Source organism: Pseudazoarcus sp. NS34 (genome assembly GCF_059703725.1).
In genome coordinates this window covers 946,283-1,001,418 of sequence record NZ_BAAKIZ010000001.1, presented here as the reverse complement: position 1 = coordinate 1,001,418, position 55,136 = coordinate 946,283, and the positions used below count along the sequence as shown (strand labels likewise).

57 protein-coding genes (2 of these 57 running past the window's edge) are annotated in these 55,136 nt (G+C 66.6%); 40 read left to right on the top strand and 17 right to left on the bottom strand.

Going from position 1 to position 55,136, the window contains the following annotated elements; genetic code table 11:
- The 5 genes from htpX to AC6H0N_RS04830 form a co-directional block, all read left to right on the top strand.
- A protein-coding gene (gene htpX / locus AC6H0N_RS04850) for a zinc metalloprotease HtpX (RefSeq protein WP_497572930.1) crosses the window boundary here: on the top strand, positions 1 to 261 show its final stretch. 576 nt of this gene lie to the left of the window's left edge; 261 of the gene's 837 nt are visible here — the last part of the coding sequence; the start codon falls outside the window, past its left edge; its stop codon occupies positions 259 to 261.
- 40 nt (positions 262 to 301) lie between these two features.
- Complete coding sequence (locus tag AC6H0N_RS04845) at positions 302 to 2,389, top strand: sensor histidine kinase (RefSeq protein ID WP_497572929.1); 2,088 nt, start codon at positions 302 to 304, stop codon at positions 2,387 to 2,389.
- Between the two features lie 178 nt (positions 2,390 to 2,567).
- A complete protein-coding gene (locus AC6H0N_RS04840) occupies positions 2,568 to 3,974 on the top strand; it encodes a sigma-54-dependent transcriptional regulator (protein ID WP_497572928.1) in 1,407 nt (468 codons plus the stop codon).
- Complete coding sequence (mobB, locus tag AC6H0N_RS04835) at positions 3,874 to 4,545, top strand: molybdopterin-guanine dinucleotide biosynthesis protein B (protein ID WP_497572927.1); 672 nt, start codon at positions 3,874 to 3,876, stop codon at positions 4,543 to 4,545. The genes AC6H0N_RS04840 and mobB overlap by 101 nt, the downstream gene beginning before the upstream one ends.
- A gap of 49 nt (positions 4,546 to 4,594) precedes the next feature.
- Entirely contained in the window at positions 4,595 to 5,299 is a 705-nt protein-coding gene (locus AC6H0N_RS04830; protein ID WP_497572926.1) for a Rieske (2Fe-2S) protein, read from the top strand.
- Between the two features lie 11 nt (positions 5,300 to 5,310).
- Here the strand turns inward: AC6H0N_RS04830 and AC6H0N_RS04825 are convergent, their stop codons facing one another.
- The gene (locus AC6H0N_RS04825; RefSeq protein ID WP_497572925.1) at positions 5,311 to 5,982 is read right to left on the bottom strand and encodes an ankyrin repeat domain-containing protein; all 672 of its coding nucleotides are present in this window, start codon (positions 5,980 to 5,982) and stop codon (positions 5,311 to 5,313) included.
- 101 nt (positions 5,983 to 6,083) lie between these two features.
- Between AC6H0N_RS04825 and apbC the strand changes: the two genes are divergently transcribed.
- Entirely contained in the window at positions 6,084 to 7,178 is a 1,095-nt protein-coding gene (apbC, locus tag AC6H0N_RS04820; protein ID WP_497572924.1) for an iron-sulfur cluster carrier protein ApbC, read from the top strand.
- A 33-nt stretch (positions 7,179 to 7,211) separates the two neighbouring features.
- On the opposite strand, the gene AC6H0N_RS04815 is transcribed toward apbC, so the two are convergent.
- The gene (locus AC6H0N_RS04815; RefSeq protein ID WP_497572923.1) at positions 7,212 to 8,183 is read right to left on the bottom strand and encodes a sigma-54 interaction domain-containing protein; all 972 of its coding nucleotides are present in this window, start codon (positions 8,181 to 8,183) and stop codon (positions 7,212 to 7,214) included.
- A gap of 339 nt (positions 8,184 to 8,522) precedes the next feature.
- Here AC6H0N_RS04815 and AC6H0N_RS04810 point away from each other — a divergent pair, with 339 nt between their 5' ends.
- From AC6H0N_RS04810 to AC6H0N_RS04765, 10 genes are all read left to right on the top strand, one after another.
- Entirely contained in the window at positions 8,523 to 9,092 is a 570-nt protein-coding gene (locus AC6H0N_RS04810; protein WP_497572922.1) for a DUF3305 domain-containing protein, read from the top strand.
- On the top strand, positions 9,089 to 9,757 hold the full coding sequence (locus AC6H0N_RS04805; protein ID WP_497572921.1) for a DUF3306 domain-containing protein: 669 nt from the start codon (positions 9,089 to 9,091) through the stop codon (positions 9,755 to 9,757). The genes AC6H0N_RS04810 and AC6H0N_RS04805 overlap by 4 nt, the downstream gene beginning before the upstream one ends.
- Positions 9,754 to 11,481: a 4Fe-4S binding protein gene (locus AC6H0N_RS04800; protein ID WP_497572920.1), complete on the top strand. Its 1,728-nt coding sequence runs from the start codon at positions 9,754 to 9,756 to the stop codon at positions 11,479 to 11,481. The genes AC6H0N_RS04805 and AC6H0N_RS04800 overlap by 4 nt, the downstream gene beginning before the upstream one ends.
- Before the next feature lie 11 nt (positions 11,482 to 11,492).
- Positions 11,493 to 12,101, top strand: coding sequence for a TorD/DmsD family molecular chaperone (locus tag AC6H0N_RS04795; RefSeq protein WP_497572919.1), 609 nt, complete (start codon positions 11,493 to 11,495; stop codon positions 12,099 to 12,101).
- 63 nt (positions 12,102 to 12,164) lie between these two features.
- Entirely contained in the window at positions 12,165 to 12,374 is a 210-nt protein-coding gene (locus tag AC6H0N_RS04790) for a hypothetical protein (protein WP_497572918.1), read from the top strand.
- 47 nt (positions 12,375 to 12,421) lie between these two features.
- On the top strand, positions 12,422 to 15,301 hold the full coding sequence (locus AC6H0N_RS04785; protein WP_497572917.1) for a molybdopterin-dependent oxidoreductase: 2,880 nt from the start codon (positions 12,422 to 12,424) through the stop codon (positions 15,299 to 15,301).
- A gap of 28 nt (positions 15,302 to 15,329) precedes the next feature.
- A complete protein-coding gene (fdh3B, locus tag AC6H0N_RS04780) occupies positions 15,330 to 15,917 on the top strand; it encodes a formate dehydrogenase FDH3 subunit beta (RefSeq protein WP_497572916.1) in 588 nt (195 codons plus the stop codon).
- 74 nt (positions 15,918 to 15,991) lie between these two features.
- Positions 15,992 to 16,183 carry a hypothetical protein gene (locus AC6H0N_RS04775; RefSeq protein ID WP_497572915.1) on the top strand — a complete coding sequence of 64 codons (192 nt, stop codon included), beginning with the start codon at positions 15,992 to 15,994 and terminating at the stop codon, positions 16,181 to 16,183.
- 11 nt (positions 16,184 to 16,194) lie between these two features.
- On the top strand, positions 16,195 to 17,277 hold the full coding sequence (locus AC6H0N_RS04770) for a formate dehydrogenase subunit gamma (protein ID WP_497572914.1): 1,083 nt from the start codon (positions 16,195 to 16,197) through the stop codon (positions 17,275 to 17,277).
- A gap of 111 nt (positions 17,278 to 17,388) precedes the next feature.
- A complete protein-coding gene (locus AC6H0N_RS04765; protein ID WP_497572913.1) occupies positions 17,389 to 17,907 on the top strand; it encodes a DUF6505 family protein in 519 nt (172 codons plus the stop codon).
- A 12-nt stretch (positions 17,908 to 17,919) separates the two neighbouring features.
- Here AC6H0N_RS04765 and mobA read toward each other — a convergent pair whose 3' ends face one another.
- From mobA to AC6H0N_RS04750, 3 genes are read right to left on the bottom strand one after another with little or no spacing between them, the layout of a single operon-like run.
- Positions 17,920 to 18,501: a molybdenum cofactor guanylyltransferase MobA gene (mobA, locus tag AC6H0N_RS04760; protein WP_497572912.1), complete on the bottom strand. Its 582-nt coding sequence runs from the start codon at positions 18,499 to 18,501 to the stop codon at positions 17,920 to 17,922.
- Complete coding sequence (locus AC6H0N_RS04755) at positions 18,498 to 19,325, bottom strand: formate dehydrogenase accessory sulfurtransferase FdhD (RefSeq protein WP_497572911.1); 828 nt, start codon at positions 19,323 to 19,325, stop codon at positions 18,498 to 18,500. Before AC6H0N_RS04755 ends, mobA begins: the two co-directional genes overlap by 4 nt.
- Positions 19,326 to 19,361: 36 nt before the next feature.
- A complete protein-coding gene (locus AC6H0N_RS04750) occupies positions 19,362 to 20,543 on the bottom strand; it encodes an MFS transporter (protein ID WP_497572910.1) in 1,182 nt (393 codons plus the stop codon).
- A gap of 142 nt (positions 20,544 to 20,685) precedes the next feature.
- Here AC6H0N_RS04750 and tpx point away from each other — a divergent pair, with 142 nt between their 5' ends.
- From tpx to AC6H0N_RS04720, 6 genes are all read left to right on the top strand, one after another.
- Positions 20,686 to 21,186 (top strand): thiol peroxidase, encoded by a 501-nt coding sequence (gene tpx / locus AC6H0N_RS04745; protein ID WP_497572909.1) that lies wholly within the window; start codon positions 20,686 to 20,688, stop codon positions 21,184 to 21,186.
- 126 nt (positions 21,187 to 21,312) lie between these two features.
- Positions 21,313 to 22,317 (top strand): adenosine deaminase, encoded by a 1,005-nt coding sequence (locus AC6H0N_RS04740; protein WP_497572908.1) that lies wholly within the window; start codon positions 21,313 to 21,315, stop codon positions 22,315 to 22,317.
- Positions 22,284 to 23,504, top strand: a complete 1,221-nt coding sequence (locus AC6H0N_RS04735) for an efflux RND transporter periplasmic adaptor subunit (RefSeq protein WP_497572907.1) — start codon at positions 22,284 to 22,286, stop codon at positions 23,502 to 23,504. Before AC6H0N_RS04740 ends, AC6H0N_RS04735 begins: the two co-directional genes overlap by 34 nt.
- Entirely contained in the window at positions 23,501 to 26,605 is a 3,105-nt protein-coding gene (locus AC6H0N_RS04730) for an efflux RND transporter permease subunit (RefSeq protein WP_497572906.1), read from the top strand. Before AC6H0N_RS04735 ends, AC6H0N_RS04730 begins: the two co-directional genes overlap by 4 nt.
- 15 nt (positions 26,606 to 26,620) lie before the next feature.
- On the top strand, positions 26,621 to 27,031 hold the full coding sequence (locus tag AC6H0N_RS04725; protein ID WP_497572905.1) for a hypothetical protein: 411 nt from the start codon (positions 26,621 to 26,623) through the stop codon (positions 27,029 to 27,031).
- A 69-nt stretch (positions 27,032 to 27,100) separates the two neighbouring features.
- Entirely contained in the window at positions 27,101 to 27,379 is a 279-nt protein-coding gene (locus AC6H0N_RS04720) for an RnfH family protein (protein WP_497572904.1), read from the top strand.
- Positions 27,380 to 27,389: 10 nt separating this feature from the next.
- Here AC6H0N_RS04720 and AC6H0N_RS04715 read toward each other — a convergent pair whose 3' ends face one another.
- From AC6H0N_RS04715 to AC6H0N_RS04665, 11 genes are all read right to left on the bottom strand, one after another.
- Positions 27,390 to 27,701 carry a gamma-butyrobetaine hydroxylase-like domain-containing protein gene (locus AC6H0N_RS04715; RefSeq protein ID WP_497572903.1) on the bottom strand — a complete coding sequence of 104 codons (312 nt, stop codon included), beginning with the start codon at positions 27,699 to 27,701 and terminating at the stop codon, positions 27,390 to 27,392.
- Positions 27,698 to 28,561 (bottom strand): ABC transporter ATP-binding protein, encoded by an 864-nt coding sequence (locus tag AC6H0N_RS04710; RefSeq protein ID WP_497572902.1) that lies wholly within the window; start codon positions 28,559 to 28,561, stop codon positions 27,698 to 27,700. The genes AC6H0N_RS04715 and AC6H0N_RS04710 overlap by 4 nt, the downstream gene beginning before the upstream one ends.
- Positions 28,558 to 29,523, bottom strand: coding sequence for an ABC transporter permease (locus AC6H0N_RS04705; protein ID WP_497572901.1), 966 nt, complete (start codon positions 29,521 to 29,523; stop codon positions 28,558 to 28,560). Before AC6H0N_RS04705 ends, AC6H0N_RS04710 begins: the two co-directional genes overlap by 4 nt.
- A 3-nt stretch (positions 29,524 to 29,526) precedes the next feature.
- Positions 29,527 to 30,963, bottom strand: coding sequence for an ABC transporter substrate-binding protein (locus AC6H0N_RS04700; RefSeq protein ID WP_497572900.1), 1,437 nt, complete (start codon positions 30,961 to 30,963; stop codon positions 29,527 to 29,529).
- Between the two features lie 97 nt (positions 30,964 to 31,060).
- Positions 31,061 to 31,396 (bottom strand): ferredoxin FdxA, encoded by a 336-nt coding sequence (gene fdxA / locus AC6H0N_RS04695; RefSeq protein ID WP_497572899.1) that lies wholly within the window; start codon positions 31,394 to 31,396, stop codon positions 31,061 to 31,063.
- Between the two features lie 9 nt (positions 31,397 to 31,405).
- Complete coding sequence (locus AC6H0N_RS04690; protein WP_497572898.1) at positions 31,406 to 32,353, bottom strand: HEAT repeat domain-containing protein; 948 nt, start codon at positions 32,351 to 32,353, stop codon at positions 31,406 to 31,408.
- 11 nt (positions 32,354 to 32,364) lie between these two features.
- Positions 32,365 to 32,598 carry a 4Fe-4S dicluster domain-containing protein gene (locus AC6H0N_RS04685; protein WP_497572897.1) on the bottom strand — a complete coding sequence of 78 codons (234 nt, stop codon included), beginning with the start codon at positions 32,596 to 32,598 and terminating at the stop codon, positions 32,365 to 32,367.
- Between the two features lie 29 nt (positions 32,599 to 32,627).
- Complete coding sequence (locus tag AC6H0N_RS04680) at positions 32,628 to 34,358, bottom strand: fumarate reductase/succinate dehydrogenase flavoprotein subunit (protein ID WP_497572896.1); 1,731 nt, start codon at positions 34,356 to 34,358, stop codon at positions 32,628 to 32,630.
- 74 nt (positions 34,359 to 34,432) lie between these two features.
- Positions 34,433 to 35,212: a GntR family transcriptional regulator gene (locus AC6H0N_RS04675; protein ID WP_497572895.1), complete on the bottom strand. Its 780-nt coding sequence runs from the start codon at positions 35,210 to 35,212 to the stop codon at positions 34,433 to 34,435.
- Between the two features lie 210 nt (positions 35,213 to 35,422).
- Entirely contained in the window at positions 35,423 to 36,202 is a 780-nt protein-coding gene (locus AC6H0N_RS04670; RefSeq protein WP_497572894.1) for a sulfite exporter TauE/SafE family protein, read from the bottom strand.
- A gap of 220 nt (positions 36,203 to 36,422) precedes the next feature.
- Entirely contained in the window at positions 36,423 to 37,421 is a 999-nt protein-coding gene (locus tag AC6H0N_RS04665) for a YeiH family protein (protein ID WP_497572893.1), read from the bottom strand.
- Between the two features lie 99 nt (positions 37,422 to 37,520).
- Between AC6H0N_RS04665 and AC6H0N_RS04660 the strand changes: the two genes are divergently transcribed.
- The 18 genes from AC6H0N_RS04660 (at position 37,521) to AC6H0N_RS04575 (ending at position 54,506) form a co-directional block, all read left to right on the top strand.
- Positions 37,521 to 38,411 (top strand): LysR substrate-binding domain-containing protein, encoded by an 891-nt coding sequence (locus AC6H0N_RS04660; RefSeq protein WP_497572892.1) that lies wholly within the window; start codon positions 37,521 to 37,523, stop codon positions 38,409 to 38,411.
- A gap of 2 nt (positions 38,412 to 38,413) precedes the next feature.
- Complete coding sequence (locus AC6H0N_RS04655) at positions 38,414 to 39,037, top strand: pyridoxamine 5'-phosphate oxidase family protein (protein ID WP_497572891.1); 624 nt, start codon at positions 38,414 to 38,416, stop codon at positions 39,035 to 39,037.
- A gap of 102 nt (positions 39,038 to 39,139) precedes the next feature.
- Positions 39,140 to 41,035 (top strand): choice-of-anchor I family protein, encoded by a 1,896-nt coding sequence (locus tag AC6H0N_RS04650; protein WP_497572890.1) that lies wholly within the window; start codon positions 39,140 to 39,142, stop codon positions 41,033 to 41,035.
- Between the two features lie 179 nt (positions 41,036 to 41,214).
- A complete protein-coding gene (locus AC6H0N_RS04645; protein ID WP_497572889.1) occupies positions 41,215 to 43,233 on the top strand; it encodes a PhoX family protein in 2,019 nt (672 codons plus the stop codon).
- Positions 43,234 to 43,386: 153 nt separating this feature from the next.
- Entirely contained in the window at positions 43,387 to 43,836 is a 450-nt protein-coding gene (locus AC6H0N_RS04640; protein WP_497572888.1) for an alpha-1,2-mannosidase, read from the top strand.
- Between the two features lie 23 nt (positions 43,837 to 43,859).
- Positions 43,860 to 45,899 (top strand): type II secretion system secretin GspD, encoded by a 2,040-nt coding sequence (gspD, locus tag AC6H0N_RS04635; RefSeq protein WP_497572887.1) that lies wholly within the window; start codon positions 43,860 to 43,862, stop codon positions 45,897 to 45,899.
- Positions 45,896 to 47,323 carry a type II secretion system ATPase GspE gene (gene gspE, locus AC6H0N_RS04630; protein WP_497572886.1) on the top strand — a complete coding sequence of 476 codons (1,428 nt, stop codon included), beginning with the start codon at positions 45,896 to 45,898 and terminating at the stop codon, positions 47,321 to 47,323. Before gspD ends, gspE begins: the two co-directional genes overlap by 4 nt.
- 12 nt (positions 47,324 to 47,335) lie before the next feature.
- Positions 47,336 to 48,535, top strand: a complete 1,200-nt coding sequence (gspF, locus tag AC6H0N_RS04625; RefSeq protein WP_497572885.1) for a type II secretion system inner membrane protein GspF — start codon at positions 47,336 to 47,338, stop codon at positions 48,533 to 48,535.
- 2 nt (positions 48,536 to 48,537) lie between these two features.
- A complete protein-coding gene (gene gspG, locus AC6H0N_RS04620; RefSeq protein ID WP_497572884.1) occupies positions 48,538 to 48,969 on the top strand; it encodes a type II secretion system major pseudopilin GspG in 432 nt (143 codons plus the stop codon).
- Complete coding sequence (locus tag AC6H0N_RS04615; protein WP_497572883.1) at positions 48,941 to 49,408, top strand: prepilin-type N-terminal cleavage/methylation domain-containing protein; 468 nt, start codon at positions 48,941 to 48,943, stop codon at positions 49,406 to 49,408. Before gspG ends, AC6H0N_RS04615 begins: the two co-directional genes overlap by 29 nt.
- Entirely contained in the window at positions 49,405 to 49,773 is a 369-nt protein-coding gene (gene gspI, locus AC6H0N_RS04610; RefSeq protein ID WP_497572882.1) for a type II secretion system minor pseudopilin GspI, read from the top strand. The genes AC6H0N_RS04615 and gspI overlap by 4 nt, the downstream gene beginning before the upstream one ends.
- On the top strand, positions 49,770 to 50,309 hold the full coding sequence (locus AC6H0N_RS04605) for a type II secretion system protein GspJ (RefSeq protein ID WP_497572881.1): 540 nt from the start codon (positions 49,770 to 49,772) through the stop codon (positions 50,307 to 50,309). The genes gspI and AC6H0N_RS04605 overlap by 4 nt, the downstream gene beginning before the upstream one ends.
- The gene (gspK, locus tag AC6H0N_RS04600) at positions 50,272 to 51,168 is read left to right on the top strand and encodes a type II secretion system minor pseudopilin GspK (RefSeq protein WP_497572880.1); all 897 of its coding nucleotides are present in this window, start codon (positions 50,272 to 50,274) and stop codon (positions 51,166 to 51,168) included. The genes AC6H0N_RS04605 and gspK overlap by 38 nt, the downstream gene beginning before the upstream one ends.
- Positions 51,165 to 52,361: a type II secretion system protein GspL gene (gene gspL / locus AC6H0N_RS04595; RefSeq protein WP_497572879.1), complete on the top strand. Its 1,197-nt coding sequence runs from the start codon at positions 51,165 to 51,167 to the stop codon at positions 52,359 to 52,361. Before gspK ends, gspL begins: the two co-directional genes overlap by 4 nt.
- Positions 52,358 to 52,849 carry a type II secretion system protein M gene (locus AC6H0N_RS04590; RefSeq protein ID WP_497572878.1) on the top strand — a complete coding sequence of 164 codons (492 nt, stop codon included), beginning with the start codon at positions 52,358 to 52,360 and terminating at the stop codon, positions 52,847 to 52,849. The genes gspL and AC6H0N_RS04590 overlap by 4 nt, the downstream gene beginning before the upstream one ends.
- 17 nt (positions 52,850 to 52,866) lie before the next feature.
- A complete protein-coding gene (locus AC6H0N_RS04585) occupies positions 52,867 to 53,586 on the top strand; it encodes a hypothetical protein (protein ID WP_497572877.1) in 720 nt (239 codons plus the stop codon).
- Between the two features lie 65 nt (positions 53,587 to 53,651).
- The gene (locus tag AC6H0N_RS04580) at positions 53,652 to 53,942 is read left to right on the top strand and encodes a hypothetical protein (protein WP_497572876.1); all 291 of its coding nucleotides are present in this window, start codon (positions 53,652 to 53,654) and stop codon (positions 53,940 to 53,942) included.
- Between the two features lie 3 nt (positions 53,943 to 53,945).
- Positions 53,946 to 54,506: a thioredoxin family protein gene (locus tag AC6H0N_RS04575; RefSeq protein WP_497572875.1), complete on the top strand. Its 561-nt coding sequence runs from the start codon at positions 53,946 to 53,948 to the stop codon at positions 54,504 to 54,506.
- A 1-nt stretch (position 54,507) separates the two neighbouring features.
- Here the strand turns inward: AC6H0N_RS04575 and AC6H0N_RS04570 are convergent, their stop codons facing one another.
- Positions 54,508 to 55,136, bottom strand: partial view of a PhnD/SsuA/transferrin family substrate-binding protein gene (locus AC6H0N_RS04570; protein WP_497572874.1) — the 3' end only. Its footprint extends 1,321 nt past the window's final position; the window shows 629 of its 1,950 coding nt (coding positions 1,322–1,950); the start codon falls outside the window, past its right edge — the gene reads right to left on this strand; it ends in the stop codon at positions 54,508 to 54,510.

Below are 55,136 nucleotides of genomic sequence, written 5' to 3'. Positions count from 1 at the left end.
CAGATGGCCATCTCGCGCACCCGTGAATTCGGCGCAGACCGCGGTGGTGCCGAGATCTCGGGCGATCCACTGGCGCTTGCCAGTGCGCTTGCCAAGATCGAGGCCTACGCGCGCGGTACGCCCATGGAAACAGCCGAACGCCATCCTGAAACAGGCCAGATGATGATCATGAATCCGCTCGCCGGCGGCATGCGTGGCCTGTTCTCGACCCACCCCGACACGCGCGAGCGCATTGCGCGTCTGCAGGCGATGGCACATTGAATACGCGCCCGCCCGGACGTGGCTGCTGCAGGGCTGACGCATGAAGCTGCCCTGGGTCGCCGGCTGGATTGCGCGGGCGCGCGCTTCGGTGCGCATCAAGTTGCTGGCGCTGGTACTGGCGCCGCTGGCGATCGGTGTGCCCTTGTTGTTGGGGCTGGTGTGGACCTGGGGGAATGAGGCCTACGAGCGGCTGGTGAACTACAAAGTTAGCTCCGACATGGTCACTGCGCACGAGTACTTCGATCGTGTGCGGGAGGGCGTGGGGGCCGATGTGGTGTCAATCGCGGGCTCGCACCGCCTGGTCGTGAGCATGGCCGAAAGTGACGATCCGGATTTCGTCACTTTGTTGTCGCTGCTCGCGCGCGAACACAGTCTTGATTACCTGATGCTGCTCGATCTGCAGGGGCGTCCGGTGTCGAGCTCACTGTCGGACGAGCCGCCGGCGGCCAGCCGCCTGCGCTGGCCGGTTGTGGCTGCGGCGGCCAGCGGCGCAGCGCACAACACCATCGAAATCTTCTCGCCGGACGATCTGGGGGTGCTGCATCCGGAATTGCGGCTGCGCGCGTGGGTGCCCCTGGTGGCGACCGTCGCCGCCGCGCCCGATCTGCGCATGGCCGAGGACCGGGGCATGGTCATCCACGCCGCGGCGCCGGTCTACGACGCGCTCGGCCGGCTCGCTGGCGTGCTGGAGGGCGGCACGCTGCTCAACGGCAACCTGGGGTTGGTCGACCGCATCAACGAGATCGTCTACCGCGACGGTTCTCTGCCGCTCGACAGCAAGGGCACGGCCACCTTGTTTCTCGGTGACACGCGCATCGCCACCAACGTACGGCTGTTCGAGGGCGAGCGCGCGCTCGGCACACGCGTATCGCAGACGGTGCGCGACTACGTGCTGGGTGATGGTGGCATCTGGCTCGGCACGGCCTTTGTCGTGAACGATCACTACGTGTCCGGTTACGAGCCGGTCGTTAACGGCCACGGTGAGCGGGTCGGCATGCTGTACGTGGGCTTTCTCGAAGCCCCGTTGCGCGCGGCCATGCACGCCGCGATGGCTGCGCTGTTCGTCATCTTTCTGGCGATCAGCGGGATCGGCACGGTACTCAGCCTGCGCTGGGCGCGCAGCGTGTTCGGGCCGATCGAGCGCATGAACCGGGTGATCGGGCGCATTGAAGACGGTGATGCCGCAGCGCGTGTCGGCCCTGTCGCCAGCCGCGACGAGCTGGGCCGCCTGGCGGTCGAGTTCGATCACCTGCTCGATACCCTGCATGCCAAGCGTGAAGAGCTGCAGCGCTGGGCCGATGAGCTCGACCGCAAGGTGGCCGAACGCACGGCCGAGCTCAAGGAAGCCAACGAGACCCTGCGCCGCGCGCAGCAACAGCTGGTGATGAGCGAGAAGCTCGCTGCCATCGGCGAGCTGACGGCCGGTGTGGCGCACGAGGTGAACAACCCGGTGGCGGTGATCCAGGGCAACCTCGATGTGCTGCGCTCGGTGCTCGGGCCGGCGGCCGAGCCGGTGCGCGAGGAAATACGCCTGATTCACGCCCAGGTCGACCGCATCCGCCTGATCGTCACCAAACTGCTTCAGTTCGCCCGGCCGGGCGATTTCGCCGGCTACACCGAAAACGTCGAAGTGGCGGCGGTGGTCGAGGATTGCCTGCTGCTGACGCGCCACAACCTCGACCGCAACGAAATTGAGGTGGTCACCGAGCTGCGCGCCGCCGGCCCGGTCGAGATCAATCGTGGCGAGCTGCAGCAGGTGCTGATCAACCTCTTCGTCAACGCCGCACAGGCCATGCCCGAAGGCGGCACCCTGACCGTCGCGAGCGAAGACTGGCTGGACGAGGCCGGCGAGCCGATTGGCGTGTTGCTGCGGGTTCGCGACACCGGCGTCGGCATTGCGCCCGAACACCTGGCCAACATCTTTGATCCCTTCTTCACCACCAAGAAGGAGAGCGGCACCGGTCTGGGCCTGTCGGTGACCTACACCATTCTCGAACGCTATGGCGGCCGTATCGCGGTCAACAGCACGCCGGGCGCCGGCACCGAATTCGAGTTGCGCCTGTATCGCCAGGCAGTATTTCAGAGCGGCCCCGAGGCGCCGGGTTTCATGCGGCGCTGGAAGGGATAGCGGCAGTCGGCAACGCCGAGGAGTCCGATGGCCGGCGCGGCGCCCGACGACTGACAGGTACGGCGAATCGTTGAGCCCGACCCTCGGTTATCATGAGCCGACGCCGGCAGGGCAACTCAAACAGAAACGGACGGTCACAGGAAGTCCGCACGCCCCCCGGTCCGGAGGAGAAGAATTGATGCTGCACGGGCAAGATCCGGTGCGGAACGGTCCCGTTTCGCACGAAATCGAACACGATGAACTGGCCTGGCCTGAGTTGGCCATTCTGGTCGTGGACGACGAAGAAGGCATGCGCAGCTTCCTGCAGCGTGCGCTGGCCCCGCGTTGCGCGCGGGTTGAGGTCGCTGGCGACGTCGAACAGGCCCGTAGCCTGATGGACCGCGAACACTTCGATCTGCTGATTCTCGACATCGCGCTGCCCGGCAAGTCAGGCATCGAATGGCTGCGCGAATTGCGCGAGGGCGGCGTGGGCGTGGACGTCATCCTGATCACCGCCTTTGCCGACCTCGAGAGCGCCATCGACGCGCTGCGTGGCGGTGCCTCGGACTTCATCCTCAAGCCGTTCCGCACCGATCAGATCTTCAATTCGATCAAGAACTGTTTCCAGCGCGCGCGGTTGGCGCGTGAAAACTACGTGCTGCGCCGCGAGCTGTCGGCGCGCGAGGATCAGGTCGAAGGCCTGGTCGGCAATTCGCCGCCGATGCTGGAGCTGCGCGACGTGCTTCACCGCGTCGCCGCCATGCCCAGCACGGTGTTGCTGCAAGGCGAATCCGGCACCGGCAAGGAAGTTGTCGCGCGCGCGCTGCACCGTTTGAGCGGGCGACGCGAGCGGGCTTTTGTTCCGGTCAACTGCGCGGCGATTCCGTCCGAGCTGATCGAGAGCGAGCTGTTCGGTCACGTCAAAGGCGCGTTTACCGGCGCTGCGGCCAGCCGCAACGGGCTGTTTTACTACGCCAACGGCGGCACGCTGTTCCTCGACGAGATCAGCGAGTTGCCGCTGTCCATGCAGAGCCGATTGCTGCGCGTGCTCGAGGAGCGGCGTTTGCGCCCGGTCGGGTCGGAGCGCGAGCTGCCGGTGGATGTGCGCATCATCGCCGCGTCCAACCGGGACCTGACGCAGGCCGTGCGCGACGGCGTGTTCCGCGAGGATCTGTATTTCCGCCTGGCGGTTGTCGACCTTCAGGTGCCGGCCCTGCGTGACCGGTCCGAAGACGTGCCGGCGCTGGTCGGGCATTTCATGACCATGCTGTCGCAACGCCTGGGCGTACCGCCGCTGCAGCCTGATGCTGCGGTGATGGATGCGCTGAGCCGTTACCATTGGCCGGGCAACGTGCGCGAGTTGCGCAATTTCGTCGAACGCTCCCTGATTCTCGGCGCCTTTGCCACGGACGCCATGGCACCGCCGGTGTCTGCCGCTCGGGCGCAGGCCGACCCCGAATTGTCGCTTGACGAGGTCGAACGTCGTCACATTCTCGGGGCGCTCGATGCCTGTGGCGGCAACAAGGCCGAAGCCGCGCGGCGCCTGGGCGTATCGCGCAAGACACTGGACCGCAAATTCGCAGAATGGAGCGAGAGAACCCCATGACCACCCCAGTACCCTGCCCCGTGCTCCTGATCGGAGAGGCCTCATGCAGGTGATCGGATTCGCCGGCTGGTCGGGCAGCGGCAAGACCACGCTGATCGAACAGGTCATCCGCGTGCTGACGGCCCGTGGCCTGTCGGTGTCGCTGATCAAGCACGCCCATCACAAGTTTGATGTCGACGTGCCGGGCAAGGATTCCTGGCGCCACCGTCAGGCCGGTTGCAAGGAAGTGCTGGTCAGTTCGGACAACCGTTGGGTGTTGATGCACGAGCTGCGCGATGCGGAGCCCGAGATGAACCTCGATGCGCTGCTGGCGAAGCTGTCGGACTGCGACATTGCGGTGATCGAGGGTTTCAAACGCGCGCCGATCGACAAGATCGAGGTCTATCGTGAAGGTGCTTCCGAATCGCTGATGTTTCCGGACGATCGCCACATCGTTGCCGTGGCGACCGATGTGCCGGCGCTGGATACCGGCACGCTGCCGCGCCTTGACCTCAACGATCCGGTGGCGGTCGCCGGCTTCATCGAAGCGCATTGTCTGGGCCGCCGTGCGGCCATCGTCCGCGCGGGGTGAGCACGGCGCGCGATCAGCGCGTCGCCCTGTCGCCTGAGGGAGTGAAGCCATGGATCGTCGTGCCTTCGTCAGGACTTGTTCGATCAGCGCTGGCCTGCTGGCTGGCGGCGCGCTGAGCCTGCCGGCCAGCGCATCGCTGCGCAAATACGGCCGCGTGCGGCTGCTCGACAGCCAGGGGCAGCCGCTGAAAGCCTCCGCCGTGCTGGCCGGTGAGCAATACGTGTTCAATTACCCGTTTCCGGCCACGCCGTGCTTCCTGATTAACCTCGGTCGTGCAGTGGAGGGTCGCAAGACGCTGAAGACGGTGAGCGGCGGGCGCTACGACTGGCCCGGCGGAGTGGGTCCGCAACGCTCGCTGGTGGCTTATTCGGCGATCTGCGCGCACAAGATGACGCACCCCACGCCGGCCATCACGCACATCTCCTTCCGTCCGGCGCGTACCGATGCCGAGCCCGCGGCAGGCGTGATCAGCTGCTGCTCCGAGAACAGCCGCTACGATCCGGCCACCGGTGCGGCGGTGCTCGACGGCCCGGCCGACCAGCCGCTGGCCGCGATCATTCTTGAGCACGATGTCGCCAGCGACGGTCTGTATGCGGTCGGTACGCTGGGCGGCGAGATGTTCCAGCGTTTCTTCAAGGCCTTTGGCGCGCGGCTCAGCCTGCAGTACCCGAACGGCAATGCCACCAAGCCGCTGGCCGGCGAGGTGCGCGTGCAGCGGCTGGAGGAGTTCTGCGGGAACGTGGTGACGTGCTGAGCCGGCGGCGCTCAGCGCGCGGGCGTTGCAGTTTTGAGCAGCGCGACCAGCTCCGGCCGGTTGCTGCGCTCGGCCAGCATCAGCGCGTTGATGCCGGCCTCGTCGGTAGCCTGCGGGTCGAGGCCGAGTTCGATCAGCGTGCGCATCATCGCCGTGTCGGCGCGGTCGGTGGCGTGCATCAGCAGATTCCAGCCGTAGACGTCGCGCGTCTGCGGGTCGGCGCCCAGTCCGGTCAGCGCGCGCACCGCAGCAACATGACCCTTGGCCGTGGCCAGCAGCAAGGGGCTCCAGCCGTGGCGCACCCGGTGATTGGGGTCGGCGCCGGCACCCACGAGCAACTCGATGGCGTCGGTCTGACCGGCCACGGCGGCATACATCAGGGCCGTGCCGCCCTTCGGATTTCCGCGATCGACTACGGCGCCGTACTGCAGCAACATGCGCAGGATGTCGAGTTGGCCCGCTTCGGCCGCCCACATCAACGCCGTCTTGCCCTGCGAGTCCACTTCGCGGCTGACGGCCTCGGGCGAGACGCCCTGGTCGAGCAGGATCGCAACGCGCGCGGCTTGCCCGTTGATGACGGCTTTGAGCAGGGCCTCGCCGGATGAGGCGAAGCTTGCCGGGGCCGCAATGGCAAGAACCAGCAACAGCACGATTGCCGCCAGGCGGCCGGATTTGAAGGACATCTCACCCTCTCCGAAGCGGTGCAACAGGGTTTGATTATAGAGGCCGGATCGCTCGCGCCAAGCCGCGGGCTTTCCATAATGAAAAGAGCAGGGAGTAGAGCATGAGCGAACTCAAGCGCGAGGCCGTCGAAGCGGCGCTCGCAGGCGTCGTCGAACCGCATCTGCAGCGCGATCTGGTGTCGGCCGGCTGCGTCGAAGCCATCCACCTGGACGGCGACTGCGTGCGCATCGAGCTGGTGATGGGCTTTCCGGTTCGGCGCATTGCCGTTGCGCTGCGCGATGCGGTGCGTGCGGCCATCTCGCCGCTGCCGGGTGTGCGCAGCGTCGATGTCGACGTCACCAGCCGCATCGGCCCGCGCGAGCCGGCTGATGATCCGAGCGCGATCCCCGGTGTGCGCAACATCGTGGCGGTGTCGTCGGGCAAGGGGGGTGTCGGCAAGTCGACTACGGCGGTGAACATTGCCCTGGCGCTGTCCGACGAAGGCGCGCGCGTCGGCATTCTGGACGCCGATATCTACGGCCCCAGCCTGCCCCGCATGCTCGGCATTTCGGGGCGGCCGTCATCGAAGGACGGCAAGCGTTTCCAGCCGCTCACGCAATACGGCGTACAGGCCATGTCGGCGGGTTTCCTGATCGACGAGGAAGAGCCCATGGTGTGGCGTGGTGCGATGGCCACCCAGGCGCTCGAACAGCTGATGCGCGACACGGAATGGAGTGAGCTCGACTACCTCATCGTCGACATGCCGCCGGGCACCGGCGACATCCAGCTCACGATGGCCCAGCGTGTGAAACTGGCCGGCGCGGTGGTCGTCACCACGCCGCAGGACATCGCCCTGCTCGATGCCAACCGCGGCTACAAGATGTTCGAGAAAGTCGGCGTGCCGGTGCTGGGCGTGATCGAGAACATGGGCATGCACTCCTGCAGCGAGTGCGGTCACGAAGAACACATCTTCGGCGCCGGTGGTGGGCAGAAGTTGGCCGAGAAATACGGCCTCGATCTGCTCGGCTCGCTGCCGCTCGACATGCGCATCCGCCAACAGGCCGACAGCGGCAAGCCGACCGTCGTGGCCGAACCCGACGGCCCGTTGGCCGATGCCTATCGCGAGGTGGCACGCAACATGGCGGCGCGGCTTGCGCTGCGTCATGCCGGCAGCGTCGGCGGTGGTTTTCCGAAGATCTCGATCGAGAACACTTGATCGTTCCCCCGCGGGCCGGCGTCTGCCGGCCCGTCAGGTCTCGCGCAACCAGCGCTCCAGCGTCTTGCGTGACACGCCCATGCGTCTTGCCGCTTCCGACTTGTTGCCCTGGCAGCGGTACAGCACGCGCTCCATGTGACGTCGTCGCACCTCGGCCAGCGGCAAATCGGGCGCATAGCCGCTGTCGCCGCGCGCCTGCAGGTCCGGCGCGTCGAGCGGCTGCACGCGCAAACAGGCATCCACGTTGCGCCCCAGCAGCATCGCCCGCTCCACCAGGTTGCGCAGCTCACGCACATTGCCGGGCCAGCTGTGGCTTTGCAGTTTGCGTAGTCCACCGCGGCCGAGCACCGCGGGTGCCACGCCCAGGGTCTCCACGAAGTGCGAGGCGAAGTGCTCGATCAGCGTGGGCAGGTCTTCGGGGCGCTCGCGCAGCGGCGGCACGCGCACGGCAAGCACGTTGAGGCGGTAATACAAGTCCTCGCGAAATTCACCATCTGCCACCAGTTGCGCCATTGGCCGGTTGGTCGCGGCGACTACGCGCAGATCGACGTGAACCTCCGCGTCGGTGCCGACCGGTCGCACGCTTGAGGTCTCCAGCACACGCAACAGTTTGGCTTGCAGGAACAGCGGCAGCTCGCCGATTTCGTCCAGAAACAGTGTGCCGCCATCGGCATGCATGATCAGCCCTTCGCGCCCCTGACTCGCGCCGGTGAAAGCGCCGCGGGCGTGGCCGAACAACTCGCTGTCGAGCAGTTCCGGCGACATCGAACCGCAGTTGATCGCCACCAGCGGGCCGCCGCGTCCGCTGAGCCGGTGCAGTTGTGCAGCGGCCACCTCCTTGCCCGAACCCGATTCGCCTTCGATCAGCACGGTTGTGCGCGAAGGCCCGATGCGCAGCAGCAGGGCCTCCAGTTCCCGCATGGCGGCACTGCGGCTGGCGACGCCGCCGGCTCGCGGAGCGAGCGGCGCGTTTGTGGAAAGCGCGAATTGGCCGTCGATCGTCATCGGCTTAGGGTTTCTGCGTGAAGAACGGGTGTGGACATTTTGTACCACTTGATCTGACTTCGCGGGTCAATCTGGGCCATTTGCAGCAGCGCCCACGCAAGCGCTTCCGTTGCAGAGAACAGCCGATCGGGCGGTCGCCGGACGGGCTCAAGGCATGCTGCCATGCACCATGGTGCATTTTGTCCAGCAAGTTGTGGATATGGGACAAAACGGCCCTGAGGGGCCCCTTCCAGACCGCAGAAACCCTTGTCAAAACGGGTGTTTTCACGAATGCCGGAGGTGGCATGTCAGTTGCTATTGTCTATAAACGATAGGTAATTCGTTGCATAGGGAGATCGCGTGACGACCGAACTGCACACTGCCGAGACTGCCGACCTGACCTGGTCCGATGACGCGGTTCTGCCCGTGGCGGTGATGATCGCGTCTCCCGGCCGTGAGCGCGCGACGGATTCGATGCTGTGGCAAGTGACCGGCATCGTGGTCGGTCAGCACTTCGCGTCCGCCGAGCGTTCTGGCGTTTGCGTGCGCTCCACTGCTGCGGCCGATCTGTTTCTGTGGCGCGGCTTCTCGATCCGCCTGCATCCGGCGCAGGCCGAGGATTACGCCCTCAACCTCGGTGGTGACCGACCCGAGGTTTACGTCATCGCCCGCTTCAGCCCGGAAGGCGGCATGGAGCCGCTGGAAGTCACCGTCAGCCTCGACCGCGCCCAGAACCTCGATTGCACCAACCTGCGTGGCTCGGATGAAGTCGTGCTGTCGGCGCCGATGCCGGCGGAAGTCTATCGCTGGCTGGAGAAATTCATCACCGCCCACTACGAGCCGAAGCGCCGTGGCAAGGGCCGTGGCAAGCAGCGCAGCAAGGCGCTGTACGACGCCACCGTGGGCGACTTCCTGGGAGGTGGCTCATGAACGCACCGCGAATGTCCGCCCCGGAAGCGGAAGCCGGCACCTTCCTGTCGCGTTGGTCGCGTCGCAAGCGCGGGATCGAAGTGGAGGAGCCGACCCTCGAGCCGGCGACCGCCGTCGCAGCGAGCGAAGCCGTCGCGCCCGAAGTCGATGACGACCCCGTTGACGCTCGCAGCGGCAAGCGCATGTCCGAACTCACCGACGACGACATGCCCGAAGTCGAGACGCTGACGGCCGATTCGGACGTCTCGATGTTCATGGCCAAGAACATTTCCGCCGCGCTGCGCATGCGTGCGCTCAACAAGATCTTCATGAGCCCCAAATACAACGTGTACTGCCTGTGCGCCGAGTATGCCGACGACTACACCAACTTCACGCCGCTCGGCGACATCGTGCCGCACGACCTTAAGTCGGCCATCGCGCGCGAAGCCGGCAAGCTCTACGAGCGCCTCACCGGTCAGGGCGTGGCGGTGCCGCGGGAAGAACTCGAAGCTCGCATTGCCGCCCAGTTCCGTGGCGAAAAGACGCCTGACCTGGAAGCCGAATATCTAGCCCGCGCCGAGCGCGATGGCAGCCTGAAACTTCCCCAGGCGGCCGAAGAGCCGTCCGGGACCGACGAGAACGTGGTGCCCGACAGGGTGGGCGCCGCCAGAACCGAGGCCACATGACTGATCTTTCCGCCCTGTACGACGACCCCGTACTCCGATCCCGCGAACCGGAGGCCGCCGCGCGTCTGGCGGCCTTGCAGGCTGCCTACTCCGTAGATGTCGATGCGACTTCACTGGTGGCGTATCGGTCGTCCGGCTATGTGCTGATCCTTGGCGCCGAGCGCGATGCACTTGAATGCGCTGATGCCTTGCGCGAACAGCTGCACTGTACGGTGCTGCCGACTGCGGCAGCCAGCGGCGCCCTGTCCGAATCTGCGGCGGCGGCCAAGGCCGACGAAGCGCGCGTGATGATCGTGCGTGGTGAGCCGGGTGAAGTGGCCGGCCACCTCGGAAAATTCTCCTGTACGGTCAAGCTTCCCAATGGGCAGGAGGTCTCGCCCGCCGGCCTGTCGCGCCCCGATCAGCCGTGGTTCGACCTCGTGCTCGACCTGCGTCGCGAGCCGGCCATCCGCCACGAAATCTCGCCCTTTGGCTACTACGCGCCGCGCGGCGATTCCGAGCGGCTGAACCGCATGCTGACCGAGATGCCGGAGATGACCGGCGAGTTCGAGAAGCCGCGCTTCTTCGCCTACAACGCCGACATCTGCGCACACGGCGATTCCGGCCTGAGCGGCTGTACGCGCTGCCTCGACGCCTGTCCGACCGGTGCCATCAAGTCGCTCGGTGATCTGGTCGACGTCGATCCCTATCTCTGCCAGGGCGCCGGCACCTGTACCAGCGTGTGCCCGACCGGGGCGATGACCTACGCCTACCCCGGCCCGCGCGACCAGATTTCGCGCCTCAAGCGCATGCTTTTCGCCTACCGCGAAGCGGGCGGCGAGAAGCCGCTGCTGGTGTTCCACGACGAAGAAAATGGTCTCGATCGCCTGCGCGATCTGGCCCCGCTGCTGCCCGCCCGCGCCCTGCCGGTGCAGCTTGCCGAGATCGGCGCGGCCGGCATGGATGCCTGGTTTGCAGCCTTCGCCTACGGCGCCGCCGAGATCGTGCTGCTCGACACCGACAGCGTGCCGCCGACGGTGCGCGAGGCCATGCGCGAGCAGATCCGTTTCGCCGCTCCGATCATGGATGCCATGGGCATCGACAGCACGCGGCTGGTATGGCTCGACATGGATGCCGATGCTGCCGCTGTGTTCGATCGCGCCATGGCCTCTGCCGTGCGCCAACCGGCGAGCTTCGATACCTACAACGAAAAGCGCGGCACCTTGCGGCTCGCGCTCGATCATCTGTACGACCAGTCGCCCGAGAATCCGCGCAGCGTGGCGTTGCCGGCAGGTGCGCCGTTTGGCCAGATCCACGTCAACAAGCAGGCCTGCACGCTGTGCATGTCCTGTTCGCAGGTCTGTCCCACGCGCGCCATCACTGATGCCGGCGACAAGCCGCAGCTGTCCTTCACCGAGGATCTGTGCGTGCAGTGCGGGTTGTGCGCCAAGGCCTGTCCGGAAGACGCCATCACGCTGGAAGCGCGCTTCACCTTCGACTGGGAAGAGCGTCGCAAGCCGCAGGTTCTGAATGAAGAAGAGCCCTTCTGCTGCATTCGTTGCGGCAAGGCCTTTGCGACCCAGAGCGTCATCGGTCGCATGGTCGAGAAGCTCTCCGGCCACCACATGTTCCAGTCAGAAGACGCATTGCGTCGCCTCAAGATGTGCGGCGACTGCCGCGTCGTCGACATGTTCGCCGACGACCTCAAGGGCGGCTCCAAGCCGCGCTGGTTCGGACCGAAATAAGGGGAGGCGCAATGCTCGAAAACACTGTTGAAACTCCCCGCGATACCGACGTCGACACACTGCGTGCCGGTACCTGGACGCTGCTCGGTCGCCTGCTCATGGAAGCACCGTCGCGCGAATTGCGCGAACGAATGATCGCCATCGGCTCGGAGACGCGTCACGGCGACGCGATCAGCGAAGCCTGGGGCCGGCTTGCCGAAGCTGCGCGCACGACGGACGACACGAAGCTCGCCGACGAGTATCAGGCGCTGTTCATCGGCGTCGGCAGCGGTGAGATCACGCCGTATTCGTCGTGGTACCTCGATCAGTCCATCGCGTCGCGCCCGCTGGTGGTGCTGCGTGATGACCTCGAGCGGCTCGGCATCGCGCTGCGCGAAGGCAGCCACGAGACCGAGGATCACGCCGGTGCGGTGTGCGAAATCATGGGATTCGTTGTCCTCGACGAGGACGTCGATTTCGACTGGCAGAAAGAGCTTTTTGAACGCCATGTCGACAACTGGATGGGGCGGCTTTTCGAGGATATCGACAAGGCGCCCAGCGCGGATTTCTACCGCGCAGTGGCGGCGCTAGGTTCGGCGTTTCTGACGCTGGAACGGCGGTTTTATGCAATGTCGGCGTAAGCCGGCCACCAGAGCAGCGGCGGCGACATTGCCGCAACGGGTTCACGACAAGAGGAGTCGGAGATGAACATAAAAGACGATGCAGCCGGGATCGAATCCCGTCGCAAGTTCATGAAATCGATGGCGTTGACCGGGGGTGGGGTGGCCGTTGTGGCGACCGTGGGTCAAGCCGCGGCCGCGCCGGCGGAGGCCGAAGCGCCTGTGGAGAAGGCCGCGACCGGCTACCACGAGACGCAGCACATCCGCGACTACTACAACAAGGCGCAATTCTAGGCTGGGCACGGCGTACGCCGTCGTAGCCAAAAGCGAGGAGAGAAACCATGAAACTGGTCAAGAAAAACGGTAAGGCGTCCGCCCCCCTGGGGGCCGGCCTGCTCGGCAAGACCGTGACCCGGCGCAACTTCCTGCGCGGTTCCGGCCTGGCCGTCGGCGGTGCCGCGGTAGCCGGCATCATGCCGGGCACGATGGTCAAGAAGGCCAAGGCCGCGCGCAGCATCGACCCCAAGGCCGAGATCAAGAAGGTCAAGACCATCTGCGGTCACTGTTCGGTCGGCTGTTCCACCATCGCCGAAGTGCAGAACGGCGTGTGGATCGGCCAGGAGCCGGCCTTCGAGAGCCCCATCAACCTTGGCGCGCACTGTGCCAAGGGCGCGGCGCTGCGTAACCATGGCCACAGCCAGCGTCGGGTCAAGTACCCGATGAAGATGGTCGGCGGCAAGTGGGAACGCATCAGCTGGGAACAGGCGATCAACGAGATCGGCGACAAGATGCTGGCCCTGCGCGAGGAATCCGGCCCCGACAGCCTGTGGTTTGCCGGTTCGTCCAAGGCCAACAACGAAGGCTCGTACCTGCAGCGCAAGTTCGCCGCCTTCTGGGGCTCGAACAACTGCGACCACCAGGCGCGCATCTGTCACTCCACCACGGTTGCGGGTGTTGCCAACACCTGGGGCTACGGCGCGATGACCAACTCGTACAACGACATGCTCAAGGCCAAGAGCATCATCATGTGCGGGTCGAACGCTGCCGAGGCACACCCGGTGGCGATGCAGATGATCCTGCGTGCCAAGGAAAGCGGCACCAAGCTGATCGTCATGGACCCGCGCTTCACGCGCACGGCGGCGCACTCCGACATCTACGTGCGTTTCCGCTCCGGTACCGACGTGGCGCTGATCTGGGGCATCCTCCACCACGTCTTCGAGAACCAGTGGGAAGACAAGGAATACATCGCCCAGCGCGTCTATGGCATGGACAAGGTGCGCGAGGAAGTGAAGAAGTGGACGCCGGCAGAAGTCGAGCGGGTCACCGGCGTAGGTGGCGATGCGCTGCTTGAAGTCGCCAGGACCCTGGCGGAGAACCGTCCGGGCACCTTCGTGTGGTGCATGGGCGGCACGCAGCACACCATCGGCAGCAACTACGTGCGTGCTTACAACTGCCTGCAGCTTGCCTTGGGCAACATCGGCAAGGAAGGCGGCGGCGCCAACATCTTCCGTGGCCACGACAACGTGCAGGGCGCGACCGACGTCGGCCCCAACCCGGACAACCTGCCGGGCTACTACCCGCTGGCCGAGGGCGGCTGGAAGCACTGGTCGCGTGTGTGGGACGTCGACTACGAGTGGCTCAAGGCGCGCTTTGACCAGCGTGAGTACGACGACGGCAAGGGTGGCAAGGTCAAGCAGATGAACACGGGTGGCATCACCGTGTCGCGCTGGATCGACGGCGTGCTCGAAGACAAGGCCAACATTGCCCAGAGCGACAACATCCGTGTCGCGATGTTCTGGGGCCATGCGCCGAACTCGCAGACGCGCGGTCCCGAGATGAAGCGCGCGTTCGAGAAGCTCGATCTGCTGGTCATCATCGACCCGTATCCGACGGTGTCCGCGGTGCTGCACGACCGCAAGGACAACACCTACCTGCTACCGGCTGCGACGCAGTTCGAGCAGGCCGGCTCGGTTACCGCGTCCAACCGTTCGATCCAGTGGCGCGAGAAGGTCATCGACCCGCTGTACGAGCACAAGTCGGATGCCGAAATCTCCTACCTGCTGGCGAAGAAGCTCGGTTTCGCGGACGAGATGTTCAAGAACTACGAGATCGTCAACAACATGCCGACGCCCGAGTCGGTGTTGCGCGAGATCAACCGCGGGACCTGGACCATCGGCTACACCGGTCAGAGCCCGGAGCGCCTCAAGGAGCACATGGCCAACCAGGGCCACTTCGACGTCGTGACGTTGAAGGCCACAGGCGGTCCGCTGGACGGCGAAACCTACTGCCTGCCCTGGCCGTGTTACGGCACGCCCGAGCTCAAGCACCCGGGTACGCACGTGTTGTACGACACCAGCAAGCACATCATGGAAGGCGGTGGCAACTTCCGTAATGCCTTCGGTACCGAGCGTGATGGCGAAACCCTGCTGGCCGAAGGCTCGTACTCCAAGGGCGCCGAGATCCAGAACGGTTATCCGCAATTCACCGCTGATCTGCTCAAGCAGCTCGGCTGGTGGGATGACCTGACTGCGGAAGAAAAGGCCGAAGCCGAGGGCAAGAGCTGGACCACCGACCTGTCGGGCGGCATCCAGCGCGTGGTCATGGCGCATGGCTGCCACCCGTTCGGCAACGCCAAGGCGCGCGCCCACGTGTGGAACTTCCCGGACCCGATCCCGATTCACCGCGAGCCGCTGTACACCCCGCGTCACGATCTGGCGGGCGAGTTCCCGACCTACGAGGACCGCAAGGTGTTCTACCGCCTGCCGACGCGCTGGAAGTCGGTGCAGGCCAAGGACTACTCGGGCGAATTCCCGCTCATCCACACCTCGGGCCGATTGGTCGAATACGAGGGTGGCGGCGAGGAAACCCGCTCGAACCCATGGCTGGCCGAACTGCAGCAAGACATGTTCGTCGAGATCAACCCTGCCGATGCCAACAACGCCAACGTGCGCGACGGGCAGATGGTGTGGCTGGAAGGCCCCGAGGGCGGAAAGATCCGCATCAAGGCGCTGGTGACCAATCGCGTCGGACGCGGCACGGTGTTCACGCCGTTCCACTTCGGCGGCCACTACCAGGGTCAGGATCTGCTGGCGAAATACCCCGAGGGTTCCGCGCCCTACACCCGTGGCGAGTCGACCAATACGGCGACCACCTACGGTTACGACGCGGTAACCATGATGCAGGAAACCAAGACCACGCTTTGCCGTGTGATGCCCGCATAACCGCGGATAGAGATAGAGGAGAGCCAAGATGGCCAGAATGAAGTTTCTCTGTGACGCGGAACGCTGCATCGAATGTCAGGCGTGCGTCACTGCGTGCAAGAACGAGCACGAAGTGCCCTGGGGGGTTAACCGCCGTCGCGTCATCGTCATGGACGACGGCATGCCGGGCGAGAAGTCGGTGTCGGTGGCGTGCATGCACTGTACCGATGCGCCCTGTGCGGCGGTGTGCCCGGTGGATTGCTTCTACACCACCGCCGACGGCATCGTGCTGCACGACAAGGACCTGTGCATTGGTTGCGGTTACTGCTTCTACGCCTGCCCGTTCGGCGCGCCGCAGTATCCCAAGCAGACCGCATTTGGCGTGCGCGGGAAGATGGACAAGTGCACCTTCTGTGCGGGTGGCCCGGAAGACGCCCATTCCGACGCTGAGCTGACCAAGTACGGCGCCAACCGGATCGCCGAAGGCAAGCTGCCGCTGTGTGCCGAGATGTGCTCGACCAAGGCGCTGCTCGCCGGTGATGGCGACGTGGTTGCAGACATCTACCGCCAGCGCGTGATGCGCCGCGGTGGTCGTCCGCAGACCTGGGGCTGGCAGGCGGCGTACGGCACGGCCTGATCAACCTGAAGCGCGTGCGTGGTTTCTCTCGGGAAACCACGCACGAATCGCCACACAGAATGAGGAGCGAGACCATGCCGTACAAAGCAATGCTTGTGGCACTGGCGATCGCCGGATTGTCATTGACTGCCTGTGATTCCGGCGTGACCGTGCATGAGCCGGGTGTCTATAAAGGCAAGAAAGACGAAACGGCGACCAAGGAAGCCGCGGACCGCCGCGCCGAGCCACTGCGTCAACGTGCGCTGACCGCCATGACCGACCGTTAGGAGTCCCCGTCATGAATGAATCTAAAACCGTCAGTCCGCAGCGTCGTCGGTGGCGCTCCATGCTCTGGAGCCTGCTGGCGATCGCGGTCCTGTCCATGACCCTGCCGAGCATCGGCTACGTGTTGGCGCAGTCCGGTCAAACACAGCCCAGTTTCGGCGAGCGCGGCGAGAACCCGCGTTCCGCCACCTGGCGCGAAGCCCGCGAAGGGCTGTCCGGGTACACGGCCCAGACCGGGCCGTACGTGACCGACACCATGATCTCCAACAGCGGTGAAACCTGGCGACAGTTCCGCACCGGGCCGCTGGTAGGGTGGAGTGGCTGGTTCATGGGCGGCGTGCTCGCCTTGATCGCGCTGTTCTTCCTCGTCGCCGGGCGCGTCAAGCTCGAACACGGGAGAGCCGGCATGACCATCGAGCGCTGGAAGCTCTACGAACGGGTGTTGCACTGGTTCGTCGCGCTGTCCTTCGTGATGCTCACGATTACCGGCCTGTCCATGTTGTTCGGTCGTTACGTGCTGATCCCCGTGATGGGCGCAGAGGGGTTCGCGTGGTGGGCATCGATTGCAATGAACATCCACAACTACCTTGGCCCCGCGTTCTCGGTCGGTCTGTTGCTGATGATTCTGCTGTGGGCCCGCAATAACATCCCCACAGCCACCGACGTTGCCTGGTTCAAGCAGGGCGGTGGCATGGTCGGCAACAGCCACCCCTCGGCTGGTAAGCTCAACGGCGGCGAAAAGGCGTGGTTCTGGGGCGGCGTGTTCCTGCTCGGCATTGTCGTCAGTGCAACCGGCGTGGTGCTGGACTTCCCGATCTGGGGTCAGACCCGCAGCGACATGGCGCTGGCGCAGGGCATCCACGCGATTGCCGCGATCCTGTGGATCGGCTTCTTCTTCGGCCACGCCTACATCGGTACGCTGGGCACGGAAGGCGCGCTGGAAGGCATGACCACGGGTCGCGTCGACGTGAACTGGGCCAAGCAGCACCACGATTTGTGGCTGGAAGACGAGCTGGCTCGCGGTGTTGCGCCGAAGCCGGCCGAGGACAAGCCGGTCAGCGGCAGCAGCAGCGCCGTTGGCCAGCCGAGTCACTGATGGCTGAGCGCCCGCAAGGGTGATCCGGACGGGCGGCCCGGGCAACCGGTCGCCCGTTTTCAGTTTCCGTTGCGGCCGTCCAGCCCGCAGCGACACAGCGTTGGAGCAAACATGAAGTTTCTCGAAGTAGCCCGTCTGGACGATACCGATGAGCGTGTGTATTCGCGCGCCGCGCAGCTCGGCGAGCCGGCTGTTACCGGGTCGTTTGTATTTTCCTTCGCCGAAGAAGACCCGGCGACACTGACTGGCAAGGCCGCGCAGGCTTTCCGGCACGGCTTTCTCGGACTCGATAGTTTTGGCTGGTCCACCGTGGTGCGCATCGTTGAAGTCAGCGATGAGCAGTACGAGGCCAATCTCGCAAAGCTGGCGCAGTTTCTGGTCGAGCGCTTTGGCGCGCCGTCACTGGCCGAGGCCCTGCCGGTTGCGCGTCAGGAAGTGGAATACGCCGCCGGGCTGTGTGAGCACCCCACCGGCACCCTGCTTGCAGTCGAGCGGGATACCGAAAACGGCGAGATTCACGAGTCGTTCAAGCGTGTGCAGCAGAAAAAGAACGAGGTTGCCGACTGGCAGGGCAGCAGCGGCCAGGTCCGCATCTGGGACATGTTCCCCGAACCCGACAACAAGATGTGAGTTGCGGGCGGCCTAGGCTTCGCGGCTCAGGTCATCCCGCGTATTGATGTTGCGGAAGGCCGCTTCGACATCGTCGAAATTCACTTCGACGATGTTCAGCGTTTCGTACCAGCGATCGATCTTGCGCCCGCCGGCCGACAGAAAGGCCGCCAGATGCGGCAGCACTTCGCGCCGGCACAGGCAGAACACCGGATGGGCCTGATCGAAAGTCTTGGCCACGGCCAGATCGGCATTGGCGGTGTACAGCCCGGCCAACAGCCGCGCCACCAGGTCTTCCGGCAGAAACGGCGAGTCGCACGGCGCCGTAACCACCAGCGGATGGCTCGCCCGCGACAGCGCTGCGTGCAGCCCGGCCAGCGGGCCGGCAAAGCCACCGATCTCGTCCGGGAACACCTGATAGCCGAAGGCCTCGTAGCGCTCGGCATTCTGGTTGGCGTTGATCAGCAGTTCATCCACCTGCGGGCCGAGGCGCTCCAGCACCCACGCGGCCATCGGCCGACCGCGCAGCTCGACCAGCCCTTTGTCGATGCCACCCATACGGCGGCCCTGCCCGCCTGCCAGCAATACGCCGGTGATCTTTACGTCGGTGCTCATCGCGTGAACCGCTCCTCGCCGGTGAACAGCAGATAGTGCTTGCCCTGCGCCCGGCCAATCATCGTCAGGCCGACCTGCTTCGCAATCTCCCAGCCCATGCGCGTCAGGCCCGAGCGGGATACCAGCACCGGAATGCCCATCTGCGCGGTCTTGATGACCATTTCCGAGGTCAAACGGCCGGTGGTGTAGAAGATCTTGTCACTGCCGTCGAGTCCGTCCAGCCACATCTGGCCGGCGATGGCGTCGACCGCGTTGTGGCGGCCGACATCCTCGAAGAACATCAGGATCTCGCAGCCGTCGCCGGTGGTCTGCGCCAGCGCGCAGCCATGTACTGCGCCGGCCTGCTTGTAGATCGAGTCGTACTGACGCACGGCCGCCATCAGCGCGTAGAGCTGATCCTGCGAGAAGTTGCGCACGTCGGGCAGGCGGATGTTGTCGATCTCGTCCATCAGGTCGCCGAACATTGTGCCTTGGCCGCAGCCGGTGGTGACGGTGCGGGTCGACAGCTTTTCTTCGGCGTTTTTCAGCCCGTGACGCGTCGTGACCGAGACGGCGTCAACATCCCAGTCGACCTGCACGGAGGCGATCTCGTCGAGGCTGTCGACCAGGCGCTGGTTGCGCAGCCAGCCAATGGTCAGCGCCTCGGGCGCGGCGCCCAGCGTCATCAGCGTGACCAGCTCGCATTTGTCGACGTAGATGGTCAGCGGGTTCTCGCCGGCGATGTCGGTCGGCACTTCCTCGCCGTGCTCGTTGCGGGCCGGGATGGTGATGGTCAGCGGGCGCGTGGCGTTGCTGAGCTGAGGGCGACGTGCAGAAGTGGTCATGAGCGGTGCCTGGAGCGGATGCGTGAGGTTTCCATTCTAGCCCGCATCGTCAACGCCTTTTTCCGCTGGGGTCGGCGGCAGCCAGGCGACAGTGAACAGCGTGCAGCAGGCAATCGCCGCCATCAGCAGCAACAAGGCCGCAAACCCCGCCTCGCGCACCAGCGGGCCGAGCATCCACACCGCCACCGAACTGGCGCCAAACGACACCGTCAGGCGCATGCCGGCCACGCGCGAGCGCATGCTGTCGTCGACGTAGCGCACGATCATCGCCTCGGTGAAGGGAATCGCGCCGAAGATCGCGATCATGAACAACAGTTGCAGCGCGTAGAGCAGCCAGCTGTCGGCAAAGGCGGCGAGCGCCAGCAGCGGGATCTGCACCGCGATCACCGACAGATACAGCGGCTTGAGCGGGAAGCGGTCGATCAGCCGGCCGACCACGAGTTGCGCGACGGAGGCCACCGCGTACACCGCCGCCAGCAACAGGCCGAGCGTGGCCGGGTCGGCGGTGATGGCGGCGAGGCGCTCGCGCAGCAACTCATAGTTGCCATTGGTCGAGAAGTTGAACAGCAGGCTGCCGCTGGTCGCAGCCAGCGTCATGACCAGAAACAGGCGCAGGAACACGCCTTTGGGCACCTCGGCCTGCAGCGGCTTGCGGCGTGCCGGTGGCAGCGCGTCGTCGCGCGCGAGCAGCGCAAATGCAATGCCGCAGCTGATGGCGATGACGCCGGGAATGGCAAAGGCCGCGCGCCAGCCCAGGTGTTTCACCAGATAGCCGGTAAGCACCGCCGCCAGCGCCACCCCAAGGTTGCCGGCCAGCCCGTTGATACCCAGTGTCCAGCCCGGCCGCTTGCTGCCGCGCACCAGCATCGGAATGCCGACGGGGTGATAGATCGAGGCAAAGGCGCCGAGCAGGCCGAGCGCCACCGCGATCTCCAGCGGCGAGCGCGCGAAGCTGGTGGCAATGGCGGCGGCCCCGATGCCGATGAAGAAAATGATCATCATCGGGCGCCGCCCCCACTGGTCGCCCAGCCGGCCGGCCGGCAGCGAACCGATGCCGAACAGGAAGAAGGCCAGCGTGCCCCACGGCATCAGATCTTCCCAGCGCGCCAGCCCGAAATCAGCCGCGATCGACGTCACCGCGGTGGCGAAGATCAGCAGGAACATGTGGTCGATGGCGTGGCCGACGTTGAGCAGCCAGGTGCTTGCCTTGCCGTGCATGGGCCAGTTCCGAAGGGTTTCAGGGTGTGCCGGTGACATCTTGCGGTGAATACGAAGTGCTACACTCTGCGGCAGTTTAGCGCGGCGATGTACTCAATAATCACAGCCGCGATCCACCCCCCTCAGCAATGGAGAACTCCACATGAGCCAAGTTACCCTCGCGGGCAATCCCATCGACGTCGCCGGCAATTTCCCCAAGGTCGGTGACACCGCCCCCGCTTTCTCGCTCGTCGACGGCAAGCTCGGCGATGTCACGCTCGACACCTATGCCGGCAAGCGCAAGGTGCTGAACATCGTCCCGAGCCTGGACACCCCGACCTGCGCCACCTCGACGCGCAAGTTCAACGAAGAAGCCTCCAAGCTGTCGGACACCGTCGTGCTGGTGATTTCCTCTGACCTGCCGTTCGCCGCCAAGCGTTTCTGCGTGGCTGAAGGCCTCAACAACGTCGTTCCGCTGTCGACCATGCGCGGTGGCGACTTCAAGAAGAACTACGGCGTTGACGTCACCTCCGGCCCGCTCGCCGGCGTGACCGCCCGCGGCGTGGTTGTGCTCGACGCCAACAACAAGGTCCTGCACTCCGAGCTGGTCTCCGAGATCAAGAACGAGCCGGATTACGCCGCTGCGCTGGCCGCTCTGAAGTAATCTCCGCGCCTTCGTGCGGACAGGACGGCGGGCTTCGGCCCGCCGTTTTTTTTGGGCCGATGCGCCACAGTTTCGGGAATGCATCCTATTCTTGCGGGATTCGCGTATCCCACCACAGGAGCCGCCATGGACCTCGAAAGCTACATTCGCGCCCTGCCCAAGGCTGAGCTGCATCTGCACATCGAAGGCACGCTGGAGCCCGAACTGATGTTCGAACTGGCTCGCCGCAACGGCGTCGAACTTCCGTTCGCCAGCGTCGAGGAGACGCGCGCGGCCTACGATTTTTCCGACCTGCAGAGCTTTCTCGACCTGTATTACGCCGGTGCCGCAGTGCTCGTCACCGAGCAGGACTTCTTCGACCTCGCGGCCGCCTACTTCGAGCGCGCCCACGCCGACGGCGTGGTGCACGCCGAGCTGTTCTTCGATCCGCAGACGCACACCGAGCGCGGCATCGCCTTCGAAACCGTGCTCGACGGGCTGGAGCGCGCCTGTCGCGACGCGCAGCAGCGCCTGGGCATCAGCTCGCGCCTGATCCTGTGCTTTCTGCGCCACCTGTCCGAGGCGGATGGTTTCGACACGCTCGAACAGGCGCTGCCGCATCTGTCGCGCATCCATGGCGTCGGGCTGGATTCCTCCGAAATGGGGCATCCGCCGTCCAAGTTTGAGCGCTTGTTTGCGCGCTGCCGCGAGCTGGGCCTGCACATCGTCGCGCATGCCGGCGAAGAGGGGCCGCCGCAATACATCCACGAGGCGCTGGACCTGCTGCACGCCGAGCGTATCGACCACGGCGTGCGCTGTGAGGAAGACGCCGCACTGGTGGCGCGTCTGGCGCGCGAGCAGGTTGCGCTCACGGTGTGCCCGCTCTCCAACCTCAAGCTGTGTGTGTTCGAACGCCTGGCAGACCACAACTTCAAGCGTCTGCTCGACGCGGGCCTGAAGCTCACCATCAACTCCGACGATCCGGCCTATTTCGGCGGCTACGTTCTGAAGAACTACCTCGACACCGCCGTGGCTCTGGGCCTCAGCCGAGCCGAGTTGGCGCGTGTCGCACGTAACAGCCTCGACGCCAGCTTCGTGTCCAGCGATGAGCGCAGGCCATGGCTGGCCCGTCTGGAGGCGCTGCCAGCATGAGCGGGTTTTCCTCAACGGGCGGAACCACCTGCCAACTGACCTGTCAGGAATCCGTTCGCCGCGCTTTGCGGCCCCCGGCCCGGTCCTCCTCCATGCGTCGAATTGCCATACCCCCAGCCTGCGCGCTGCTTGCAGCCTTGCTGTGCTTGCCCGTCACGGTTCAGGCTCAGACCCCGGCCCCGGGCCTTCAGGTCATCGTCACGCCAGTCCGCGAAATGCGCATGGCCGACAACATCGAGGCGCTCGGCACCCTGCGTGCCAACGAATCGGCCGAACTGACGGCAACCACCACCGACACCATTGCCGAGATCCGCTTCAACGATGGCCAGCGCGTTTCGGCCGGCGACGTGCTGGTGTTGATGAACAGCCGCGAACAGCAGGCCGAACGTTCCGAAGCACTGGCCGCGCAGGACGAGGCGCGCCGCCAGTTCGAGCGCGTGCAGGATCTGGCGCGGCGCGGAACGGCTTCGGCGGCTCTGCTCGATCAGCGCCGGCGCGAACAGGCCACCGCCCAGGCGCGCCTCGCGGCGACCGACGCGCGTTTGCGCGATCGCCGCATCACCGCCCCGTTCGACGGCGTGGTCGGTTTGCGCAACGTCTCGGTTGGGTCGCTGCTGACGCCGGGCATGGTCATCACCACGCTGCACGACGACTCGGTGATGAAGCTCGATTTCACCGTGCCGGAGCTGTTCATCTCGGTGATCGAACCGGGTTTGCGCATCGCGGCGCGCAGCCGCGCTTACCCCGGTGAGGTGTTCCGCGGTGAAGTGGTGAGCGTCGGCAACGAAGTCGATCCCGTCACGCGCGCCTTTCGGGTGCGCGCCCTGCTGTCCAACGCCGAACGCAGGTTGCGCCCCGGCATGCTGATGACGCTCGGCTTGTCGGCCAACGAACGGGATGCCCAGGTGTTGCCCGAAGAAGCCATCCTGACGCGCGGGCGCGAGCATTCGGTGTTCGTCGTGGTCGGCGAGGGCGACTCACTGACCGCGCAACGACGCGTGGTGCAGCTGGGCACGCGCATGCCCGGCATGGTCGAAATCCGTGATGGCCTGACGGGGGACGAGCGCGTTATCACGCACGGTGCGTTCCGCCTCGCAGACGGTGAGGCAGTGCGCATCCGCGCCGTCGACGACGGCAGCCGCCCGCTGGCCGAGCTGCTCGCTCCGGCCGACGGGGCCGCGCAATGATCCTCTCCGACGTTTCGGTCAAGCGGCCGGTTCTCGCAACGGTTCTGGCCCTGCTGCTGGTGATCTTCGGCCTGATGGCCTACCAGCAGTTGCCGCTGCGCGAGTATCCCGATATCGATGCGCCGGTGGTGGCGATCGAGACCAACTATCCGGGCGCAGCCGCGACCGTGATCGAGACGCAGATCACCGAGCCCATCGAAGAGGCCGTCGCCGGCATCGAGGGCATCGAATACATCGAGTCGCGCAGTCGCGATGGCGAATCCGACGTGGTGCTGCGCTTTTCCATCGGACGCGACATCGAGGCCGCGGCCAATGACGTGCGCGATGCCGTCTCGCGCGTCATCGAGCGTCTGCCGGTCGAGGCCGATGCACCCGAGATCCAGCGGGTGGACGCCGACGCTGACGTCATCGTGTGGTGGAACTTCACCTCCGACCGCCACAGCGTGGCCGAACTCACCGATTTTGCGGAGCGCTACCTGATCGACCGACTGTCGGTGGCCGACGGCGTGGCACGCGTGCGCATCGGCGGCGCGCGCAGCTACGCCATGCGCGTGTGGATCGACCGCAACGCGCTGGCGGCCCGTCAACTGACCGTGGCGGATGTCGAGAACGCCCTGCGCAACGACAACGTCGAGTTGCCGGCCGGGCGCATTGAATCCCATACCCGCCTGTTCACCGTGCGCGTTGCGCGCCAGTTCAGCAACGCCGAGGATTTCGCGCGGCTCGTCGTAGCGCGCGGCGACAACGGCTATCTGGTGCGCCTGGGCGATCTGGCGCGCGTCGAGCGCGGCACCATCGACGACCGTAGTCTGTTCCGCGGCAACGGCGATCCCATGGTCGGTCTGGGCATCATCAAGCAGTCCACGGCCAACACCCTGGATGTCGCGGTGGGCGTGCGTGAAGAAGTGCAGCGGCTCAACCGCACGTTGCCCGACGGCATGTCGATCGAGCCCAGCTTCGATTCCTCGGTGTTCATCGCCGGCGCGGTGCGCGAGGTGTATTCCACGCTCGCGATTGCCACCGTGCTGGTGGTGCTGGTCATCTTCCTGTTCCTCGGCAGCGTGCGCGCCATTCTCGTGCCGGCCGTGGCCGTGCCGGTGTCACTGGTGGCCACGTTTATCGCGCTGGCGCTGTTCGGTTTTTCGGTGAACCTGCTCACGCTGCTGGCGCTGGTGCTGGCCATCGGGCTGGTGGTGGACGACGGCATCATCGTGCTCGAGAACATCCGCCGGCGCATGGACGACTACGGCGAATCGGCACTGGTCGCGGCCTTCCGCGGCACGCGTCAGGTCAGCTTCGCGGTGATCTCGACCACGCTGGTGCTGATCTCGGTGTTCGTGCCGATCTCGTTCCTGCAGGGCGACATCGGCCGCTTGTTCTCGGAGTTCGCGCTGACCATGGCGGCGGCCGTGGTGTTTTCGAGTTTCGTGGCCTTGTCGGTGTCGCCGATGCTGGCGTCCAAGTTGCTGCGCCCGCGCGACGACAATCACCGCATCGTGCAGATCGTCGACCGGGTCGTGAATGCCTTGCGCCGCCGCTACACGGTGGCGCTGCGCGCGATGCTGGTGCACCGCTGGATGGCGCTGGCGGGCTTCGTGGTGCTGTTCGGCGTGCTCGGCCTGCTGTACACCCAGCTCGATTCGGAGTACGCCCCGCGCGAAGACCGCGGCGTGTTCTTCGTGCAGGTGACCGGCCCCGAGGGCGCGACGCACGCCATGATGGCCGACTACATGGGCGAGATCGAACGGCGCATGCTGCCCTACGTCGAGCGCGGCGAAGTCGAGCGTCTGCTGGTCAATTCACCACGTGGCGGTAACGATGCGCCGATCTACAACATCGGTGTGGTCATCGCCGTGCTGGCTGACTGGGCCGAACGCCGCCCGGCCGAAGAGATCATGGCGGAGGTGCGTGGCAAGCTCGCCGACCTCTCGGGCGTGCGCACCAGCGTGCTGATGCGCCAGGGCTTCGGCGGGCAGACGCGCAATCCGGTGCAGTTCGTCATCGGCGGGGCCGGCAGCTATGAGGAGCTGGCACAGTGGCGCGACACGCTGCTCGAACGCATCGAGGCTGACAACCCCGGCCTGACCGATCTGGACTGGGACTACAAGGAAACCCAGCCGCAGCTCGAAGTGAAGATCGACTATGCCCGCGCGGCCGAGCTGGGCGTGACCGTCGAAGGTATCGGCCGCACGCTCGAAGCCATGCTGGCCTCGCGCCGCATCACGACCTACATCGACAACGGGCGCGAGTACGACGTCATGGTCGAGGGCGAGCGCGACACCCAGCGCAGCCCGGAAGCGCTCGAGAACCTGTATGTGCGCTCGGATCGTTCGGGTGAATTGATTCCGCTGTCCAACGTCGTGCAGCTCGAAGATTTCGCCGACTCGCGCGCGCTCAACCGCTACAACCGCGTGCGCGCCATCACCATCAGTGCGGGTCTGAGCGATGGACTGCCGCTGGGTCTGGCGCTGGACCACCTGGAGCAGCTCGCGCGCGAGCATCTGCCCGAGAACGTGGTCATCGACTACCGCGGGCAGTCACTGGATTTCAAGACCTCCAGCGGTTCCATGGGCTTCATCTTCCTGCTCGGCCTGCTGGTGGTCTTTCTGGTGCTGGCGGCGCAGTTCGAGAGCTGGGTGCACCCCTTCGTGATCATCCTCGGCGTGCCGTTTGCAGTTGGCGGTGGCCTGCTCGGTTTGTGGCTGACCGGCTCGACGCTCAACGTCTACAGCCAGATCGGCCTGGTCATGCTGATCGGGCTGGCGGCCAAGAACGGCATCCTCATTGTCGAATTCGCCAACCAGTTGCGCGACGAAGGCCGCGAGTTCCACGACGCCGTGGTCGAGGCCTCGGTGATCCGCCTGCGCCCGATCCTGATGACCGGCATCACCACCGTCGCCGGCGCCGTGCCGCTGATTCTGGCGTCCGGCGCGGGGGCCGAAACGCGCCAGGTGATCGGCATTGTCGTGCTGTTCGGCGTGGCGCTGTCGACCGTGCTGACGCTGTTCGTCATCCCGTTGTTCTACGAACTGCTGGCGCGCAACACCGGTTCGCCGGACGACATCAAACACCGCCTAGAGGCGGAAATGGCACCGCGCTGACCTGACGGAACCCGCATGCGAGCCATCGTCTGCCACATCTGGTTGTTGCTGACCCTGCGCCACCCCGGCACGGGCCTGCCGCAGCGCTGGCCACCGGTGTTCGCGTTGATGGTGCTGGCCTCGGTGATCGCCGCCGTGCGCTGGGAAGTGCTGCACGAGCCCTACATGTTTTCGCGGTTGATCGAGCTCTTTTCGGTCGCCCTGGCGTTGTTCGTGTGGCTGCTGCTGATGGCGCTGATCAGCACGCGTTTTGCGGCGGCCTATGCGCTGGTCTCAATCGGCGCGGACAGTCTCAGCACCTTGCTCGGGCCACCCGGCCTGCTGGGTCACGGCGTAGGCTCGGCCATCGTGCTGCTGGAGTTCATTGCGCTGGCCCGCATCGCCACGCTGCTGTGGCGTCGATCACGCACGGGGGAGCACCGTTAAAAATACTTCTGATATGTGGCAAGCCATTGAATATAATGGACTTGTTAAACATATCGACAGGAGTTCAAGATGCCCGGCATCGTCGTGGAAGTTGTCTATGCCCGCCCTCATCATCACCACCAGATTCAGCTGACTCTGGCTGAGGGCAGTCGCGTGCAGGACGCCGTGCAGGCTTCGGGCATTCTCGAACGCTGTTCCGAAGTGCAGCTTGGCCGCACTCACGGCGTAGGCATCCACGCCCGTCGGGTCGAGCTGGATGCGCTGCTGCGCGACCGCGATCGGGTCGAGATCTATCGCCCCCTGTTGGCCGACCCCAAGGCGGCACGCCGCCGGGCGGCGGAAGCCTGAAGCGCTGTGCTCAGGCCGTTGCGCGCTGGCGTTCGGCCAGTTCGCGCAACAGGCTCCAGGGGTAGATGCCGCGGCCATGGCCGTCGCTGAACACGAAGTTCAGGCCGCGGTCGGCGATCGGGGCGATGGCGGCGATGCGCAAGGTGTCGTCTGCCGTCACCGGCGTTCCGCTGCGTTGCGCCTGCGTGCAGGCGGCGCAGCGGCAGCTACGCCGCAGCAGTGCATGCGGCAGATCGCTTTGCAGGCCATCGCTCCACAGAACGCGCAGCACGCCGGAGTTGCGCAGATCGGTGATTTCCAGTGGTGTGTCGTTGTTCATCATGCTGCTCCCACGCCTTCGGTGCCCAGATGCCAGTCATGCTGGCCGAGGCCGCCGTCCTTGAGCTCGCCGCCCATCGCAGCCAGGCTTTCCTCGCGGATCAGTTCCTTGAGCTGGCGGTGCAGTGCGAGGAACTCGGGCGAGGACGTCATCGCCGCCGTGCGCGGACGCGGCAGATTGATCGGGATTTCGGCCTTCACGCGGCCCGGCCGGGCGGTCATCACATACACCTTGTCGGACAGGAAGATCGATTCCTCGATGTCGTGCGTGATGAACAGCACCGACAGCTTGAGCTGATCCCACATGTTGGTGAGGATCTCCTGCATCACCACCCGCGTCTGCGAGTCGAGCGCGCCGAAGGGTTCGTCCATCAGCAACACCTGCGGGCTGGTGGCGAGCGCACGCACGATGCCCACGCGCTGCTTCATGCCGCCCGAGAGCTGTTCCGGGTAGTGGTTCTCGAAGCCCAGCAGGCCGGTCAGCCCGAGCAGCGTGCGTGCCTTGCACTCACGCGCCTGACGGCTCACGCCAGCCATCTTCAGTCCGAACTCGACGTTCTGCCGCACCGACAGCCACGGGAACAGCGAGTACTGCTGGAACACCACGCCGCGCTCCGCACCGGGGCCGCGGATCGGTTCGCCGTCCACACAGGCCTCGCCTGCGGTGGGTTTGAGAAAGCCCGCCACGATGTTGAGCAGCGTCGACTTGCCGCAGCCCGACGGGCCGACGATGGAGACGAATTCGCCGGGTTTGACGTCCACCGAGATGCCGCTCACCGCGTCCAGCGGCTGGCCGTTCTGCGTGAAGCGCACGACCACGTCGCGGATCTCGATGTGCCCCCGGTTGCCGTTGGCTGTGCTCATTTTCCGTTCTCCTTGCCGCCGATGGACTGCCACGGCATGAGCAGACGTGCGGCCATGCGGATGCCGCCGCTGCACGCCAGGCCGAGCACGCCGATGACGATCATGCCGATGACGATGTTGGGGTACTCGATCAGCGAGTACGCCTCCCACGTGAAGTAGCCGACGCCGAACTGGCCCGAGATCATCTCGGCGGCGATCAGCGACACCCAGGCCACGCCCATGCCGACCGCCAGGCCGGTGAACACGTGCGGCAGAGCGGCCGGCAGGATCACCTGACCGAGCAGCGCCCGCTCGCCGGCGCCCAGACAGCGCGCCGCACGGATCAGCACCGGGTCGACCGAGGCCACGCCGTGCATGGTGTTGAGCAGGATCGGGAAGAACGAGCCGAGGAAGGTGATGAAGATGATGCTGGACTCGGTGGTCGGCCACAGCATGATCGACATCGGCACCCAGGCAATCGCCGGAATCGGCCGGATCACTTCCATCGCCGGAAACAGCAGGCCGCGCATCAGTGCGTAGCGGCCGATCAGCAGTCCCAGCGCGACCCCGACGACGGTTGCGAAGGCAAAGCCGATCAGGATGCGGCGCAGGCTGGTGGTGATGTTGGTGAAGAATCTCGGATCACCCGACAGCCGCACGGCCTCGTTGAACACCTCGCCCGGGGTGGGGATGTTGGTGAAGCGGATGTAGAGGTCCCAGCGGTACTCGGTGGCGACGTACCACAGCCCGACCAGCAGCAGGATCGAGGTCAGGCCCAGCAAGGCCCCGCCAGTGCGGCTGCCGGTCAGCGACGGCATGCGCGGCGGCGACACCGGGCGGGCCGCCGGAAACTCGGTCACCGTGGCGCGCGCCGGTTTCGCCCCGGCGGGCGGAGCGGGAACCGCCCCCACCGCCGGGGCGGCCGCGCCGCCGTCGTCAGCGTCGTGCGCAGGCACGACGCGCATGGACATTGCGGTTCCCATGACTCAGCCTCCGACCTTTGCGGCCGCCAGGGCCTCTTCGTAGGTTGCGAGCTTGCCGCCGCTCTTGCTGGCGTAAGCCTCGGCGTCCTTCTTCAGCAGGAAGGGCACGATCTCGGCACCCTTGATGGCGTAGAAGGCCTTGTCGGCGAAGAGCTTGATCTTCAGCGCTTCGTCAAAGACATACGCCACGCCGACCTTCTTGCCCTCGCCGCTGGCCTTCTTGACCGCCGACAGCGTGCACGACACCGACTTGTAGGCACTCACGCCCGCGCCTTCGACCCACACTTCGCCGCCCTTGCGCGGGGCGCTGATGGCGCCGCCGCACAGCGGATCGGTGCCGGAGATCTCGTAGTTGTCGAAGCTCGTCTTGCGCGCGTCGTAGTCCATGCCCATTTCCGCAAAGGCCTTGCGGATGTAGGTCTCGTCCGCCCACGCATCGGCGTCGAAGGCCTTCACGCGGCCCATGCGCTCGAGCACGCCGTGGTTGTACTTGGTGGCTTCGATCCATTTCGGCTTGATGGTGGCGTCCAGCGTGTGGATGCCGCCTGGTCCGAGGAAGATGTAGGCCACTTCCTTCTCGATGCGCGTCCATTCCTCGATCTTCGCAGCGGCCGCGACCGGGTCTTTCTGCAGCCACGCGTTGGCTTCGAGCAGGGCTTTCAGATAAGCGACAACGACTTCCGGGTATTCCTTGGCGAAGTCTTCGCGCACCACCACACCATGGAAGGTCGGCTGGTTGGTCTCGACGCCGTCGAAGATCTTGCGGGCGAAGCCGCGGTAGGGCAGCAGTTCGGCAAACGGCACGAAGTCGGCGTGCGCGTCGATGCGTTTCTCCTGCAGGCTGGAGGTGCCGACTTCCGGGCTCTGGCTGGACAGCTCGAAGTCGTCGGCCTTCCAGCCGTGGTCTTCGAGCGCCTTGAGCAGCATGCCGTGGGCGGCCGAACCGAAGGGCACCGAGACCTTCTTGCCCTTCAAATCCGACAGCTGGTAGTAGGGCGAATCCTTGTGCACCACCACGCCGTTGCCGGCGCCATCGACGTTGTAGGCGATCAGTGCAATCAGGCGGCTCTTGGTTTCCTTCGAGTTCTGGAAGGTCGCGCCATTCACCAGCAGCGGGTAGTCGCCCATCATGCCGATCTGCAGCGTGTTGGCGACCATGCCGTTGGTTACCGGCGGGCCGGAGCTGAAGTTCTGCCATTCGAGCTTGAACTCGATGTCCTTGTACTTGCCGTCCTTGGGCAGATGCTTTTCGAGCAGGCCCATCTGCTGGATGACGATGCCGCCGGTGACCGTGTTGGTGGTGGTGTTCTGCGTGCCGATGCCGATGGTCACGACCTTCTGCGCGAAGGCCGGAGCGACACAGCCGGCCACGGTGAGGGCGAACACGAGACGCCGCAGGGTGGCGCGGACGGGCGTTGCGGACTGCTTGCCTGATTTCATGATGTGCATCCTTTTCCGGTAGGGGTGATGGGCTTTCGGGATGACTCGGGTGTTGCCGGGGTGCCTGCGCGGTCCGCCCTTTTGGGGCGAGGCCGCGTCAGGCGGTTTCTCCGCTTTCCAGGTACTGGCGTTTGTCCTTCACGTCGGCCCACGCCTCGGCGTCCGGCAGGGGTTCCTGCTGGTCTTCGATGGGCGGCCATTCGAGGCTCAGCCGGGCGTTGAGCTCGACGAAATCGAGCTGGTCTTCCGGTACGTCGGCTTCGGCGTAGATCGCGCTGATCGGGCACTCGGGCACGCACAGGCCGCAGTCGATGCAGACCTCCGGGTCGATCACGAGGAAGTTCGGCCCCTCGTGGAAACACTCGACCGGACAGACGGCGACGCAGTCGGTGTATTTGCAGCGCACACAGGCTTCGGTAACGACGAAAGTCATGGCATCACCTCACTTGGCAGTGACCGCAATGGCGGTCAGCGCAAGCCGCGAGAGCTTGCGTACGTCGGGGTCGGGGTCGTTGGCGGCGATCTCCAGCGCCGGCACGGCGCGCGGGTCGGCAATCTCGCCGAGTGCAATGGCGGCTTCCTTGCGCAGGTTGCTGATGGAGTGGCTGAGTGCCCCGATCAGCGCCGGCACGCCGGCTTCGGCCTTGAGCCAGCCGAGGCTGCGCGCGGCCTTCACGCGCACCTGCCAGTAGTCGTCGGCCATCGCGCGCACCAGCTCGGGGATGGCCGGAGCGAGGCGCAGCTTGCCCAGCGTCTGCGCCCCTTCCTCGCGCACCATCCACGCGTTGTCGGCCAGCGCGCGGGTCAGTGACGGCAGCACGCTGATGGCGCTGGAGTAGCCCATGGCGCCGATGGCGATGCGGCGTACTTCGGCGTCGGTGTCGCGCGCCGCGACTTCGGCCAGTGCGCCAACGGCTTCGGCGCGCTTGAGGTAGCCGAGCACGCCAACCGCCTCGCGCCGCACGCCGGCGTCCTTGTCGTGCAGCGCGGCCATGGCCGGCTCGAAGGCTTCCGGCACGCGCAGGGCACGCACCGCGCGCAGCGCCAGCATGCGCACCTCGGCCTCGGCGTGGCCGAGCAGCGGAATCAGCGGCGGCGCGGACGAGGCTTCCTTCAGTTCGGCCAGCACCTCACCGGCTGCGGCGCGCACGCCGGGGTCGGTGTCGAGCAGCATCGGCGCGAGTTCGATGATGACTTCCGGCTCTTCGTAGCCTTCGAGTGCGCGGATGGCTTCGGTGCGCACCGCGGCGTCGCTGTCGGACAGGCGCGGCAGCAGCAGCGGCACGATGTCGTCTTCGTCGGAATACGGCAGGTCGATGACGGCCAGGCGGCGCACTTCGGCGTCGGCGCTGGTCAGGCGTTCGCTGATCGAGAGGGCGAGGATGTCCATGGTCGTCTCCCTCAGCGCAGCAGATAGGGGATGGCGACCTTGACCGCGCCGGTCGGGCAGTCGGTTTCGCACGGCAGGCAGTACCAGCATTCATCGAACTGCATGAAGGCCTTCTTCTTGACCATGTCGATGGCCAGCACGTCGAGCGGGCAGACATCGACGCAGACGGTGCAGCCCTTCTCGGCGATGCATTTGCCTTCGTCGACCGAAACCGGGGTTTGTGTGGTGGTGGTGGCGAGTGTCATTTCGGGTTCCTCTTTTGCGGGGGAATGGGTCAGGCGGCCTGCGGCGTGGGGGCGACGCGCAGACGTTCGTAGGCGCTGCGCTCTTCCTCGTCGATCTCGACGACGTAGGGTTCGACCGGCTTCTTGCGCATGCTCATGTGGCCCTGGCCGTCCTTGCTGAGCAGGGAGTGGCAGAACCAGTTCTCGTCGTCGCGGCCCGGGTGGTCGAGGTTGAGGTGGTACAGGCCCCAGCGGCTCTCGGTGCGGAACATCGAGGCGCGCGCGGCCATCTCGGCGCAGTCGAGGATGGAATGGGCTTCCATCGCGCGCATCAGCTCATGCGGGTTGGCGGCGTGCATGGCGGTGGCGTCTTCGCGGATCTCGTCGAAGCGGCGCAGCGCGATCTCGTACTTGCGCGTGATCTTGGGCGGCTGCAGGTAGTCATTCACCAGGCGGCGCGTCTTGTACTCGATCTGGAACGGCGTGAGGCCGTCGCTCTTCAGCAGCGGCGCCTCGATGCGCGTGGACTCCTTCGCCACGGCGCCCTCGTCGAGCGCGCCTGCACTGGCGCCGCCGCAGTACTCGGCCGCGTTGATGCCGCACAGCCGGCCATACACGAAGGCGCCGAGCATGTAGTTGTGCGGCACGCTGGCGCAGTCGCCGGCTGCATACAGGCCTTTCACCGAGGTCTCGCCGCGTGAATTGGTCCAGATGCCCGAGGCGCTGTGGCCGCTGCAGAAGCCGATCTCCGAGATGTGCATCTCGATCATCTGGCTGCGGTAGTCGTTGCCGCGGTTCTCGTGGAAGCGGCCGCGGCTGGGGCGCTCGTTGGTGTGCAGGATGTGCTCGATCTCGCCGATGGTTTCTTCGGCGAGGTGGTCGAGCTTGAGGAATACCGGGCCGTTGCCGCTCTGCAGCTCGTTGTGGAACTCGAGCATCATCTGCCCGCTCCAGTAGTCGCATTCGATGAAGCGCTCACCCTTTGAGTTGGCCGTGAAGCCGCCGAACGGGCCGGTCACGTAGGCACAGGCCGGGCCGTTGTAGTCCTTGATCAGCGGGTTGATCTGGAAGCACTCGAGGTTCGCCAGATCGGCGCCGGCGTGATACGCCATGGCGTGGCCGTCGCCGCAGTTGGTGGGGTTCTCGTAGGTGCCCATCAGGTAGCCGGAGGCCGGCAGGCCGATGCGCCCGGCGGCACCAGTGGAGATCACAGCGGCCTTGCAGCGGATCACGTACAGGTCGGCGGTGCGGCAGTCAAAGCCCATGACGCCGGTGACCTCGCCGTTGGCGCCGGTCAGCACGCGCGTGACGACCACGCGGTTGGTGATCTCGACGCGGTTGCGCTTGAGCTGGCGGTACAGGATGCGCTTCATGTGGTGGCCTTCCGGCATCGGCAGCACGTAGCTGCCGAGGTGGTGCACCTTGCGCACGGCGTAGTCGCCGGTCTCGTCCTTCTCGAACTTCACGCCCCAGCGGTCGAGCTCCTGGATCATGTCGAAGCTGCCGGTGGCATAGGCCATCACGGCTTCCTGATCGACGATGCCGTCGTTGGCGATGGTGATTTCCTTGACGTACTGCTCGGCCGTGGCGTGGCCGGGGATGACGGCGTTGTTCAGGCCGTCCATGCCCATCGAGATCGCGCCGCTGCGCTTGACGTTGGCCTTGTCGATGAGCAGCACGCGCAGCTTGGGGTTTTGCTCCTTGGCCTTGACGGCCGCCATCGGGCCGCCGGTGCCGCCGCCGATGACGACGAGGTCGAATTCCAGATCAATGCGTTTCATGACTTCTCCTTCCTGGTTGCGGCGCCCGGCAGCCTCGCGGGCGGGGTTTTCTGCGTGGTGTGTGCGGCTTGGAATCAACTGCGGTCGATGCGCAGGCGGTACTGGAAGGCATCGCCGCGGTAGTACAGAAACTCGAAATCGATCGGCACGTCGTCGGCCCAGGTCAGGCGTTCGATGCGCAGCAGCGGCGAGGCTTCCTCCACGCCGAGATGCCGCGCCAGCGACTCGTCGGCGGCAATGGCCTCGATCTGCACGTCGGCGTGGGTCAGGTTGCGTCCGAGGTCGTTTTCGAGAATCACGAAGATGTCGCGCGTGGCGAGGTCTTCCTGCGCCAGGCGCTGGCCCAGTTCGGGCGGGAAATAGCTGACGTCGACCGAGATCGGCTCGCGGTTGAGGTAGCGCAGGCGCTGGATCTCGAACACCGGCGCGCCGGGCTTCAGGTTCAGGCGCTGCGCCACGGCCGGGCTGGCGGCCACCGTGCGGCTCGACAGCAGCATCGAATAGGTCTCATAGCCCGACGGGCTCATGGCCTCCCCGAAGCCCTGCAGTTTCGACAGACTCTGGAAGGCCTTGGGCTTGGCCACGAAGCTGCCCTTGCCCATCACCTTGAAGATCAGCCCCTCTTTCTGCAGGTCGCCGAGTGCCTGGCGGATGGTGATGCGGCTCACGCCGAAGGCCGAGATCATCTGGCTCTCCGACGGCATCTGCGAATGCGGCGCATAGCTGCCGTCGAGGATGCGGCGGCGCAGGATTTCGCGGATCTGTGCGTGCAACGGAACCGGCGACAGCGGTGCAATGAGGTCTGCACTGCGGACGGGCTTCGGTGCTGCGAGTGGTTTAGGAGCCGGGCTCATTGGGTGCCTCGTAAAAACCTGTTATGACGAGTTCTATCTAGCAAGGACGGTGCCAGAAAAATCGCAGTGCAGCATTCAGTCGGAATGTGCTGTTTACAAACGAAAAGATGTACTTGGGAAAATTAACTAGAAATAGCAGACTAAAAGATGCTGCACTGCAGAAGTGCGTTCGGCCGGTCGCGGTGTTCCGCTGCGGTGCGTAATCCGGCGTCAGCCCTGCGGCCAGGCGGCCAGCGCTCCGGCGGAAAACAACAGCGCCAGCACCAGCGGTCGGAACAGCCGCTTGTCCATTCGCCCGAACAGGCCGGCGCCGAGCAGGCAGCCGGCATGGAACAGCGGAGCGAGCAGAAGGCCCAGCACCAGCAGCGGCAGTGTCAGCACGCCGAGCAGGCCGAGTACCACCAGGGCGAGTGGATACAGGCAGGCGAAATACACGATGAAGTTCGCGCGAATGCGCACCGGATCGCGCTCGACCCCGAGCACATACACAATGGCCGGCGGCCCGCCGATGCCGCCGAAGGCCGTCATCACGCCGCTCAGCAGACCGATTCCGAACGACGCCGGACGGCTGGCTCGACGCGCAAAGCGCAGTCCGGTGAGCAGCACGCAGGCGCTGACGATCACCGAAACGCCGACCAGGGTGCGAAAGGCATGCGCCGGCAGCAGCCCGATCAGCCAGATGCCGGCCGGCAAACCGAGCATGGCCGCGAGCAGCATCGGCCGCAGCAAGGCCCCGTCGGCCGTCCAGATCGCGCGGCGCGACAGGGTCGGCCCCAGCGGCAGTGCGCACAGCACGGTGACCAGCGCGAGGGTGTGATGCGGCGGCAGCACGCGCGACAGCAGCGGCGCCATCGCCAGCGCTGCGCCAAAACCCGTGAGCCCGCGCAGCACGCCGCCCAGAGCGGCGGCCAACGCCAGCACGAACCAGGTGGTGACATCCAGCGCGGCAAAGGCTTCGGTGATGGTCGAGAGTGCGGACATCGCGGACATGCAACTCCTCCGGCGGACGGTCGCGGGCATCAACGCGCGCACGACCTGTCATGACAAGTTGCTCCGAGCAAGGAACGCGCCACGTTGCGCGTAGTTGCGGATGCATCCGGAATCTCCCGATGTGTGCGGCCCGCGCCTCATTGCGCGTGCCGGATGTCCGCCGGTTTGCGCCCCGACGGCGTGCGTGATGCGTGATGCGCGCCCCGCACGGGGGCATGCCCTAGTCGAGCCAGACGATGAGCAGCAGGCTCGCCACCAGCAGATGAATCCACAGCAGCCCGGCGAGCAGCCACACCCGGCCGCCGGCGGCGCGAATGTCGGTGAAGCGGGTGGTGGCGCCCAGCGCTGCCAGGCCGATTGCGAGCAGTGCCTGAGCAGCCAGCGAGCCGGTCTGATGCACGAGCGGCGGCAGCACGCCGCTGGCGTTGAGTGCAATGGCGGCGACAAAGCCCCACAGAAAGCCCGGCACGCGCGGCGCCTTGCCGCCCTCGCCGCGTCCGACGAACAGCGCAACGCACATCACCGCCGGCGCCAGCATCATCACGCGCAGCATCTTCTCGACCAGCGCGGTCGCGGTTGCGGCGTCGCCGATGGCGGCGGCGGCCGCCACGACGTGGCCCAGCTCATGTACGGAAAGTCCGATCCACAGCCCGAAGGCGGCGTCGGACAGCCAGTCCAGCGGGTGCAGCGCCGGCAGGATGAGCATGCCGAGCGTGCCGAACACCACGATGGCGGCGACCGCGGCGGAGATGTGGCGCGGCTGCGCGCCCAGCACCGAATCGGTGGCGGCAATTGCCGCCGCGCCGCAGATGGCGCTGCCCGAGCCGAGTAGCAGCGCCAGATCGCGCTCGATGCCGAGCAGGCGTCCGGCGAACACCGCCAGCGCCAGCGTCGAGGCGACGATGGCCAGCGCCATCAGCGGGCCGCTCCAGCCCACCGAGGCGAGTGCGTCAGTGCCCACGTGCAGGCCATACAGCGCGATGCCCCAGCGCATCAGGCGGCCGCGCGCCACGGCAATGCCGGTGGCGCCGCGCAGTGGCAGCGCCGGCCACAGATTGCCGACCAGCATGCCGAGCACCAGCGCCAGCGGCAGCCAGCCCAAGCCGATGGAGGCGGCGCCGGGGGCAATCGACAGCGCCGCTGCCGCCGCGCTGATGGCAATGCAGCCACCCAGCCCGAGGCGGGTTCCGTTGTGCGGCAGGGCGGCGCTTATGTTCATGGCGGAATATCGTTATGGCGAAGAGTTCCGTCACTGTAGGGGTGTGGCATCCATGCGCAAATATGCGGTAAGTTACGCATCCATTACCTGAGGTTATGTATGAACCTGAACCTGCTGCGCATCTTCGTGGCGGTGGTCGATGCGCGTGGCTTCTCGCGCGCGGCCGAGTCGCTGGGCATCAGCCAGCCCGCCACCTCCAAGGCGGTGCGCGAGCTCGAGAGCCAGCTCGATACCCTGCTGCTTGAACGCAAGGGGCGGAGCTTCGAGGTGAGTGAGCCGGGACGGCTGCTGTACGACTACGGGCGCAGCATCTTCGCGCTCGAGCGCGAGGCCGACGAGGTGGTTCGCTCGTTCGGCGCGCTGGATCGCGGCGAGCTGGTAATCGGCGCCAGCACCACCATCGCCACCTACTGGCTGCCGCCCTATCTGGCGCGCTTTCACGAGCGCTATCCCGGCATCGCGCTGCGCCTGGTCAGCGCCAACACCGCGCATATCGCCGAGGAACTGCTGGAATGCCGCATTGATGTGGCGCTGGTCGAAGGGCCGGTGGTCGATCCGCGCTTCGAGACGCGCGCGTGGCGTGAGGACGAGATGGTGGTGATCGTCGCGCGTACCGAAGATCTGCCGTCCGACCGCGTGATGGACCCGGCGGCGCTGGCCGAACAGCTATGGGTGGTGCGCGAGCGCGGTTCGGGCAGCCGCGAGGCCACCGATTCGGTGCTGGCCGGGCTGGGCATCGTGGCGCCGCAGACCATCGAAGTCGGCAGCAATGAGGCCATCGTGCAGACCGTCGCGGCCGGCGCCGGCCTGGGATTGGTGCCGCGCATCTGCGCGCGCGATCAGCTCGCGCTGGGCCGCGTGCACCGCGTGCTGCCGCAGAAGGGTCCGCTGCTGCGCCAGCTCTACCGCATGCGCCTGCCGCAGCGCCCGGTCAGCCACGCCGCGCTGGCTTTTGAGGCCTTGCTGCTGGAACCTGCAACAGGAAAATGACCATGCACGACGACGCCCACACCATCACCACCGAAGCGCAGCTCGACGCGCTGTTCGGCACGGTCGCTGCGCCCTCGCTGAAGAAGGAGATCGACCATATTCACCCGCTGTACCGGCAGATGATCGAGGCCTCGCCCTTCTTCATCATGGCGACGGCCGGGCCGGACGGGCTGGATGCTTCGCCGCGCGGTGATCCCGCCGGTTTCGTGGTGGTCGAGGACGAGCGCACGCTGCTGCTGCCCGAGCGGCGCGGCAACAACCGCGTGGATTCGCTGCGCAATCTGGTCGAGGATCCGCGCATCGCGCTGCTGTTCCTGATCCCCGGTGTCGGCGAGACCTTGCGCGTGAACGGCCGGGCCCGCATCAGCACGGCGCCGGCGCTGCTCGACCGCTTTGCCATGCACGGCAAGCCGCCGCGTTGCGTGCTGGAGGTGCGCGTCGAGCGGGTGTACTTCCAGTGTGCGCGGGCCATCCAGCGCTCCGGGTTGTGGCAACCAGCGCCGGCCGATCGGCGGGCGCAACTCCCCACGCCAGGGCGCATTCTTGAAGCGCTGACTGCCGGCGAGGTGGACGCCGGACGCTACGACCGCGAACTGCCCGCGCGTCAGCGCGACACGCTGTATTGACGAGGGTCTGCATGACACGACACGCAATGGTCATGCGGCGGTAACGGCTACGTCATCGCGGCTCAGCAGGATGCGGTGCTTTCATCCACAGCCTGTCGAGCCATGACCAATCGTTCATTGATGTCCCGTCCGGTGCCGCGAGCACTGGCCGTCATATTTGCAGCCTCCACGCTCGCTGCTTGCTTCGGCGGCGGGGGAGGTGGTGGCGGCGGCGATGGGGGCGGTGTGCAGACGCCGAGCTCCATCCGCCTGTCCACACTCGGCCGTTATTCGACCGGCCTGTTCGCGCAGTCCGCAGCCGAAATTCCGGCCTTCGACAAGGCTTCGCGGCGTGCTTTTGTGGTTAACGCCCAGAGTGGTCGGCTGGATGTGCTCGACCTGTCTGCGCCGGCCGCGCCGGTCAAGCTCGACGAGATCGATGCTTCGGTGATTGAGGCTGGGGCCGTCGTTAACAGCGTTGCCGCGTCGGGCGGCATGGTCGCCGTCGCCATCCAGGCGGCAGTCAAGACCGACTACGGCTATGTGGCGTTGTATGACGCGGCCACGCTGGCGCTGCTGGGCTCGATAGAGGTCGGTGCGCTGCCCGACATGCTGACTTTCACCCCCGACGGTGAGACCTTGCTGGTCGCCAACGAGGGCGAGCCGAGTGACGACTACCAGATCGATCCGGTCGGCGAGGTGTCGATCATCGACGTGCGCGATCCGAGCAACCTGGTGGCCCGGACCGCCGGTTTCGGTAACTGGGTCGGGCAGGAAGCCAGCTTGCGCGCCGCCGGTGTGCGCATCTACGGCCCCGGCGCGAATGCGGCGCAGGATCTCGAGCCCGAGTACATCGCGGTGTCCGCCGACGGCACTACGGCGTGGATCACGCTGCAGGAGAACAACGCCTTGGCGAAGCTCGACATCCCCTCGGCCACCATCACTGCCATCCTGCCGCTGGGCTTCAAGGATCTTGGCCTGCCCGGTAACGGTATTGATGCCAGCGACGACCCCGCAGAAATCGACATCGCAGTGCGTCCGGGCGTGCTCGGCATGTACCAGCCCGACGCCATCGTGAGCTATCGCGCCAACGGTCAGGACTACCTGGTGTTGGCAAACGAGGGTGACGCGCGCGCCTGGGGTGAGGACAACGACGATTACTGGGGCGATGGTTCCGGTACAGGTGACACCAGCCTTGGCTTTGTCGAGGAATTCCGCGTCAAGCACCTGGTGCATACCTCGGGCTTCCCGCGCCGTCGGGGTGACGACTTGCCGCCGCAACTCGACCTGCTGGCGGGCGGCGCCCTGCTCAATCCGACGACCTTTGCATGGTGCGGTGCTGTTGCAGGTGATCCGCTTGCCTGTCGTGCGGATGAGCAGCTCGGTCGCCTCAACATCACGTGGACCATGGGCTATCGCACCGATGGCAGCGGCAACCCGGTGATGTTCGATTCGACCGGCGCGCAGAACCCGTCCGGTGATCGCCTGATGTACGACAACCTGTATGCCTACGGCGGTCGGTCGTTCTCGATCCGTGACGCGGACGGTGCGCTGGTGTGGGATTCGGGCGATGCCTTCGAGCAGTATCTGGCGAGTGCCGAATGCCGCCTTGGCCCGGTGCGCGACATCCCCTGCGCCACCTACTTCAACTCGGGCCACGACGAAGGCGACGCCTTCGATAGCCGCAGCGATGCCAAGGGCCCCGAGCCGGAAGGCATCGAAGTGGGCCGTCTCGGCAACAAGACCTTCGCCTTCGTTGGGCTGGAGCGCATGGGGGGCGTCATGGTGTACGACATCACCGATCCGGCTGCCCCGATTTTCGTGGACTACTACAACAGCCGTGCTGACTGGACATCCGACCCGGAAACCGTGCTGGGAACGGTGGGTGATCTGGGTCCGGAGGGGTTGAAGTTCGTTTCTGCCGACGACTCGCCGACCGGTGAACCGCTGCTGATCGTCGGCAACGAGGTCAGCGGAACGACGGTGATCTACCGCATCGAGCAGACCATCGCACCCTGAAGCTGCCGGCAGGGAGACCAGCGCGGGGTGCCTTCGGGCATCCCGCGTTTTTTTGTAAGCCAGGCTTGTATTACAGCGCTTGTGCGAAGCGTCATCGTACTGCCACGCAGCCATAAAGTTGCTGTATCAATCGAGCCCCATCCTCACGGCTTTTCAACCGAAGCCGGAGCGATCTGACCATGAGTCACCTCGATGACAGCAAGTCCTACGACGACGAACCCGACCGTAACGCCAAACAGAGCACCCACTTCAACGAAGTCCTGCAGATCCGTCTGTCACGTCGCAACCTGATGAAGGGTAGTGCAGCGGTCGTTGCGGCATCGGCGCTCGGTACGACGCTGTCCGGCTGTTTCGGCGGTGGTGGCGGCGGTGGTGGTGGGGGCGGTTCCAACCCCGGTTTCACCGAACCGGTGCTCGGCTTCAATGCCATTCCCGTCACGCGGGCTGACACCTGCACCGTGCCGGCCGGCTACACCGCGACGCCTTTCCTGCCCTGGGGTACGCCGATCTGCGGCAGCTACCCGGCGTTCCAGAGCGATGCCAGCAACACCGGTGCCGAGCAGGAGCAGCAGATGGGCCAGTGCCATGACGGCATGCACTTCTTCCCGATCAACGGCAGCTCGACGCACGGCCTGCTGGTGATGAACCACGAATACATCATCCCCAACACCCTGCACACCAACGGCCCGACGGTGGTCAGCGGCGCGCGCACGGTGCCGGACGAGGTGCGCAAGGAGATCGCCGCGCACGGTGTCGCGATCGTCGAGATCCAGCGCAACGTCGGTGGCGTCTGGGAAGTGGTGCGCGGCCAGTACAACCGCCGTATCACCGGCGCTACGCCGATGGCGCTGCGCGGGCCGGTGCGCAGTCACGAGAAGGTCGTCACCAAGTACAGCCCGCAAGGCACGGCCACGCGCGGCACGCTCAACAACTGCGCCAACGGTTACACGCCGTGGAACACCTACCTTGCGTGCGAGGAAAACTGGGCTGGCTACTTCGTGAATGCCGACGCCTCGCGCCCGCGCGAGCACACCGGATACGGCGTGCCGTCGTCCAACGGTCGCTACCGCTGGGAAACCGTGGCGGGTGACGCCACCGAGCGTTTCAACTGCGCCATCACCGGTGCCAACTCCAGCGAGGACTACCGCAACGAGTGCAACACCTTCGGTTGGATCGTCGAAATCGACCCCTTCGACCCCGACTCCACGCCGATCAAGCGCACCGCGATGGGCCGCTTCGGTCACGAGGGCTGTGTCTTTGCTCCGCCGGTCGAGGGCCGCCCGATGGCCTTCTACTCGGGTGACGATTCGCAGAACGAATACATCTACAAGTTCGTCACGCGCAACAACTACTCGGCCGCGACCGCCAGTGGCAGCCTGCTCGACGAGGGCACGTTGTACGTTGCCCGCTTCGATTCCGACGGCTCCGGCCGCTGGCTGGCGCTGGACTTCAATGATCCGGACTTCCTGCAGGCCTGCATTGATGCCTCGGTGAGCTTCTCCGACCAGGGCGATGTGCTGCTCAACACGCGTCTGGCCGCCGATGCCGTGGGCGCCACGCCGATGGACCGCCCGGAATGGGGCACGGTCCATCCGGAAACCGGCGAGGTGTACTTCACGCTCACCAACAACAGCAGCCGCGCCTCGGCCGATGCTGCCAACCCGCGTGCGCCCAACCCCTACGGCCACATCATCCGCTGGCGTGAAGACAACAACGACCATTCCGGCACGAGCTTCCAGTGGGACATCTTCGTGCTCTCCGGTCCGGACAGCGACAGCGGCGTGCTGGGCAATGCCGCCAATCCGCTCGATGCCGATTCCATCCACGCCAGCCCGGACGGCCTGTGGGTAGCCCCCAACGGCATCCTGTGGATCCAGACCGACATGAGCGGTTCGCAGCAGACCAGTGGCCCCTTCGGCGAGAACCAGATGCTGGCGGCCGAGCCGCAGACCGGCCGCATCCGTCGCTTCTATCAGGGGCCGCTGCAGCAGGAGACCACCGGCATCGCGATGACGCCGGATCTGGGCACCATGTTCATCAACATGCAGCACCCGGGCGAGCAATCCGGCGTGGGCAACTTCACCAGCAACTGGCCCGATCGTGCGCAGCCTTACACCTCGGTCGATTCGTCCGGCCCGCGTCCGCGTTGCGCAACGGTGATCATCACGCGTGACGACGGGGGCGAGATCGGGGTCTGAACCTCCGTACGCGCTGAGTTGAGCAAGGGCCGCCCGCACAGGGCGGCCCTTTTTCATGCCGCTGGCGGATGGTTTGCAGCACGCGTGTTGCAGTCATGTTGCTGCAACACCGGCGCGTCAGACTGCGCCACGTTCCTCGCCGCATGCCGCGCCATGACTTCATTTCCGCTTGTTCGTCGCCTGCTCCTCCCGCTGTGCTGGGGGCTCGCCGTGCTGTTTGCGGCGTGGGTGACGGCCAGCTTGTGGTGGCGTTTTGCCGCACCCGAGGCGGTGGCGGCCGTGCCGCGCCACGAAACCGATCCGCGCAAGGCGGCGGCCGCCATTCTGGCGCGCGCCGCACCGTTGCAGCGGGCGCAGGCGGCAGCGATCGAGCAGCGCGCGCAGTTTCGCGTGATCGGACTCGCCACCGGCTTCGAGAACCTTCCCGGCTTTGCCTTGTTGCGTGCGCCCGACGGCGCGGTGCTGGCGCTGCGTGTCGGGGAGGCGCTGCCGGACGGGCGCCGTGTCGAGCGTATCGAGGCGGATGCCGTGGTGCTTGACGGGCAGCGCCTGCCTGCACCTGCAGTGCCCCTGCCGGCGACGGCTGCTGCCACTTCCGACTGATCCGATCACTTCGAGTCCCGCTGATGCTTCCCTTCGCCGTGCTGCGCCGCTTTGTCTGTGTCGCCCTCTTCCTCCCGCTGCTGTCGTGGTCGGCCGAGGACAGCGTGTCACTCAATTTTCGCGGGGCCGAGATCGAATCCGTGGTGCAGGCCATCGGCCGCATCGCCGGGCGAAACTTCCTGATCGACCCGCGCGTGAAGGGCACTATCGATCTGGTCACCAACACGCCGGTGCCGGCGAATACCAGCTATGCCCTGCTGCTGTCGGCGCTGCGTCTGCAGGGCTATGCGGCGGTCGAGGAGAACGGCGTCACCAAGATCATTCCGGAAGCGGACGCCAAGACGCACGCCGTGCCGGTGCTGGCCGACAGCGACGTCGGACTGCGCGGCGACCGGATGGTGACGCGGGTGTTCGCGCTGCGCCATGAATCGGCCAGCCAGCTTGCCGCCGTGCTGCGTCCGCTGGTGACGTCCAACAACACCGTGGCGGCGTTTCCGTCGAACAATTCGCTGGTCGTGACGGACTACGCCGAAAACGTCGAGCGCATCGCCGCCATCGTTGCCAGCATCGACATCGGCCAGGACGGCTTGAGCGTGATCGAATTGCAGCATGCGGTGGCGGCCGATCTTGCTCCGCTGGTGACACGCCTGCTGTCCGCCCAGCCCGGTGCGGCGAGCGGTGGTGTGCCGCCGCCGCAGGTGGTGGCGGAGCCGGCCACCAACATGCTGCTGATCCGGGCCGACTCGCCGGCTCAGGTGACCGAGGTGCGACGCCTGGTCAGCACGCTCGACCGGCCCGGTGCGGGCGGCAATCTGCGCGTGGTGTACCTGCGCAACGCCGATGCCACCCAGGTGGCGGCCACGCTCAATGCAGCGCTGTCGGGCGAGGCGCCGGGCGCCGGGACGGCATCGCTTGCCGGCGCCGAAGGCAGCATGCCGGTCACGGCGCGCACCGAAGCCACCGGCCGTGTCGGTGCCGTGCAGGCCGATGCGGTCAACAACGCCCTCATCATCAACGCGCCGGACGCGGTGTACCGCAGCCTGCGCAGCGTCATCGAGCAGCTCGACCGGCGCCGCGCGCAGGTCTACATCGAGGCGCTGGTGGCAGAGATATCGACCGAGCGGGCGGCTGAATTCGGCATCCAGTGGATGGGCGGCGCCAAGATCGGTTCGGGCGGTCTGGTCGGCGGCACCGGATTCGGCAGCGGCAACAGCAACCTGTTCAACCTGGTCGCCGGCAACGCCTCGGGCAACACTTCGCTGCCTGGTAACGGCCTGAACCTCATTCTCGGCGGCGGCACGGTGAACGTACCCGGCATCGGCGAGATTCTCAGTCTGGGCTTGCTGGCCCGCTTCCTCGAGAACGAGGTGCGCGCCAACATCCTGTCGACGCCCAACATCATCACCCTCGACAACGAAGAGGCGAAGATCGTCGTCGGGCGCAATCTGCCGTTCGTCACCGGGCAGTACACCAACACCGGCGGCGGCACGACGCCGACCAACCCGTTCCAGACCATCGAGCGCCGCGACGTCGGCCTGACGCTGAAGGTCAAGCCGCAGATCTCCGAGGGCGGCGCGATCCGGCTCGAGATCTTCCAGGAGGCGTCGGCCGTCATCGGCAACGCCGACACGGTGGCCGGCAGCGGCCCGGTGACCACCAAGCGCTCCATCGAATCGATGGTGCTGGTCGACGACGGCGCCATCATCGCGCTGGGCGGCCTGGTCGAAGACAGCTATGCGCTCGGCGAGGAAAAGGTGCCGCTGCTCGGCGACCTGCCGATTGCCGGCAACCTCTTCCGCTACGAGACGCGCAAGCGCGCCAAGACCAATCTGGTGGTGTTCCTGCGCCCGGTGATCCTGCGCGATGCCGGTAGCTACGATGCGCTGACGCAGTCGCGCTATGACTACGTGATCGGCCAGCAGCGCGCCGTCGCCCGACCCGGCGATCTGATGCGCGGCGAGGAGCCGCCGCCCGAACTGCCGCCGGTCGAGACCGCCGTGGTGGTTCCCGTCGCTGAGGCGCGTGCGGTGCTGCTGGATATGCCTACCGAGGTGGCGCGGTGAGCGGTTCAGCCGTTCCCTACGCCTTCGCCCGCGGTCAGGGCGTGCTGGTGGCCGCACTGGGCGCGGCCAGCGCCGAAGTGTGGGCGCGCGAGGGTGCCCACCCCGCCGCGTTGGCGGAACTGCGCCGTGAACTGGGTGTGCCGCTGAGCGTCACGCGTGTATCGCGCGCGGCCTTCGACGCCCGTCTGGCCGAAACCTACAGCGCCGGTAACGGCACGGCCGCCGAGGTGGTGGCCGACGTAGGGCAGGAGGTCGACCTCGATCAGTTGATGACCGAGCTTCCGGCGGTCGAAGACCTGCTCGAGCGTCAGGACGATGCGCCCATCATCCGGCTCATCAATGCCCTGCTGACGCAGGCAGTGCGCGAAGGCGCGTCGGATGTGCACATTGAGCCCTTCGAGCGCGAATCGGTGGTGCGCCTGCGCCGCGACGGCGTGCTACGTGACATCGCGCGCCCGCATCGCGGTCTGCACGCCGCCATGGCCTCGCGCATCAAGATCATGGCGCACCTCGACATCGCCGAGAAACGCCTGCCGCAGGACGGCCGCATCGGCCTGCGACTGGCCGGGCGGCAGGTGGACGTGCGTGTGTCCACGCTGCCCACCACGCACGGCGAGCGTCTCGTGCTGCGTCTGCTCGATCCGCGTGCCGGTCGCATCGGGCTCGACCAGCTCGGCATGGCGCCAGACACCTGCCAGCAGTTTCAGGCGCTGCTGGGGGAGCCGCACGGCATCCTGCTGGTAACCGGCCCCACCGGCTCGGGCAAGAGCACGACCTTGTATGCCGCCCTGCAGACACTCGATGCAGGCTCACTGAACATCGTCACGGTTGAAGATCCGGTCGAATACGACCTGCCCGGAGTGGGCCAGATCCAGGTCAATCCGCGCATCGAGCTCGACTTCGCCCGCGCGTTGCGCGCCATCCTGCGGCAAGACCCCGACGTGATCCTGATCGGCGAGATCCGCGACGCCGAAACCGCCCGCATCGCCGTGCAGGCCAGCCTCACCGGCCACCTTGTGCTGGCCACGCTGCACACCAACGATGCGGTTTCGGCCGTCACCCGCCTGCTCGACATGGGGATCGAACCCTTTCTGCTCGCCTCCAGCCTGCGCGGCGTGCTGGCGCAGCGGCTGGTGCGCTGTCTGTGCGAAGCGTGCAGCGCGCCGGGCGAGGTACCGGGCACGCGCGTGGCCGTCGGTTGCGCCGCCTGCGGCCACACCGGCTATGCCGGACGCAACGGCATCTATGAACTTGTCACGCTTGACGATGCGCTGACCCGCATCGTGCGCGACGGCGGTGACGAAGATGCCCTGCGTACGCTGGCCCGCCAGCACGGCAGCCGCAGCCTGGGTGACGACGGACGCCGCCACGTGGCCACCGGGCGCACCAGCGAAGACGAGCTGCAGCGCGTCATGCGCCGCTGACGGAGCACCCGCATGGCTGCCTACCGCTACCGCGCCCTGGCCGCTGACGGCCGCGAACAAGGCGGTGTCATTGATGCCGACAGCCCGCGCGGCGCACGCACCCTGCTGCGCGAGCGTGGCCTGCATCCGCTGGAGGTCGCCGGGCTCGGCGGCGGCCGCTCGGGCGCTTTGCGCGCGCGCGTGCCGCTGGCCGAGCTGACCTTGCTGACGCGCCAGTGGTCGACGCTGCTGGCTTCCGGTCTGACCGTGGAAGCGGCGCTGGCGGCCATGATCGAACAGAGCGAGCGCGAGGCTGTGCGTCGCCTGCTGGCCGGCGTGCGCGCCGAGGTGCTGGCGGGTTTCAGCCTGCACGCCGCGCTCGACCGCCACGCGACGGCTTTCCCGCCGCTGTACCGCGCCTCGGTGGCGGCCGGCGAGCGTTCCGGCGAACTGGCGCGCGTCATGCAGCAGCTGGCCGATCACCTTGAACGCGGCGGGGACCTGCGCCGCAAGACGCTGCAGGCGCTGGTCTATCCAGCCGTCGTCGCGCTGGTGGCAGTGCTGGTGATTGCCGCGCTGATGATCTGGGTGGTGCCGCAGGTGGTGGGCGTGTTTGCGCAGGGCGGCCGCACCCTGCCGCTGCTCACGCGCACCTTGATCGCGGCATCGAACTTCCTGCGTGACTGGGGCTGGCTGCTGCTGGTAGTGCTGGGCGCCGCGGGGGCGCTGGCGGTGGCGTTGCTGCGTGACGAGACGGTGCGCCGCCGCGCCGACCGCTTCTTGTTGGCCTTGCCGCTGCTGGGACGCCATCTGCGCACGCTCGACGCCACACGCTTTGCCAGCACGCTGGCCATTCTGGTGGCCAGTGGCGTGCCGCTGCTGGCGGCACTCGAAGCCGGTGGCCGCGTGGTGGCGCGCCTGCCGGTGCGCGATGCCGTGGCCGCTGCCACCGCCCGCGTGCGCGAAGGCGCCGGGCTGTCGCGCGCGCTGGCGGCGACGCGGGCCTTTCCGCCGCTGCTGGTGCACATGGTGGCCAGCGGCGAAGCCACCGGCCGCATCGAAGCCATGCTCGAGCGCGCTGCCGCGCTGCAGCAGCAGGAGCTGGAAACGCGCACCGCCACCCTCACCACGCTGCTCGAACCCCTGTTGTTGCTGCTCATGGGCGGCTTCGTGCTGCTCATCGTGCTGGGCGTGATGCAGCCCATCATCGAAATCAACACCGTCCTGAGGTAGTCATGCCCGTTCGTCTTGCCCGCCGCGCTCGCGGTTTTACCTTGATTGAGGTGATGGTGGTGATCGTCATTCTCGGCATCCTCGCCGCCCTGGTGGTGCCGCGCATCATGAGTCGGCCGGACGAGGCCCGCGTGACCGCCGCGCGCCAGGACATCGCCTCGCTGATGCAGGCGCTCAAGCTCTACCGCCTCGACAACCGCCGCTACCCGACGACCGCGCAAGGGCTCGCCGCCCTGGTCGAGCGGCCCACCGCAGAGCCCTTGCCGCCCAACTGGAAGCCCTATCTGGACCGGCTGCCGATGGACCCCTGGGGCACGCCTTACCAGTACCTCAGCCCCGGTCTGCAGGGTGAGGTGGACGTAATGAGTTTCGGCGCCGACGGGCTTGCCGGCGGAGAAGGCTTCGATGCCGATGTCGGTTCCTGGCAGCCCTGAGCGCGGCTTCACGCTGATCGAGGTGCTGGTGGTGCTGAGCATCCTCGGCATCGCGCTCGGGGGCGTGAGTCTGGCGGTGGACAGTGCGCGGCGCGATGACGTCGACCTGTCCATCGAGCGCCTGCGCATGGCGCTTGAAGCCGGTGTGGAGCGGGCCGCCGCGCGCGGCCGCCCAATCGCGCTGGAGCGTGTGCCGGGGGCCTACCGCTTCAGTGAACTGGACGTCGACGGGCGTTGGCGGGCACTGCATGAGCCGCCCTTGTTCGTGTCGCGCGAACTGCCGTCCGCTCTCGCGTGGGGCGGTGGCGAGCGGCGCACGGTGCTGACCCAGCGTGCCGCGCCGTTCGAACTGGTGCTGCTCGACGGCGGCCGGCGCCACCGCCTGGTGTCCGACCGTAACGGCCGCGTCACGCACGCCGCGCCGGTGCCGATGCCATGAACCATGCTCGCGGCTTCACGCTGATCGAGACGCTGGTGGCGCTGCTGATCGTGGCGGTGGCGCTGGTGTCGGCGCTGAACGCGCTGGGGAGCAGCGCCGATGCCGCAGCGGCGCTGCGCGAACGCACCTTGGCCGACTGGGTGGCGCAGAACCGGTTGGCCGAACTGCGCGCGCAAGGCCGCTGGCCACGGCTGGGCGTAAGCGAGGGTCGGGTCGAGCAGGCGCGCACGGTGTTCGTGTGGCGCGAGCGCGTCGAGGCCACCCAGAATCCGTTCTTCCGGCGCGTCGAGGTCGATGTGTTCGACGCCAGCGGACGCCGCCGCCTGACGCAGCTCGGCGGCTTCGCCACGAGGGCGCCGGGATGAGGCGCCAGCGCGGACTGACCCTGATCGAACTGCTCATCGCGCTGGCGCTGTTCGGCGTGATCGGCGCGCTGTGCTGGCGCGCGACAGCGCACATGGTGGACGGCCGTGCCGCCATCGGCGACGAGCTCGCGCGTTGGCGTGATATCGGCCGGGCTTTGCAGCGTGTCGAGAGTGAGCTGGCGGCTGTGCTGCCGGCCGCCGACGCCTTCGCGCGTGGCGCCGACGCAGTGCCGTCTCAGCCGCTGGCCTTCGCCACACTGGGCGAAGGGCTTGGCGCAGCGCGCAGCGCTTTTCGTGCGCAGGACGGCCGCTTCGACTGGCTGTTGTGGACCGACGGCCAGCGCGAGCAGGCCCCCGAGGTGGTGCCCTTGCTCAACGGCGTGCACGCGCTGCGCTGGCGTTTCCTGCACGACGGTGAATGGGCCGCGCAATGGCCTCCCGCGCAGGCAGGCGAAGACGCGCTGCCGCAAGCGTTGGCCCTTGAACTGGAGCTTGGCGATGCCGGCACGATCACGCGCGTTTTCGCCCTGCGCTGAGCGCCGCCAGCGCGGCGCAGCGGTGGTGCTGGCGCTGCTCACGGTGGGGCTGGCGTCGATGCTGGCGAGTGCGGCGCTGGCCGATCTGGCGCTGAGTGTCGATGTGGCGCAGGGGCGCGCCGACCATGCGCATGCGCGCCAGCTGGCGTTGGGGGCGGTGGACTGGGCGCGCCATGTGCTGGCCGACGACGGGCACAACAGCCCGGTCGATCACGCCGGAGAACCGTGGGCGATCCGCATTCCGCCCACACCGCTGTTTGATGATCCGACGCAGGGCACGATCTCCGGCTACATCGAAGACCGCTCCGGCCTGTTCAACCTCAACAGCCTGGCGCCCGGCGGCGAGTCGGACGCGGCCGCCGTCGAGCGCTTCGTGCGTCTGCTGGCGCTGCTGGGCGAACCGCCCGCGCGGGCGCAGTCGGCCGCTTTGCAACTGGTCGCCCGGTTGACGACGCGTGGCCCGCTGAGCCAGGTCGCCGACCTCGGCGCGCAACCCGGCTTCGGCGCGGCGCTGCTCGAGCGCCTCGATGCGGTCGCTACTGCGCTGCCGACGCCCACGCGCATCAACCTCAATACGGCGCCACCCGAGGTGCTGGCGGCACTGGTGCCCGGCCTTGGACTGGACGTGGCGCGGGCCTTGGTGGCCGGTCGGGAGCGCGCCTGGTTTCGCAGCACCGGCGAGTTCAAGGCCCGTCTGCCGCAGGGGCTGAGCCTCGCCGACGCAGCGCAGGCCGATGTGCGCAGCCGCCATTTCCGTATCACCGTGCAGGGCCGACACGGCGTCTCCGTCACCCGCATCGAAGCCCTCGTCGACCGCGACCGCGGCTGGCCGACGATTCTCTGGATGAAAAGCCCATGAATCACCGCCTCATCGTATTCGTCAGTGAGCACTGGCCGCAGCCGGCCAGCGCCGATTGGGTGGCCCTCGACGCGCGTTGCGGCGTCTGCGCGAGTGGCCGCAGCGAGCCGCAGCACTGGCCGGCAGCCGAGCGCTGCGTCGCTGTGTTGGGCGGCGCGCAGTGCGTCTGGCAGGAAGTGGTGCTGCCGCCGGCCGCAAGGCGCGAGCAGACGCGTTTGCTCGCCTACGCGCTGGAGGAACGCTTGCTGCGCGACCCCGACAGCCAGCATCTGGTGGTGACCCACAGACGTGCCGCCGAAGAGGCCGGTGAAGGGCGCCGCACCGGCGTGCTGACCGTTTCACGGTCGCGCCTGCGCCAGGTGGTGGCAGCCTTCGAGTCGCTGGGCCGGCCGCTTGAACAGGCCTGGAGCGTCTTGCACACCGCGCCAACGGAGGCCGACGGGTGGACCCTGTCGTTCGCGCCGGATGCCTCCGCGGTGTTGCGTTGCGGAGAGCACGTTGCCTATGTGATGGAGCGCGGCGACGGCACCGCGGACGGCGTCGTGCAGGCCGTGGCCGACTTCCTCGAACATGGCAGCCCGACCGCCGGGCCGCCCTCGCGGCTGACCCTGCATGCCGCTCCGGACGATGCGCGCGCCATCGCTTCGGCGTTGCAGGCAAGCTGGGCGCTGACGGTGGATTGTCTGCCCGCGAGTGCGTGGTGGCTGCCGCCCCGGCCGGCGGCCGATTTGCTGAGCGGGGAGTTCGCGCCACGCGCCCGTCGCCATGGCTGGACCAGCGTGCGCGGGCCACTTGTGCTGGCCGGTTTGGCGGCGGCGCTGTGGACCACGGTGGCGCTGGCTGATCTGGTGGTGCAGCGCATTAACCACGCTGCGCTGCTCGAGCGCACAACGCGCGTGTTTGCCGACAGTGTGCCGGGTACGCCGGCAGTGGTGCCGCCGGTGCAGTTGCGGCGTGCGCTGGACGAGGCCCGTGAGGCCCGCGGCGAGCTGCTTGCCGGGGACATGCTGAGTTTGATGGCGGCGCATGTCGAGGCGGATGGAGCGCTGCCCACGAAATTGGACTACGCCAAAGGCAGCTTGCGGCTGGAGCTGGCCGCTGAGCCGCCCGCGGCCTTGTCAGGACGTCTCGCAACGGCGGGCGTGAGCGCGCGCATCGAGGGGCGTCGGGTGGTGATGGGGGCCGTGCGATGAAGACAACCGCGAATGCCTGGATCGCTCATGCGAGCGCATGGTGGTCCGCTCGTGAGCCGCGCGAACGCGATGTGCTGCGCGTCGCCTTGCTGGTGGGCTTGGTGGTGGTGGGCGGACTGTTGCTCGAAGCGTTGATCAAGGAGCGCAGCCGTCTCGCGCGTGCAGTGCCGCAAGCGCAGGCGACGCTGGCACGCATGCAGGACGATGCCGCCGAGCTGATGCGTCTGCGCACGCTGCCGGCGGCTGCCGCAGTTCGCCCGGAGACGCTTGCGTCGGCGGTGGCATCGGCCGCGGCCGCGCGGGGGCTGGAGGTGCAGGTGACGCCGGTGGAGGGCGGTCTGGCCGTGAGCGGCCGAGCCGAACTGGCGCAGCTGGTGGAGTGGCTGGCCGTCGTGCAGGCTGAACTGCGGCTGCGTCCGGTGCGGGCGCAGTTCGACGGCGGCGCGCTGGACCTCTTGCTCACCTGGCGCGACGGGGCCGCGCAATGATGCGCTGGGCCGGGTGGATGTTGGCCACTCTGGTGTGCGTGCTGGTAACGGCCCCGGCGGTGTTGGTCGATGCGGCGTTGCGGCAGGTCAGCGACGGTCGTTTGCGGATGGCTGAACCGGAGGGGTCGATCTGGCGCGGTGGCGGTCATCTGGCAGCGGCCGACGGGCACGATGCGCTCATCCCCTGGGCGCAGGTGTCGTGGCGCTTCGAGCGCTCGGGGCTGGACGGGATCGGCTGGATGCTGGCACTGGACGGCGTACCGTCAGCGCACGCGCTGCTGCGGCAGGACGGCCTTGCCATCGAGGCCGTGGCGCTGGAACTTCCCCTCGGGCCGTTGGCTGCATCGGTATCGCATCCGCTGGCGCAAGCGGGGTGGGCGGGACGGCTGCGGGTGCAGGGGCAGGGCCTGCACTGCGACTGGCACGGCGTTTGTCGGGGTGGTGGAGAGGTGGTGCTGGAGGGCGTGCGTACGGCAATCCTGCCAGGCGGTCGGCTCGGGGATTACCGCGCCACGGTGGCGCTCGCGGCGCAGTCGCAGGCGTTGCGGCTGGTCAGCGCACCGCACAGCCGGCTGCGTCTGGACGGACGCGGCGAGCGCGGCGGTGACGGGAGTCTGCGCGCGGGTTTCGATCTGTCCGGCGATACCGAGTTGATGCGCATTCTGCCCGGGCTGCTGCATGGATTGGCTCGTGCGCAGGGGGACGGCGGCCTGCGCATCGACTGGCCGCGGCAGTAACGGAGCTTGCGTGGATGGGCGTGCAGGGCAGACAATCGTGTCGTTCGCCCCATGAGGCTCGCACCATGAAAATCCAGCAAAAGCAGATCGATCCGCGCACAAGCCGCCTGAAACGGGCCAATTTTTTCTTTCTGGTTACGGCCACGCTGTTCGTGATTCACCAGAACGTCTTCCGCCCGGCACCGCCCTCGGCTGAGGTGCCGGTGGTGGCGCAGGCCATGCAATACCAGCCGCAGACGCCGCCGCCCGGATTCGATCCGGAGCAGACCAGCAACGAGGAGCTCGACCTGTCGGTGCGGCCGGAAGAGCGCCCGTACTCGATGCACTGGGAGCCGGTGCTGCCGTCGGGCGACTGAAGCATGGCACTGGTCGAATCGACCATGCTGCCACTCGGAACGCCAGCTCCGGCGTTCCGTCTGCCTGAACCCGCCACCGGCAAACTGGTGGCGCTGGACGACTATGCGACGGCCGATGCGGTGCTCGTCGCCTTCATCTGCAACCACTGTCCGTATGTTCATCTGATCCGCGAGGAGCTTGCGCGCTTTGCGCGTGACTACTTTCCGCGCGGTCTGGCGGTAATTGCAATCAATGCCAACGACGCGACCAGCCATCCGGCCGACGGGCCGGAGCGCATGAAGGACGAGGTCGCGCGCTTCGGCTATATCTTCCCGTACCTGCGCGATGAGGGTCAGGACGTGGCGCGTGCTTACCGCGCCGCGTGCACACCGGACTTCTTCCTGTTCGATGCTTCGCGTCGGCTGGTCTATCGTGGCCAGTTCGACGATGCCCGCCCGGGCAATGACATCCCGCCCAGCGGGCATGACCTGCGTGCGGCCGCCGATGCGGTGCTGGCGGGCCTGCCGGTGTCGATACAGCAGAAGCCGGGTATCGGCTGCAACATCAAATGGAAGCCGGCCTGATTCAGGCTGGTGTGGTGTCGACGTCGCCGCCGAAGACATGGAAGCGGTTCTTGCCCGACAGCTTGGCGCGGTACATGGCCTGATCCGCCTGACGCAGAAACTGATCGGCGTCCATCGAGGCCTGTTGCGGGAAGAACGCCAGCCCGATGCTGGCCGAGACCCGGAGCATTTCTCCCTGATACGGCACCGCTGAGCCCAGCGCTTCGAGCAGACGCTGGACCAGCGCAATGCTGGCGGCCTGATCGGTCTGGTCGGCCATGACGGTGACGAACTCGTCTCCGCCCAAGCGCGCCACGGTGTCGCTCTCGCGCAGCGTCGTGCGCATGCGATCGGCCAGCACCACCAGCAGGTGATCGCCGGCCTGGTGGCCATAGCGGTCGTTCACTTCCTTGAAGCCGTCCAGATCGATGTAGGCCAGCGCGAGCTGGCGGTCGCCGCGCCGCGCCCGCGCCATGGCGTGGTTGAGCCGGTCGGCCAGCAGCACGCGATTGGGCAGACCGGTGAGCGCGTCGTAGTGCGCATTGCGCTTGAGCTGGGCTTCGATTTCCTTCTGGCGCGTGATGTCGACGAGCAGCATGACGAAATGCGACACCGCATCGTCCGGCCCGCGCACCGCCGTCATGGTCATCA

Excerpts from the sequence above, each read along its gene's own strand:
- AC6H0N_RS04845 (WP_497572929.1), top strand. The coding sequence starts at position 302 with ATGAAGCTGCCCTGGGTCGCCGGCTGGATTGCGCGGGCGCGCGCTTCG.
- AC6H0N_RS04840 (WP_497572928.1), top strand. The coding sequence starts at position 2,568 with ATGCTGCACGGGCAAGATCCGGTGCGGAACGGTCCCGTTTCGCACGAA.
- mobB (WP_497572927.1), top strand. The coding sequence starts at position 3,874 with ATGCCTGTGGCGGCAACAAGGCCGAAGCCGCGCGGCGCCTGGGCGTAT.
- AC6H0N_RS04830 (WP_497572926.1), top strand. The coding sequence starts at position 4,595 with ATGGATCGTCGTGCCTTCGTCAGGACTTGTTCGATCAGCGCTGGCCTG.
- AC6H0N_RS04825 (WP_497572925.1), bottom strand. The coding sequence starts at position 5,982 with ATGTCCTTCAAATCCGGCCGCCTGGCGGCAATCGTGCTGTTGCTGGTT.
- apbC (WP_497572924.1), top strand. The coding sequence starts at position 6,084 with ATGAGCGAACTCAAGCGCGAGGCCGTCGAAGCGGCGCTCGCAGGCGTC.
- AC6H0N_RS04815 (WP_497572923.1), bottom strand. The coding sequence starts at position 8,183 with ATGACGATCGACGGCCAATTCGCGCTTTCCACAAACGCGCCGCTCGCT.
- AC6H0N_RS04805 (WP_497572921.1), top strand. The coding sequence starts at position 9,089 with ATGAACGCACCGCGAATGTCCGCCCCGGAAGCGGAAGCCGGCACCTTC.
- AC6H0N_RS04800 (WP_497572920.1), top strand. The coding sequence starts at position 9,754 with ATGACTGATCTTTCCGCCCTGTACGACGACCCCGTACTCCGATCCCGC.
- AC6H0N_RS04795 (WP_497572919.1), top strand. The coding sequence starts at position 11,493 with ATGCTCGAAAACACTGTTGAAACTCCCCGCGATACCGACGTCGACACA.
- AC6H0N_RS04790 (WP_497572918.1), top strand. The coding sequence starts at position 12,165 with ATGAACATAAAAGACGATGCAGCCGGGATCGAATCCCGTCGCAAGTTC.
- AC6H0N_RS04785 (WP_497572917.1), top strand. The coding sequence starts at position 12,422 with ATGAAACTGGTCAAGAAAAACGGTAAGGCGTCCGCCCCCCTGGGGGCC.
- fdh3B (WP_497572916.1), top strand. The coding sequence starts at position 15,330 with ATGGCCAGAATGAAGTTTCTCTGTGACGCGGAACGCTGCATCGAATGT.
- AC6H0N_RS04775 (WP_497572915.1), top strand. The coding sequence starts at position 15,992 with ATGCCGTACAAAGCAATGCTTGTGGCACTGGCGATCGCCGGATTGTCA.
- AC6H0N_RS04770 (WP_497572914.1), top strand. The coding sequence starts at position 16,195 with ATGAATGAATCTAAAACCGTCAGTCCGCAGCGTCGTCGGTGGCGCTCC.
- AC6H0N_RS04765 (WP_497572913.1), top strand. The coding sequence starts at position 17,389 with ATGAAGTTTCTCGAAGTAGCCCGTCTGGACGATACCGATGAGCGTGTG.
- mobA (WP_497572912.1), bottom strand. The coding sequence starts at position 18,501 with ATGAGCACCGACGTAAAGATCACCGGCGTATTGCTGGCAGGCGGGCAG.
- AC6H0N_RS04755 (WP_497572911.1), bottom strand. The coding sequence starts at position 19,325 with ATGACCACTTCTGCACGTCGCCCTCAGCTCAGCAACGCCACGCGCCCG.
- AC6H0N_RS04750 (WP_497572910.1), bottom strand. The coding sequence starts at position 20,543 with ATGCACGGCAAGGCAAGCACCTGGCTGCTCAACGTCGGCCACGCCATC.
- tpx (WP_497572909.1), top strand. The coding sequence starts at position 20,686 with ATGAGCCAAGTTACCCTCGCGGGCAATCCCATCGACGTCGCCGGCAAT.
- AC6H0N_RS04740 (WP_497572908.1), top strand. The coding sequence starts at position 21,313 with ATGGACCTCGAAAGCTACATTCGCGCCCTGCCCAAGGCTGAGCTGCAT.
- AC6H0N_RS04735 (WP_497572907.1), top strand. The coding sequence starts at position 22,284 with ATGGCTGGCCCGTCTGGAGGCGCTGCCAGCATGAGCGGGTTTTCCTCA.
- AC6H0N_RS04730 (WP_497572906.1), top strand. The coding sequence starts at position 23,501 with ATGATCCTCTCCGACGTTTCGGTCAAGCGGCCGGTTCTCGCAACGGTT.
- AC6H0N_RS04725 (WP_497572905.1), top strand. The coding sequence starts at position 26,621 with ATGCGAGCCATCGTCTGCCACATCTGGTTGTTGCTGACCCTGCGCCAC.
- AC6H0N_RS04720 (WP_497572904.1), top strand. The coding sequence starts at position 27,101 with ATGCCCGGCATCGTCGTGGAAGTTGTCTATGCCCGCCCTCATCATCAC.
- AC6H0N_RS04715 (WP_497572903.1), bottom strand. The coding sequence starts at position 27,701 with ATGATGAACAACGACACACCACTGGAAATCACCGATCTGCGCAACTCC.
- AC6H0N_RS04710 (WP_497572902.1), bottom strand. The coding sequence starts at position 28,561 with ATGAGCACAGCCAACGGCAACCGGGGGCACATCGAGATCCGCGACGTG.
- AC6H0N_RS04705 (WP_497572901.1), bottom strand. The coding sequence starts at position 29,523 with ATGGGAACCGCAATGTCCATGCGCGTCGTGCCTGCGCACGACGCTGAC.
- AC6H0N_RS04700 (WP_497572900.1), bottom strand. The coding sequence starts at position 30,963 with ATGAAATCAGGCAAGCAGTCCGCAACGCCCGTCCGCGCCACCCTGCGG.
- fdxA (WP_497572899.1), bottom strand. The coding sequence starts at position 31,396 with ATGACTTTCGTCGTTACCGAAGCCTGTGTGCGCTGCAAATACACCGAC.
- AC6H0N_RS04690 (WP_497572898.1), bottom strand. The coding sequence starts at position 32,353 with ATGGACATCCTCGCCCTCTCGATCAGCGAACGCCTGACCAGCGCCGAC.
- AC6H0N_RS04685 (WP_497572897.1), bottom strand. The coding sequence starts at position 32,598 with ATGACACTCGCCACCACCACCACACAAACCCCGGTTTCGGTCGACGAA.
- AC6H0N_RS04680 (WP_497572896.1), bottom strand. The coding sequence starts at position 34,358 with ATGAAACGCATTGATCTGGAATTCGACCTCGTCGTCATCGGCGGCGGC.
- AC6H0N_RS04675 (WP_497572895.1), bottom strand. The coding sequence starts at position 35,212 with ATGAGCCCGGCTCCTAAACCACTCGCAGCACCGAAGCCCGTCCGCAGT.
- AC6H0N_RS04670 (WP_497572894.1), bottom strand. The coding sequence starts at position 36,202 with ATGTCCGCGATGTCCGCACTCTCGACCATCACCGAAGCCTTTGCCGCG.
- AC6H0N_RS04665 (WP_497572893.1), bottom strand. The coding sequence starts at position 37,421 with ATGAACATAAGCGCCGCCCTGCCGCACAACGGAACCCGCCTCGGGCTG.
- AC6H0N_RS04660 (WP_497572892.1), top strand. The coding sequence starts at position 37,521 with ATGAACCTGAACCTGCTGCGCATCTTCGTGGCGGTGGTCGATGCGCGT.
- AC6H0N_RS04655 (WP_497572891.1), top strand. The coding sequence starts at position 38,414 with ATGCACGACGACGCCCACACCATCACCACCGAAGCGCAGCTCGACGCG.
- AC6H0N_RS04650 (WP_497572890.1), top strand. The coding sequence starts at position 39,140 with ATGACCAATCGTTCATTGATGTCCCGTCCGGTGCCGCGAGCACTGGCC.
- AC6H0N_RS04645 (WP_497572889.1), top strand. The coding sequence starts at position 41,215 with ATGAGTCACCTCGATGACAGCAAGTCCTACGACGACGAACCCGACCGT.
- AC6H0N_RS04640 (WP_497572888.1), top strand. The coding sequence starts at position 43,387 with ATGACTTCATTTCCGCTTGTTCGTCGCCTGCTCCTCCCGCTGTGCTGG.
- gspD (WP_497572887.1), top strand. The coding sequence starts at position 43,860 with ATGCTTCCCTTCGCCGTGCTGCGCCGCTTTGTCTGTGTCGCCCTCTTC.
- gspF (WP_497572885.1), top strand. The coding sequence starts at position 47,336 with ATGGCTGCCTACCGCTACCGCGCCCTGGCCGCTGACGGCCGCGAACAA.
- gspG (WP_497572884.1), top strand. The coding sequence starts at position 48,538 with ATGCCCGTTCGTCTTGCCCGCCGCGCTCGCGGTTTTACCTTGATTGAG.
- AC6H0N_RS04615 (WP_497572883.1), top strand. The coding sequence starts at position 48,941 with ATGCCGATGTCGGTTCCTGGCAGCCCTGAGCGCGGCTTCACGCTGATC.
- gspI (WP_497572882.1), top strand. The coding sequence starts at position 49,405 with ATGAACCATGCTCGCGGCTTCACGCTGATCGAGACGCTGGTGGCGCTG.
- AC6H0N_RS04605 (WP_497572881.1), top strand. The coding sequence starts at position 49,770 with ATGAGGCGCCAGCGCGGACTGACCCTGATCGAACTGCTCATCGCGCTG.
- gspK (WP_497572880.1), top strand. The coding sequence starts at position 50,272 with ATGCCGGCACGATCACGCGCGTTTTCGCCCTGCGCTGAGCGCCGCCAG.
- gspL (WP_497572879.1), top strand. The coding sequence starts at position 51,165 with ATGAATCACCGCCTCATCGTATTCGTCAGTGAGCACTGGCCGCAGCCG.
- AC6H0N_RS04590 (WP_497572878.1), top strand. The coding sequence starts at position 52,358 with ATGAAGACAACCGCGAATGCCTGGATCGCTCATGCGAGCGCATGGTGG.
- AC6H0N_RS04585 (WP_497572877.1), top strand. The coding sequence starts at position 52,867 with ATGTTGGCCACTCTGGTGTGCGTGCTGGTAACGGCCCCGGCGGTGTTG.
- AC6H0N_RS04580 (WP_497572876.1), top strand. The coding sequence starts at position 53,652 with ATGAAAATCCAGCAAAAGCAGATCGATCCGCGCACAAGCCGCCTGAAA.
- AC6H0N_RS04575 (WP_497572875.1), top strand. The coding sequence starts at position 53,946 with ATGGCACTGGTCGAATCGACCATGCTGCCACTCGGAACGCCAGCTCCG.